Raw genomic sequence first — 57351 nt, 5'->3', positions numbered from 1 at the left:
CCTCTAAGTTCTGCAATCAAGTCGCTGACGTACCTTGCGCGTTGAGCAAGAAAGGTACAAAATTCTTGAAACGTTTCAGCGTCATTCGGCAATCCGTTCCCCGTCAGATGGCGCCTTTTTTCTCAAGTTAGCTGAAACGATTCAATTCAGCAGGAGAGGAGAACCATGTTCCAGTTATCTGTGCAGGATATTCATCCCGGCCAGCAGGCCGGTAATAAAGAAGAGGCCATCCGGCAGGTCGCCGCCGCGCTGGTCAGCGCCGGCAACGTGGCCGATGGCTACGTGAACGGCATGCTGGCTCGCGAGCAGCAGACCTCGACCTTCCTCGGCAACGGGATCGCGATCCCGCACGGCACGACGGATACGCGTGACCAGGTGCTGAAGACCGGCGTTCAGGTGTTTCAGTTCCCGCAGGGCGTCACCTGGGGTGAAGGGCAGACCGCCTATGTGGCGATCGGGATTGCCGCCAGCTCAGATGAACACCTCGGCCTGCTGCGTCAGCTGACCCACGTGCTGAGCGATGACGCGGTCGCCGCGCAGCTGCAGTCCGCCACCACCGCGGAAGAGCTGCGTGCGCTGCTGATGGGAGAGAAGCAGAGCGAAGCGCTGAAGCTGGATAACGAGACCCTCAGTCTCGACGTCGCGGCCAGCGATCTGCTGACCCTGCAGGCGCTGAACGCGGCGCGTCTGAAAGAAGTTGGCGCTGTCGATGCCGCCTTCGTTAGCCACGTCATTAACGATACGCCGCTGAACCTCGGTCAGGGCGTCTGGCTGAACGACAGTGCGGAAGGCAATTTGCGCAGCGCCGTGGCGGTCAGCCGCGCGGCTAACGCCTTTACCCGCGACGAGCAGCCGGTTTCCCTGCTGGTCACGGTGGCGATGGCCGACGAGCAGCCGACCGCAGTGCTGAACCGTCTGAGCAAGCTGCTGCTGGACAAGAAAGCTGAACATTTGCTGAAAGCCGATGCCGCCACCGTGCTGGCGCTGCTGACCAGCGACGACGCCATTGCCGAAGATGTGCTGAGCGCCGAATTCGTGGTGCGCAATGAACACGGCCTGCATGCCCGTCCGGGCACCATGCTGGTCAACACCATTAAACAATTTTCCAGCGACATCACCGTCACCAATCTCGACGGTTCCGGCAAGCCGGCTAACGGTCGCAGCCTGATGAAGGTTGTGGCGCTGGGTGTGAAAAAAGGTCACCGTCTGCGTTTTACCGCGCAGGGTGAGGATGCGCAACAAGCGCTGGATGCGATTGGCGAAGCGATCGCCGCAGGCCTTGGGGAGGGCGCATAAATGAGCAGACGTGTAGCAACGATTACGTTAAATCCGGCATACGACCTGGTGGGATTCACCCCGGAGATTGAACGCGGCGAAGTGAACCTGGTGCGCACCACCGGCCTGCACGCCGCCGGGAAAGGCATTAATGTGGCGAAAGTGCTGAAAGATCTCGGCATTGACGTCACCGTCGGCGGCTTCCTGGGTAAAGACAACCAGGACGGCTTTCAGCAGCTGTTCAGCGAGCTGGGGATCGCCAACCGTTTCCAGGTGGTGCAGGGCCGGACCCGTATCAACGTTAAGCTGACGGAAAAAGATGGCGAAGTGACCGATTTCAACTTCTCCGGCTTTGAAGTCACCCCGGGCGACTGGGAACGCTTTGTCAACGACTCCCTGAGCTGGCTCGGGCAGTTCGATATGGTCTGCGTCAGCGGCAGCCTGCCGTCCGGCGTTAGCCCGGAAGCCTTCACCGACTGGATGACCCGTCTGCGCAGTCAGTGCCCATGCATCATTTTCGACAGCAGCCGCGAAGCGTTGGTTGCCGGACTAAAAGCGGCGCCGTGGCTGGTGAAACCGAACCGTCGCGAACTGGAAATCTGGGCTGGCCGCAAGCTGCCGGAGATGAAAGATGTTATCGACGCCGCCCATGCGCTGCGCGAGCAGGGTATCGCCCACGTGGTGATCTCCCTGGGCGAAGAGGGCGCGCTGTGGGTCAACGCCTCTGGGGAGTGGATTGCTAAACCACCTTCAGTGGAAGTGGTCAGCACCGTTGGCGCCGGCGATTCGATGGTCGGCGGCCTGATTTACGGCCTGCTGATGCGTGAATCCAGCGAGCATACCCTGCGCCTGGCGACCGCCGTCGCTGCCCTGGCCGTCAGCCAGAGCAATGTAGGAATTACCGACCGTACCCAGTTGGCCGCGATGATGGCGCGCGTCGACTTACAACCCTTTAATTGACAGCAGGAGAGGCATAATGAAAACGCTGCTGATTATTGATGCCGGACTCGGACAGGCGCGCGCCTACATGGCGAAAACCCTGCTGGGTGCCGCGGCGCCGAAAGCGCACCTTGAGCTGATTGATAACCCGAATGACGCCGAACTGGCCATCGTGCTGGGAACCGCGCTGCCGGCCGATAGCGCGCTGAATGGTAAAAACGTTTACCTGGGCGATATTAACCGTGCTGTCGCCCATCCGGAGCTGTTCCTGGGAGAAGCGAAAGACCACGCTAAGCCCTACGTTGCGCCTGCGGCGGTAGCCGTTCCGGCCGCCGCTCAGGGGCAGAAACGCATTGTCGCTGTCACCGCCTGTCCGACCGGCGTCGCCCACACCTTTATGGCGGCAGAAGCCATCGAAACCGAAGCCAAAAAACGCGGCTGGTGGGTGAAGGTGGAGACCCGCGGCTCCGTTGGGGCGGGCAATGCCATCACCCCGGAAGAGGTGTCCGAGGCGGATCTGGTGATCGTCGCTGCCGATATCGAGGTGGACCTGGCGAAATTCGCCGGCAAGCCGATGTACCGCACCACCACCGGTCTGGCGCTGAAGAAAACCGCCCAGGAGCTGGATAAAGCGGTGGCGGAAGCCAAACCGTACCAGCCATCCGGCAAACCTCAGGCGGCTGCTGAAGGGAAAAAAGAGTCGGCGGGCGCCTATCGCCACCTGCTGACCGGCGTCTCCTATATGCTGCCGATGGTAGTGGCCGGGGGCCTGTGTATCGCGCTCTCCTTTGCCTTCGGGATCAAAGCGTTTGAAGTGAAAGACACCCTGGCGGCGGCGCTGATGCAGATCGGCGGCGGCTCGGCCTTCGCGCTGATGGTGCCGGTACTGGCAGGCTTTATCGCCTTCTCCATTGCCGACCGTCCGGGTCTGACCCCGGGCCTTATCGGCGGTATGCTGGCGGTTAGCGGCGGCTCCGGCTTTATCGGCGGGATCATCGCTGGTTTCCTTGCCGGTTATGTGGCGAAAGCCATCAGCACGAAGCTGAAACTGCCGCAGAGTATGGAAGCCCTGAAGCCAATCCTGATCATTCCGCTGGTCTCCAGCCTGATCGTGGGTTTGGCAATGATCTATCTGATCGGTAAACCGGTAGCCGGTATCCTCGCCTGGCTGACCCACTGGCTGCAAACCATGGGCACCGCCAACGCGGTTCTGCTGGGCGCGATCCTCGGCGCGATGATGTGTACCGACATGGGCGGGCCGGTAAACAAAGCGGCCTATGCCTTTGGCGTTGGCCTGCTGAGTACCCAGACCTATGCGCCGATGGCGGCGATCATGGCGGCCGGTATGGTGCCACCGCTGGCGATGGGTATCGCGACGCTGGTAGCGCGCAATAAGTTCGACAAAGGGCAGCGGGAAGGGGGCAAAGCCGCGCTGGTTCTTGGCCTGTGCTTTATCTCGGAAGGGGCGATTCCTTTTGCCGCCCGTGACCCGATGCGCGTTCTGCCGTGCTGTATCGTCGGCGGCGCGGTAACCGGCGCTATCTCCATGGCGGTCGGCGCGAAACTGATGGCGCCGCACGGCGGGCTGTTTGTTCTGCTGATCCCGGGGGCGATTACGCCGGTGCTGGGCTACCTGCTGGCGATTGTTGCCGGAACGCTGGTGGCGGGCCTTGCCTACGCCGTGCTGAAACGCCCTGAGGCGCAAACAGCGGAAGTTGAAAAAGCGGCATAATCCTACCGCAATAAAAAAGGGCCGACTGTTCGGCCCTTTTTTTGTCTCTATTTACGCCACTTCGGCAATCTGCTGCGCCCGCAGCCAGGCAATCTCTTCCGCCCAGATATCCGGGTTGATGGTTTCCAGAATCAGCGGAATACCGTCGAAGCGGCTGTCCTGCATGATCCAGCTGAAGCAATCGTGGCCGATGTTGCCTTCCCCCAGGCTGTGGTGACGGTCGACCCGGCTGCCGAAGGCGCTCTTGGCATCGTTGAGATGCATGCCGCGCAGATACTGAAAACCGACGATGCGTTCGAAGGCGGCGAAGGTTTTTTCGCAGGCTTCGGCGCTGCGCAGGTCGTAGCCGGCGGCGAAAGCATGGCAGGTATCGATGCAGACGCCGACGCGGGATTTATCTTCCACGCCGTCGATGATGGCCGCGAGGTGCTCGAACTTAAAGCCGAGGTTGCTGCCCTGGCCAGCGGTGTTTTCGATCACCGCAGTAACGCCTTCGGTCTTCGCCAGCGCGATATTGATCGATTCGGCGATGCGCGCCAGGCACTCCTCCTCCGGGATCTGCTGCAGATGGCTGCCGGGGTGGAAGTTGAGCAGCGTCAGTCCCAGCTGCTGGCAGCGGGTCATTTCATCAATGAAAGCATCACGGGATTTTTCCAGCGCTTCTTCCACCGGGTGGCCAAGGTTAATCAGGTAGCTGTCGTGCGGCAGGATCTGCCCCGGGCCAAAGTGATACTTTTCACAGGCGGCTTTGAATTCGGCGATGGTCTCGTCGCTGAGCGGCGCGGCGCGCCACTGGCGCTGGTTCTTGGTGAAGAGGGCGAAGGCGGTTGCTTCGATTTCGGCGGCGCGAATGGCGGCATTGGCCAGTCCACCTGAGGCGCTCACGTGCGCTCCTACGTATTTCATAAAAAAACTCCAGTTAAAGCCGCTGGGGGGTGGGTAATGATAGCGGCTTAACTGGAGAAAGATGTAGTGCTTTATGCCATCAGGCTGTGGATAGCGACGTTAATGACCCCGCCGCCGACAATCAACCAGACGAACAGCATCAGCGCCATCAGCAGCGGTTTCGCCCCGGCTTTTTTCAGCGCGCTGACGTGGGTGGTGACCCCGAGGGCGGCCATTGCCATCGCCAGCAGGACGGTATCCAGCGTCACCAGCATATCCACCACGGCTTTCGGCAGCAGATGGAAGGAGTTAAACACCGCCACCAGGATGAACATAATGGCGAACCACGGAATGGTAATTTTACTTTTCTCGCCGTTGCCTGCCGGGGTCAGCTGTTTAACACGCGCCGCCAGGAACAGCAGGAACGGAGCCAGCATCATGACGCGCAGCATTTTGGCGATAACCGCCGCGTTCTCCGCGTCCGGGCTGACCGCATGGCCGGCGGCAACAACCTGCGCCACTTCATGCATGGTGGAGCCCATATAGATCCCGTAGGTCTCCGGGGTAAACCAGTGCGCCAGCAGCGGGTACATCGCCGGGTAGAGGAAGATGGCGATGGTACCGAAGATAACCACTGTAGCGACGGCAACCGTCACTTTACTGGCTTCGGCTTTGACCACCGGCTCGGTGGCGAGCACGGCCGCCGCGCCGCAGATGCTGCTGCCGGCGCCGATCAGCCAGCTGGTGTGTTTATCGAGACCAAACACTTTCTGGCCAAGGAAGCAGGCGATGAAAAAGGTACTGGAGAGCGTCAGAACGTCAATCAAAATACCGCTCACGCCGACGTCGGCAATCTGGGCGAACGTCAGGCGAAAGCCGTAGAGGATGATCCCCAGGCGCAGCAGATGCTGCTTGGCGAAGATCACCCCGCCGTCGCAGGGCTGCCAGATTTTCGGGTAGACCGTGTTGCCGACGACCATCCCGAACAGGATAGCGAGGGTCAGGGCGCTAAAGCCCGCGCCGGCGATGGCCGGGAAACTACCGGCCCACAGGGCGGCGCCGGTCAGAGCGGCGGTCAGCGCCAGGCCTGGGACAAAATGCCACAGGGAACGATGTTTGGTGGGTAAAGTGAGTGCTGTCATAACCTTCTCCTTTGTCTGCCTAAAGGTTACGACGCGCGGGATTAAATATAAAATTGATTATATGTTTATAATCAATCGTAATAAGTGGTTAATGGCCGCTTCGCCGGTTACAACGGGGCGAGAGCGGGTTAGGCAGAAGCGGGGCGGTCTCGCCGGCAAGACGATGATTTTGTGATATAAGCGGATTTTCCTTCCGTCAGCCGCCTCGATTTGTGTCACCATAGTAAGGAAGGTTATTCAGGTTGGATTACTAAACGGGTGGGTTATGCATATTACGCTGCGGCAGCTGGAAGTGTTCGCCGAAGTCCACAAGAGTGGGTCGACCACTCAGGCGTCACAGATGCTGGCGCTTTCGCAATCCGCGGTCAGCGCCGCGCTGACCGATCTGGAAGGGCAGCTCGGCGTGCAGCTGTTTGACCGCGTCGGTAAACGACTGGTGGTGAATGAGCATGGACGGCTGCTGTACCCGCGTGCGCTGGCGCTGCTGGAGCGGGCCCTGGAGATCGAGCAGCTGTTTCGCGGCGATAACGGGGCGATCCGAGTCTACGCCAGCAGCACCATCGGCAACTATATTATGCCGGAGATTATTGCCCGCTATCGTCATGACTTCCCGGATCTGCCGGTCGAGCTGAGCGTCGGCAACAGCCTGGACGTCATCAACGCCGTCGCCGACCTGCGGGTGGATTTCGGCCTGATTGAGGGGCCGTGCCATGCCGCCGATATTATTGCCGAGCCGTGGCTGGAGGATGAACTGGTGGTGTTTGCCGCGCCCAACTCACCGCTGCTGGCGGGGGAGGTGACCCTGCAGCAACTGGCTGAGGCGCCGTGGATCCTGCGCGAGCATGGCTCCGGCACCCGGGAGATTGTCGATTACGTTCTGCTGTCGCATCTGCCGGCGTTTCATCTGGGCATGGAGCTGGGTAATTCAGAGGCGATCAAGCACGCGGTCAGGCATGGCCTGGGCATCAGCTGTCTATCGCGGCGGGTGATTGCCGAACAGCTTGCCTCGGGCACGCTGGCGGAGCTGAAAGTGCCATTGCCCCGGCTGACGCGCACGCTGTGGCGGATCCATCACCGGCAGAAGCATATTTCTAAAGCATTACAACGTTTTCTGCACTATTGCCAGGTGTAGCAGCCCGGTTTTATCGCCTGATTACGGGGGGAATTCGCTGGCAATTCCGCAGGTTAGTGCTTTACTAATAATTTGCGGGCGATCATGAAGCTCTCTTATAACTTTGCATTTGTACCGGATGGAACCCCGATCGTCTGCTACAATCGCGCCTCATTTTTTGGATGGATAGCATTATCACATGGTTTCGGAAACTAAAACCACAGAAGCGCCCACGCTACGTCGTGAACTGAAGGCGCGCCACTTGACCATGATCGCCATCGGCGGTTCCATCGGTACGGGTCTTTTTGTTGCCTCTGGCGCAACCATTTCGCAAGCAGGTCCCGGCGGGGCGCTGCTGTCTTATATTCTGATCGGTTTGATGGTCTATTTCCTGATGACCAGCCTCGGCGAGCTGGCGGCGTTTATGCCGGTATCCGGTTCCTTCGCCACCTACGGGCAGAATTATGTTGAAGAAGGCTTCGGCTTCGCGCTGGGCTGGAACTACTGGTACAACTGGGCGGTGACGATCGCCGTTGACCTCGTGGCCTCACAGCTGGTGATGAGCTACTGGTTCCCCGACACTCCGGGCTGGATCTGGAGCGCCTTGTTCCTCGGCATCATGTTCCTGCTGAACTGGATCTCGGTGCGCGGCTTTGGCGAGGCGGAATACTGGTTCTCGCTGATAAAGGTAGCCACCGTCATTATCTTTATCATCGTCGGCGTGATGATGATTGTCGGCATCTTCAAAGGGGCGCAGCCAGCCGGCTGGAGCAACTGGGGGATCGCGGATGCGCCGTTCGCCGGCGGTTTCTCGGCGATGATTGGCGTGGCGATGATTGTCGGCTTCTCGTTCCAGGGCACCGAGCTTATCGGCATCGCTGCCGGTGAATCTGAAAATCCGGAGAAGAACATTCCGCGCGCGGTGCGCCAGGTCTTCTGGCGTATCCTGCTGTTTTACGTCTTCGCGATCCTGATTATCAGCCTGATCATTCCGTATACCGATCCGAGTCTGCTGCGCAACGATGTGAAGGATATCTCCGTCAGCCCGTTCACCCTGGTGTTCCAGCATGCTGGTTTGCTGTCGGCGGCGGCAATCATGAACGCCGTTATCCTGACTGCCGTGCTGTCGGCGGGTAACTCCGGGATGTACGCCTCCACGCGTATGCTGTACACCCTGGCCTGCGACGGTAAAGCGCCGCGTATTTTCTCGAAGCTGTCGCGTGGCGGCGTGCCGCGTAACGCGCTGTACGCGACCACCGTGATCGCGGCGCTGTGCTTCCTGACTTCCATGTTTGGCAACCAGACGGTGTACCTGTGGCTGCTGAACACCTCCGGGATGACGGGCTTTATCGCCTGGCTGGGTATTGCGATCAGCCACTATCGTTTCCGTCGCGGCTACGTCCTGCAGGGTAACGATATTAATAATCTGCCGTATCGTTCCGGGTTCTTCCCGCTGGGGCCGATCTTCGCCTTCGTGCTGTGCCTGATCATCACCCTCGGACAGAACTACGAAGCGTTCCTCAAGGACACCATTGACTGGGGCGGCGTGGCGGCGACCTACATCGGTATTCCGCTGTTCCTCGTCATCTGGTTTGGTTACAAGCTGGCGAAAGGCACCCGCTTTGTTCGCTACAGCGAAATGACCTTCCCGGACCGCTTTAAGCGTTAATCTTCGCGATTGTGCGATAAAAGCCCTCTGTGAAGAGGGCTTTATATTGCTGGCAAAGTGCAATCTTCAGGGATTGCCCGGCTGCGCTGCGCTTGCGCGGGCCTACAGATAACCGCGTAACTGATTGATATTGCGATGTTTCGTAGGCCTGGTAAGGCGGAAGCCGCCACCCGGCAGACATGTGAGCACAATAACGAAGACAGATTTGTCATCACCCGGAAGCCCTCTGAACAGAGGGCTTTTTTTATGTTTGTGCGGTTACAGCTTGTCACAATTCTTCATAATTATATTGATAATCGTAATCATTATCTTTATCATTTTCGCCCATTACGGATGAAGCCACTCCCCGTCTCTGCCGCTTGTACAGACTGACACCGGGCGACCAGCCACATCGACGAGAAAACAGCGCGAGCATGCCGCCGACAGAGCGGCAAGCCGCCAGCGCGTGTGAGCAGCACCTTGTTGTTTGTTTGGTTGTACACCTCATGGAGATTTGGAATGTTCAGGTTAAACCCTTTTATCCGGGCGGGATTGTCTGCGTCCGTCGTATCGTTGGCGTTTCCGGCTCTGGCCGATGTGAATGAAGAAACGCTGGTGGTGACCGCCTCGGCCACTGAACAGAATGTCAAAGACGCGCCGGCGAGCATCAGCGTCATCACCCAACAGGATTTACAACGCAAGCCTGTTCAGAACCTGAAAGACGTGCTGCGCGATGTGCCTGGGGTCCAGCTCACCAACGAAGGGGATAACCGCAAGGGCGTTAGCATCCGCGGTCTGAGCAGCAGCTATACCCTGATCCTGGTCGACGGCAAGCGCGTTAACTCGCGGAACGCCGTCTTCCGCCACAATGACTTCGACCTTAACTGGATCCCGGTGGATGCTATTGAGCGTATCGTAGTGGTGCGCGGCCCGATGTCCTCCCTTTACGGCTCCGATGCGCTCGGTGGGGTGGTCAACATTATTACCAAAAAAATCGGCCAGAAATGGACCGGGACGCTGAGTGCTGATACCACTATTCAGGAGCACCGCGATCGCGGGGATACCTATAACGGCCAGTTCTTCACCAGCGGCCCGCTGATCGACGGCGTACTTGGAATGAAGGCCTACGGCAGCCTGGCAAAACGCGCCAAGGACGATCCGCAGTCATCCAGTAATGCCACCGGCGAGACGCCGCGCATCGAGGGCTTCACCAGCCGCGATGGCAATGTTGAATTCGCCTGGACGCCGAACGAAAACCACGATTTTACCGCAGGCTACGGCTTTGACCGTCAGGATCGCGATTCCGATTCCCTTGACCGCAACCGCCTTGAGCGGGAGAACTACTCTCTGAGCCATAACGGCCGCTGGGATATCGGCAACAGCGAGCTCAAGTTCTACGGCGAAAAGGTGGATAACAAAAATCCAGGGCAGAGCGGGACTATTACCTCGGAAAGCAATGCCATCGACGGCAAGTATGTCCTGCCGCTGGGCATGATTAACCAGCTGGTGACCTTCGGCGGCGAATGGCGCCACGACAAACTGAAAGATCCGGTCAACCTGAGCAGCGGCGGCCAGTCAACGTCGGCTAGCCAGTACGCCCTGTTTATCGAAGACGAATGGCGCATCATCGAGCCGCTGGCGCTGACCACCGGCATTCGTATGGACGACCATCAGACCTATGGCGATCACTGGAGCCCGCGCGCCTATCTGGTGTATAACGCCACCGATACCGTCACCGTCAAAGGCGGCTGGGCGACGGCGTTTAAAGCCCCGTCGCTGCTGCAGCTTAACCCCGACTGGACCACCAACTCCTGCCGCGGCTCGTGCAGCATCGTCGGTAACCCGGATCTGAAACCGGAAACCAGCGAAAGCTTCGAGCTCGGTCTCTACTACCGCGGGGAAGAGGGCTGGCTTGAAAATGTCGAAGGCAGCATCACCACCTTCCAGAATAATGTCGACGACATGATCGACGTTCTGCGCACTTCCAGCGCCAGCGAAGCGCCGGGCTACCCGAACTTTGTCGGCTGGAAAACCGTCAACGGCAAGCGCGTGCCGATCTTCCGCTATTTCAACGTCAACAAAGCCCGCATCAAAGGGGTGGAGACGGAGGTGAAGATCCCGTTTGGCGATGAGTGGAAGCTGACGGTGAACTACACCTACAACGATGGTCGCGATCTGAGCAATGGCGGCGACAAACCGCTGCAGACGCTGCCGTTCCATACCGCCAACGGCACGCTCGACTGGAAACCGCTGGACGACTGGTCCTTCTACGTGACGGCCAACTATACCGGCCAGCAGCGCGCGGTGAGCGCCACCGGCAAAACGCCGGGCGGCTACACCCTGTTTGACGTTGGCGCGGCATGGCAGGTGACCAAAAACGTGAAACTGCGCTCCGGGGTGCAGAACGTGGGTGATAAAGATCTGAGCCGGGACGACTACAGCTATACCGAAGAAGGCCGTCGCTACTTTATGGCGGTGGATTATCGCTTCTGATTGCCGGCGCTAAAACGCGTCCTGTAGGCCTGAACATGCGCCGCGAAGCAGCTTCGCGGCGCATTGGCGTTTAGCCAAAGAGATGCTGCGCATGGAAGCGCAGATGGTCTTCAATAAACGAGGCAATAAAGTAATAGCTGTGGTCGTAACCGGGCTGGATGCGCAGCGTTAACGGCCAGGCCTTCTGCCGCGCGACCTCCGCCAGTACCGCCGGCTGCAACTGTCCGGCAAGGAATGGATCGTTGTCGCCCTGATCGATAAGCGTCGGCACGGCGTCCTCCGGCCGGCTGGCCTGCATCAGCGCGCAGCTGTCCCAGGAGTGCCATGCCGATTCATCCGCGCCGAGATAGGCGGTAAACGCTTTCTTGCCCCACGGGACCTGGGAGGGATTGACTATCGGCGCGAAGGCGGAGACGCTGGCGTAGCGGCCGGGATTTTTGAGCGCCATGATGAGCGCGCCGTGGCCGCCCATCGAGTGGCCGCTGACGGCGCAGCGTTCGCCGACGCTAAACTCGCTACGAATAAGCGCGGGCAGTTCGTCACGCAGGTAATCGTACATTCGGTAGTGCGCCGCCCAGGGCGCCTCGGTGGCGTTCAGGTAGAAGCCGGCGCCTTGTCCGAGATCGTAACCGTCGACGTTGGCCGCCTCGTCACCGCGCGGGCTGGTATCCGGCATCACCAGCGCGATGCCCAGCTCGGCGGCAATGCGCTGGGCGCCCGCCTTGGTGGTAAAGTTCTCATCGTTACAGGTCAGCCCCGACAGCCAGTACAGCACCGGCGGCGGCGTTTCGCGCTCAGGCGGTAAAAAAATGCTGAACGTCATGGCGCAGTTCAGGACAGGGGAGTGATGACGCCAGCGTTGTTGCTGGCCGTCAAAACAGCGATGCTCTTCAAGCAGTTCCATGCAAGGCTCCTCGGAAGGGATGTGCGCGTAAACGTTCATAATACAGATATTTCATTAGCCGGTGAGCAACTTTCACTTTCTCCTTTTGAGAACTTACTGCATCATTAATGCAACTTATAGCCAACATGCCGGTGTAGCGACGGCGCTTATGAATGCGTACAGCGGTTGGAACATTCCGGATACGGCGATAAGGATTTGGCGTTGCGCCTGAGGCATGGCTTCGCTCCCTAATAAAAGGCAGCGCCAATTTCAATAATTATCGTTACGGCTACTGGATTCTGTGCGCCACCTCACGCACAATGAATACAAACTTTGCCCCCAGAAAAAGCAAAGAGCGCCACACCTGCAGGAGAAACATAAATGTCATCACTGAGTAAAGAAGCCGTCCTCGTTCATGAAGCGCTGGTCGCTCGTGGGCTGGAGACGCCGATGCGTGCGCCAGTACAAGAAATTGATAACGAAACACGCAAGCGTTTGATTACCGGTCATATGACCGAGATTATGCAACTGCTGAATCTGGATCTGAGTGATGACAGTCTGATGGAGACCCCGCATCGCATCGCCAAAATGTATGTCGATGAGATCTTCTCCGGGCTGGATTATTCTCGCTTCCCGAAAATCACCGTCATTGAAAACAAAATGAAGGTCGATGAAATGGTCACCGTGCGCGATATCACCCTGACCAGCACCTGCGAACACCATTTCGTTACCATCGATGGTAAAGCGACGGTAGCCTATATCCCGAAAGATTCGGTGATCGGCCTGTCGAAAATCAACCGCATCGTGCAGTTTTTCGCCCAACGTCCGCAGGTCCAGGAGCGTCTGACGCAGCAGATCCTGATCGCGCTGCAGACGCTGCTCGGCACCAACAACGTGGCGGTATCCATTGACGCGGTGCATTATTGCGTGAAGGCGCGCGGCATTCGCGACGCGACCAGCGCCACCACCACCACCTCTCTCGGCGGCCTGTTTAAATCCAGCCAGAATACCCGCCAGGAATTCCTGCGCGCAGTACGTCACCACAACTAAAACGGAGCAGGGTGCATGGAGAGAAATGTCACGCTGGACTTTGTCCGCGGCGTCGCCATCCTCGGTATCCTGCTTCTCAATATCAGCGCCTTCGGCTTGCCGAAGGCCGCTTATCTCAATCCCGCCTGGTCAGGAAGCGCGTCCCTTAGCGATGCCTGGACCTGGGCGCTCCTCGACCTGCTGGCGCAGGTGAAGTTTCTCACCCTGTTCGCGCTGCTGTTTGGCGCCGGTCTTCAGCTATTGCTTCCGCGAGGGAAGCGCTGGATCCAGTCGCGGCTGACGCTGCTGGCGCTGCTCGGTTTCATTCACGGTCTTTTTTTCTGGGATGGCGATATTCTGCTGGCCTATGCCCTGGTGGGGCTGGTGAGCTGGCGCATGGTGCGTGAGGCGCACCATATCAAATCGCTGTTCAACACCGGGGTGGTGCTCTACCTCACCGGCATTGCGGTGCTGGTCCTGTTGGGGATGATCTCCGGGACCGCGGCGAATCGCTCGTGGGCGCCGGACGCGGCGAACCTGCAGTATGAGCAGTACTGGAAGCTGCACGGTGGCATGGAGGCCGTCAGCAACCGGGCGGATATGCTATCTGACAATCTGCTGGCGCTGGGCGCGCAGTATGGCTGGCAGCTGGCGGGGATGATGCTGATGGGCGCGGCGCTGATGCGCAGCGGCTGGCTGAAGGGACAGTTTAGCCTGCGTCACTACCGGCGTACCGGCGCGCTGCTGGTGGCGGCCGGCATGGCGGTCAATCTGCCGGCAATATTCGCCCAGTGGTATCTGGCCTGGGACTATCGCTGGTGCGCGTTTTTACTGCAGGCGCCGCGCGAACTTAGCGCCCCGCTGCAGGCTATCGGCTATGCCGCGCTGGCCTGGGGCTACTGGCCGCAGCTCTGCCGTTTCCGCCTGGTGGGCGCTATCGCCTGCGTCGGACGCATGGCGCTGACCAACTACCTGCTGCAGACCCTGATCTGCACCACCCTGTTTTATCATCTTGGGCTGTTTATGCGCTTCGATCGTCTGCAGCTGCTGGCCTTTGTCCCCCCCATCTGGGCCGTTAACCTCCTTGTCTCATCGCTCTGGCTGCGCCGCTTCCGCCAGGGGCCGGTGGAATGGCTGTGGCGTCAGTTAACCCTGCGTGCGTCAGGCACATCATTGAAAGACACATCCAGATAACGATCTCGATCACAATCATTAACAAAACGGATGTAAACGTTTCCAGCCGTGTGACCTCACTCACGCAGCGGACCGCGGGTCGCTGCCAGAATAGCCTCCTTGCTAAGCACAGGAGGTGAATGTGACGTGCTGTAATTCTCTTAAGGTTGCTGAGTATGATCACCATTCGTGATGTCGCCCGCCAGGCGGGCGTTTCCGTGGCCACCGTGTCGCGGGTGCTGAATAACAGCGCGCTGGTGAGTCCGGATACGCGCGACGTGGTGATGAAAGCGGTGACCCAACTGGGCTACCGGCCCAACGCCAACGCCCAGGCGCTGGCCACCCAGGTCAGCGATACCATCGGCGTGGTGGTGATGGACGTCTCCGACGCCTTCTTCGGCGCGCTGGTGAAAGCAGTGGATACCGTTGCTCAGCAGCATCAGAAATATGTGCTGATCGGCAACAGCTATCACGAGGCGGAAAAAGAGCGTCACGCCATCGAGGTGCTGATCCGTCAGCGCTGCTCGGCGCTGATCGTCCATTCGAAAGCGCTGAGCGATGATGAACTGAGCGACTTTATGCAACATATCCCGGGGATGGTGCTGATCAACCGCATCGTGCCGGGGTATGCCCATCGCTGCGTCGGACTCGACAACGTCAGCGGCGCGCTGATGGCCACCCGTATGCTCCTCAATCATGGTCACCAGCGCATCGGCTATCTCTCCTCAAACCACGGTATTGAAGATGACGATATGCGCCGGGAAGGGTGGAGCAAAGCGCTGCAGGAGCAAGGCATCATCGCCCCGGACAGCTGGATCGGTTCCGGCTCCCCGGATATGCAGGGCGGTGAAGCGGCGATGGTCGAACTGCTGGGGCGCAATCTCGGCCTCACCGCGGTGTTTGCCTATAACGACAGCATGGCGGCCGGCGCGCTGACGACGCTGAAGGACAACGGCATTGTCGTGCCGCAGCATCTGTCGCTGATTGGCTTTGATGATATTCCTATTTCCCGTTACACCGATCCTCAGCTCACCACCGTGCGCTATCCGGTAATGTCGATGGCAAAGCTGGCCACCGAGCTGGCGCTGCTGGGGGCGGCCGGCAAGCTGGATCGCGAGGCAACGCACTGCTTTATGCCGACGCTGGTGCGCCGTCATTCCGTTGCCCAGCGGCAAACTGTGGGGCCGATCACTAACTGACGCGATCGCGGGATGTAACCGCTTTCAATTTGTGAGTAAATTCACAGTATATTAACATTCGCCTGATTATGATGGCAGCGTTTACCAGTCTGAACCACGAGGTGATGGATATTCCTCACTTTATTTAGTAGGAACAAGGCGTTAAGCGAGTTTTACAGTCGTATTTTTCTGGAGCGTTACCTGACACGGAAGACCGAATTTTCGTCGTGAAATGCGTTGTGCGGTAACACTAATGCAACAAATCCCGCCTGCATTTTCTCACAATAATGACCCTGCATAATAAAACCGGAGATTCCATGAATAAGAAGGTGTTTACCCTGTCTGCTGTAATGGTTGGTCTGTTATTTGGCGCCGCCGCACACGCAGCAGATACCCGTATCGGCGTGACGATTTATAAATATGACGACAACTTTATGTCGGTAGTGCGTAAGGCGATTGAAAAAGATGGCAAATCCGCGCCAGACGTCCAGCTATTGATGAATGATTCGCAGAACGACCAGTCGAAACAAAACGATCAGATTGACGTGCTGCTGGCGAAAGGCGTGAAGGCGCTGGCGATTAACCTGGTTGACCCGGCCGCCGCAGGTACGGTGATTGAAAAGGCGCGCGGGCAGAATATTCCGGTGGTGTTCTTCAACAAAGAGCCTTCCCGCAAAGCGCTGGATAGTTATGACAAGGCTTATTACGTCGGTACCGACTCGAAAGAGTCGGGGATTATTCAGGGCGATCTGATCGCCAAGCACTGGAAAGCCAACCCGAACTGGGATCTGAATAAAGACGGTCAGATCCAGTACGTCCTGCTGAAAGGCGAGCCGGGCCATCCGGATGCGGAAGCGCGTACCACTTACGTTATTAAAGAGCTGAATGATAAAGGTCTGAAGACCCAGCAGCTGCAGCTGGATACCGCGATGTGGGATACCGCCCAGGCGAAAGACAAAATGGACGCCTGGCTCTCCGGCCCGAATGCCAACAAGATTGAAGTGGTGATCGCTAACAACGACGCCATGGCGATGGGCGCGGTTGAAGCGCTGAAAGCGCACAACAAGAGCAGCATTCCGGTGTTCGGCGTTGATGCCCTGCCGGAAGCCCTGGCGCTGGTGAAATCCGGCGCGATGGCCGGTACTGTGCTGAACGATGCCAACAACCAGGCAAAAGCGACCTTCGAGCTGGCGAAAAACCTTGCCGACGGGAAAGACGCCGCGGCAGGCACCAACTGGAAAATTGACAACAAGATTGTTCGCGTCCCCTACGTGGGCGTCGATAAAGACAACCTGAGCCAGTTTACCGGCAAATAATCGTGATGTGAGTTGCGGGCGTGGGTTATCCACGCCCGATTATTCCTGATACAGAACCAGACTCCTGCTGGCGCTAGTGCGCCGGACGGGGCTTGCATGAACGCAGCCAGGTATAACTATGGTCAGCAATAATAGCGAACGGTCAGGCGAATATTTGTTGGAGATGAGCAACATCAACAAATCGTTTCCTGGCGTCAAGGCTCTTGATAATGTCAACCTGAAGGTTCGTCCGCACTCCATTCATGCGTTAATGGGTGAGAACGGCGCCGGTAAATCGACATTATTAAAATGCCTTTTTGGGATCTATCAAAAAGATTCCGGTAGCATTCTTTTTCAGGGAAAAGAGATCGATTTCCATTCGGCGAAAGAAGCCCTGGAAAACGGTATTTCGATGGTGCATCAGGAATTAAACCTGGTATTACAGCGTTCGGTCATGGATAACATGTGGCTCGGGCGCTATCCAACTAAAGGCATGTTTGTCGATCAGGACAAAATGTACCGGGATACCAAGGCCATTTTTGATGAGCTGGATATTGATATCGATCCGCGCGCCCGCGTCGGTACCTTATCGGTATCTCAGATGCAGATGATTGAGATCGCGAAGGCGTTTTCCTATGACGCCAAAATCGTCATCATGGATGAGCCGACGTCATCGCTGACGGAAAAAGAGGTCAACCATCTGTTTAAGATCATCCGTAAGCTGAAAGATCGCGGCTGCGGTATCGTCTATATCTCGCATAAAATGGAAGAAATTTTCCAATTGTGCGATGAAATAACCATCCTGCGCGACGGCCAGTGGATCGCCACCCAGCCGCTGGAAGGGCTGGATATGGATAAGATCATCGCCATGATGGTCGGGCGTTCGCTTAACCAGCGTTTTCCGGATCGCGAAAACACTCCGGGCGAAGTGATCCTCCAGGTGCGCAATCTCACCTCGCTGCGCCAGCCCTCCATTCGCGATGTCTCCTTTGACCTGCATAAGGGCGAAATTCTCGGTATCGCCGGCCTGGTGGGCGCTAAACGCACCGACATCGTGGAGACCCTGTTCGGCATCCGTGAGAAGGCCAGCGGCACCATCACGCTGCACGGCAAGAAGATCAACAACCACAGCGCCAACGAGGCGATAAACCACGGTTTTGCGCTGGTGACCGAGGAGCGGCGCTCTACCGGGATTTACGCCTATCTGGATATCGGGTTTAACTCGCTGATCTCCAATATTAAGAAATATAAAAACAGCGTCGGCTTGCTGGATAACTCGCGAATGAAGAGCGATACCCAATGGGTTATTGACTCGATGCGCGTCAAAACCCCCGGTCAGCATACGCAGATTGGCTCGCTTTCCGGTGGTAACCAGCAAAAGGTCATTATAGGCCGCTGGCTGCTGACCCAGCCGGAGATCCTGATGCTGGATGAGCCAACGCGCGGTATCGACGTCGGCGCCAAGTTTGAAATCTATCAGCTGATTGCCGAACTGGCTAAAAAAGACAAAGGGATCATTATTATTTCTTCCGAAATGCCGGAACTGCTGGGGATTACCGACCGCATTCTGGTGATGAGCAACGGCCTGGTCGCGGGCATTGTTGAGACTAAAACCACCACGCAAAACGAAATACTGCGTCTTGCGTCATTGCACCTTTAAGATCAGGGGCTTCACATGAGTGCGTTAAATAAAAAGAGTTTTCTCACTTACCTGAAAGAGGGTGGGATATATGTTGTCCTTCTGGTCCTGCTGGCCATTATTATTTTCCAGGATCCGACATTTTTAAGTCTGCTCAACCTGAGTAATATTCTGACCCAGTCCTCGGTGCGTATTATTATTGCCCTCGGCGTGGCCGGACTTATCGTCACGCAGGGGACCGACCTCTCCGCCGGCCGTCAGGTGGGTCTGGCGGCGGTGATTGCCGCCACCATGCTGCAGGCGGTGGATAATGCCAATAAGGTATTCCCGGATATGGCGACCATGCCGATCCCGCTGGTGATCCTGCTGGTGTGCGCCATCGGGGCGGTCATCGGCCTGATTAACGGGATCGTCATTGCCTACCTGAACGTGACGCCGTTTATTACCACTCTCGGCACCATGATTATCGTCTACGGCATTAACTCGCTGTACTACGACTTCGTGGGCGCGTCGCCGATCTCCGGCTTCGACAGCCACTTCTCCCATTTCGCGCAGGGGTTTGTGGCGCTGGGCTCCTTCCGCCTGTCCTACATTACCTTCTACGCGCTGATTGCCGTCTTCTTTGTCTGGATCCTGTGGAACAAGACGCGCTTTGGCAAAAACATTTTCGCTATCGGCGGTAACCCGGAAGCGGCGAAGGTCTCCGGGGTTAACGTAGCGTTAAACCTGCTGATGATCTATGCCCTCTCCGGCGTGTTCTACGCCTTCGGCGGCCTGCTGGAAGCCGGACGTATCGGTTCGGCGACCAATAACCTCGGCTTTATGTATGAACTGGACGCCATCGCCGCCTGTGTGGTGGGCGGCGTATCGTTCAGCGGCGGGGTAGGGACGGTGTTTGGCGTGGTGACCGGGGTGATTATCTTCACCGTCATCAACTACGGCCTGACCTATATCGGCGTCAACCCTTACTGGCAGTACATTATTAAGGGGGCGATTATTATCTTCGCCGTGGCGCTGGACTCCCTGAAATACGCCCGTAAGAAATAAGATTGAACGCATCAAAAACCCGCGCCTGGCGCGGGTTTTTTTTATCTGAAACGAATGCGTTGATGGAGGCTACTTTTCTTTCTGCAGCTCCAGCAGCTGCTCCGGGGTGACGGCCGGGTAGGATTGGGCGTCATCCGGCACGTCATGCTGCTGCGCCGGAATCGGGATGAGAGGGCCGAGAAAGCGCGGTTCCCGTTTGAAGATATAGAGATCCGCCAGCGCGCCAAAGCGGGCGCCGAACTCGCGCAGCCGCACGCTCCACATATCCTTCGGCGACGGCACCGCGTAGCACTGGGCCTGGATCCCCATATGCAGGGCGATAAACAGCGCCCGTTCGCAGTGGAAGCGCTGGGTGATGATAATGAAGTCGTTGGTGTCGAACACTTTCCGGGTACGGACGATCGAGTCGAGGGTACGGAAACCGGCATAGTCCAGTACGATATCTGCGGGATCGACGCCGCCTTTAATCAGGTCCCGACGCATGGTCATCGGTTCATTGTAGCTTTGCAGAGCATTATCGCCGCTCAGCAGGAGATAGTTGACCTTGCCGCTGTTGTAGGCGTTCAGCGCACCCTGGATGCGGTAACGGTAATACTGATTGATGACGCCGGTGCGGTAATATTTGGCGGTGCCCAGCACCACACCGACCTGACGGTAGGGCAGGTCCTGCAGTTCATCATAGATATAGGGCGCGGTTTTCCAGCTCATCCAGCGGTCAAGGCCCAGCACGGTCAACAGCAGCAGGCCGAGCAGGACTAACAGGCTGTAGAACGCACGCTTTAACATGAACTTGGCTCAATAATAGACAACGGAGTCTTCAGGCTACTTTACCCGCCGGGTAAGCGCAAGAAACCCGCGTTTGATTGCGGGGATTTTCAGCAATATAGACAGATCGCCGAATGCAGGCCGGGTAAGGCGTGAGCCGACACCCGGCATAGGGATCTTCAGGTCGCCATGGCGCGAACCGTAGGTCGGGTAAGCGTAGCGCCACCCGACACCTAACGGTATAAAAAGTCGGCCGGATAAGCCGAAGACGCCGTCCGGCAATCTGCTCAGGCTGATCAACCTAACAGGACGCGCTCAATATTGTGGCAGCCCAGCGCCTTCAGGGTGGCGACGGTGGCATCCCACTGGATCAGCGCCGCGTCGGCTTTCTCCGCCAGGATTGCCCGCTGGATAGCGGGATAATCATAGCCGTTGAGGCTCAGGAGATTCAGCGCCCCCTGCAGCGGCGGCAGCGTCGGGTTGAACGCTGCGTTTTCCGCATAGCTACCGCTGAAAATGGTACCGTCTTTCAGCTCCAGCGCCACGCCGGAAGGCGAGTGGCTATAGGGCGCATGGCAGCGGTTGGCGGCCTGAATAGCTGCCTGGGTTAGGGCATCGCCGCTGACCGGGAAGCCATGGTCCTGTTCATCCATCAGCAGGGTTTTGATCTCGAGGTCTTTCGGGCCAAAGGCGTCCGGCAGATAGTGCTCCAGGGCATGCGCTTCGCGACCCGGCAGATGAATGCGCAGCGCCAGCCCGCTGTTCAGTTCGTTCATAAACTGACGGCAATGACCGCACGGCGTGTAGTTCACCGTGATAGCGCGCAGGGAGGTCTCGCCGCGCAGCCAGGCGTGGCTGATGGCGCTCTGTTCCGCGTGAACGGTCTGCTGCATGGTAGCGCCGAGAAACTCCATATTGCCGCCAAAGTACCAGCGGCCGCTGACGCCGCGGGCGATAGCCCCGACGTTAAAATGAGAAAGGTCGGGGCGCGCGCAGGCAGCGGCAAGCGGCAGTAGCGCAAAAGCCAGCGCGTCTTCGTCCAGAACTGTCGCATGCTGCAGCGTCGCCACCTGATCGGCTTCGAGCAGCGCCGGGAAATGCGGGTCGGCGAGCATCGGGGCGATGGCCGCCTGCAGATCTGCTGCCAGAGTCGTCAAAGCAGCTTGAAAACGTGAGTGCATAGCGTTGCCTCATAACAGTGTAATGGGAAGCCAGTGTACGGGCGGCCAGCGGTTCCATATGTGATGAATATCTCATTCTTTATGCAACTCCGATTTGTTGCACTAAAAAATGTGATTTAAATCACTATTAACCTACCACTGCGAGGATCAGCGGAAATAAGAACGGCGCCATCAACGAGGTGATGATCCCGCACAGCACCAGCGCCAGTGAGCTAAACGCGCCTTCCTGATAGTCCAGCTCGGCGCAGCGGGCGGTGCCGAGGGCGTGCGAGGCGGTGCCCATTGACAGGCCGCGCGACGCTTTGGTGCGAATGCGCATCAGGTTAAGCAACGTATGCCCAAATACCGCGCCGAGGATGCCGACAAAAATTACGCACACGGCGCTGATAGCCGGAATGCCGCCGATGCTGCCGCTAACCGCCATAGCAATCGGCGTAGTGACTGACTTAGGCAGAATAGAGGCGGCGATTTGCGGCGTGGCGCCCATCAGCAGAGCGACGGTGGTGCCGGTGATCATCGCCACGCAGCTGCCAATAAAGCAGATGGTAATGATAGATTTCCAGCGGGCGCGGATCTGGTGCAGCTGTTCATACAGCGGGAACGCAAGGGCCACTACCGCCGGCTGCAGCAGATCGTTCAGGACTTTGCTGCCGGCAAAATAACGCTCATAGGAGATCCCGGTCAGCAGAAGAAATGGAATAATCACCACCATCGCCACCAGCAGCGGGTTGAGCAGCGGGAACTTAAAGCGGGCCGCCAGTTTGCGGGCGAGAAAAAAGACGATCAGGGTTAGCGGTAGCGACCACCAGATTTCATGCATCATTCTTCTTTTCCTTTTTGGCCAATCACTTTACGTTCGCCATGCACCAAATGGGAGCTCCAGCTCACCACTACAAACACCACCAGCGTACTGATGGCGCAGGAGATAACGACAGGCCCCAGCTGGGCGCGCAGCAGATCCCAGTACTGCATCACCCCAACGCCGATCGGCACGAACAGCAGCGCCATATAGCGGATCAGGATATTGCAGCCGGGGTTGACCCATTGCGGCGGCATAATTTGCAGCGCCAGCAGCACGAAGAGGATCAGCATGCCGATGATGCTGCCGGGGATAGTGATAGGCAGCAGCCCGGCGATAAAAATTCCGCCGTACAGGCAGGCGTAAATCAGGACGAAAGCCCGCAGGTACTGCCAGATAATAGTCAGCGATTTACTCATGGTAATAACCCTTGATGAAGTGCATTCATCATACAATTAATCCCTAAAATGTGCTACCGATCACATCATGAATTCTATGCATAGCGCTGATAGCTTACGGGAACCATAGTCTCACCCGTCAGGACCCGACACCTTGCGGCTCAGGCGGGATCGCTCCCCACGCTACCTTGCTGAATGAGGCGCGGCAAATAAAGGCGAATGGGACGCCACAGACCTCTGTAAAGCATAGAGATTATCTCGCCGCTTTGCCGCATCGAGCGTGCGGGGAACGGCGTGCGTCTGGTCCGACGCATTGAGCGCTTTCAACCAGCGCCCGGAGGCGCTACCATAGCGCCTCTTTTTTTTCCGGGTAACGATATGCGTGTTCTACTGGCGCCGATGGAAGGCGTGCTCGATTCGCTGGTGCGTGAGCTGCTGACCGAGGTTAACGATTACGATCTCTGCATCACCGAATTTCTGCGCGTGGTGGATCAACTGCTGCCGGTAAAATCGTTCTACAGGCTATGCCCGGAACTGCATCACCAGAGCCGCACGCCGTCCGGCACCCGCGTCCGCGTCCAGCTGCTGGGACAATATCCCGAGTGGCTGGCGGAAAATGCCGCCCGCGCGGTGGCGCTGGGTTCATGGGGGGTGGATTTAAACTGCGGCTGTCCGTCGAAGCTGGTAAACGGCAGCGGCGGCGGGGCAACGCTGCTGAAAGATCCAGAGTTGATCTATCGCGGCGCGAAAGCCATGCGAGAGGCGGTTCCCGAGCATCTGCCGGTGACGGTGAAAGTTCGTCTTGGCTGGGACAGCGGTGAACGGCGCTTTGAAATCGCCGACGCGGTGCAGCAGGCGGGGGCCAGCGAACTGGTGGTTCACGGCCGTACCAAAGAAGATGGCTACAAAGCCGAACGCATCAACTGGCAGGCGATCGGCGAGATCCGCCAGCGCCTGACTATCCCGGTGGTCGCCAACGGTGAAATCTGGGACTGGCAAAGCGCCCAGGATTGTATGGCTGTCACCGGCTGCGATTCGGTGATGATTGGCCGCGGGGCGCTCAATGTGCCGAACCTCAGCCGGGTGATCAAATACAACGAACCGCGCATGCCGTGGCCGCAGGTGGTCCAGCTGTTGCAAAAATATACCCGCCTGGAAAAGCAGGGTGATACCGGCCTGTATCATGTGGCAAGAATTAAGCAGTGGTTAGGCTATTTACGCAAGGAATATACCGAGGCGCTGACCCTGTTTAATGAAATTCGCGCCCTGCAAACGTCTGCTGAAATAGCGGCGGCGATCGGCCGCTATTAACCGCCATACTGTTATTCGCTTCACATATTATTACTTGCATGCCTGTTGATGATAGGCATGGGTTGAATAAAGTGATAATGTGCGGTCAATCAATTCAGGATTGCTACTGAACTCAGGCAAAACCTAAGCACTTTCGTCATTCGTGGCGCAAAGTGCTTAGGTTTTTTTTTTGGTAAAAATTCAGGGTGGATAAAATGATGATGTAAAACAATGAGATGTGAATAACGATTTCTCTGGCATTGTCGCGGTTTTATTACCGACGGACGCTTTTTGCCATTCATTTTTAAAAAAAGAAAACGGGTAAATAAATAGCCTGGGGATCCCCTTTGTTTTTATTCAGTCACGGTGGATATCACAATGCATAACAAAAAAATAAATCAGCTTTTGATCGGCGCTATGCTGGCGGCCATGGCGCCTGCCGTGAGCGCCGCGGACATCCCGGCGTGGAACGGCAGCGCGCTGGGGTTTGAAGCCGGGCAGCAAGGGCTGCTGGGCGATATGCTAGGCATTCGTCCGATCCTTGAAGAAAACGGCTTTCATTATAATCTCGGCTATCTTAACGAGATGGCCTACAACGCCGGCGGCGGTTATGACCATGATAAACACCTGGCCTATATTGACCAGGTGGCGCTGACCTTTACCCAGGATCTGGAGCGCTGGACCGGCATACCGGATGCGCGTCTCGAAGGCAACATCGTCAACCGCCACCACGATGATAATCTCACCACGAAACGGCTGCAGGATCCGCGGGTGAGTTTCAACGATCTATCGCAGGAGAGCTGGGGCGGCGGGTCGATTACCCGCCTTGGCTGGCTCACCTTTGCCCGCAGCTTTGACGACCGCCGCCTGACCTGGCGCATCGGCATGATGAACAAGGTGCAAACCTTCGACCAGATCATTCCCTGCGATTTTCAGCTGCTGACCCAGTGCGGTGGGAAATCGGCCAACTCGCTGACCTGGAATAACTGGAACATTCACACCTGGGGCACCACCCTGGAGTACAAGCTGACGCCGACGGTCACCCTGAAAGGCGGGGTGATGGAGCAAAACCCGCAGGCTACCGCGCGCAGCCACGCGTGGAGCTGGTCGACGAAGGGTAGCAAAGGCATCTTACTGCCGATGGAGATCGAAACCCGTCCGCTGATTAATGGCCTGCCGGGAGCCTATAACCTTGGCGTGGTCTGGACTAACGCGCCGCAGAGCGACCTCTACAGCGGTAAATCCGGCGGCGCCGGGGCGACCGATCCGCAAGGTTACGCCGAGCACGATAGCACCTGGTTTATGTACGCCGGCCTGAACCAGCAGATCACCCGCCACGCCGACGACCCGCTGCGGGGGATGAGCGTCTCACTGAGCGGCAGCCTCAGCGACCAGCGCAGCAACTATATCCACTCCGCCGTCGCCGCCTCCATGCGCTACCGCGGTCTGTTTGACGCCCGCCCGGAGGACTGGATTGGCTTCGGCCTGACGTGGATCGACATGAGCAGCCACTACGCACGTAATCAGCGCTATATGAATCAGATAAGCGGCGCCACCGACTATAACGATCCGGCTTACCAGCCGGTGGCCGGTCATTCGCTGAACGGTGAGCTCTATTATCGCTTCCGCCCGGTCTCCTGGCTGGAGCTGCAGCCGGGCCTGCAGTACTGGCACCGTCCGGGCGGCGTCGCGCAGACCCAGGACGCGTGGGTAGTGGAGTGGAAAACCGTCGTGACCTTCTGATAGTCGCGATCTTAATCACGTTTTTTCACTTGTCAGGTTGAGCGCGCAGCAGAAGTTGTTACAGTGCAGGTGTTGGATTGCAACTGCTGCGGCAGGCAAAACCTGATCACCTGGCGTTTCGTCGGGGGTCAGGTTTTTTTGTTTCTGGGGTCTATATGCAAATCGCCAAAGTACTCAATAACAATGTGGTGGTGGTTCTCGACGAGCACCGGCGCGAACAGGTGGTGATGGGGCGAGGGCTGGCCTTTCAGAAACGCCCGGGCGACGTGCTGGACGACAGTAAAATTGAAAAAGTTTTCGCCTTACAAAGCGATGAGCTGGTCGGCCGCTTAGGCGAGCTGCTCAGTCAAATACCGTTAGAAGTGATGACCACCTGCGATCGCATTATCGACCTGGCACGCGGACGGCTGGGCAAGTTACAGGAAAGTTTGTACATCACGTTAACGGATCACTGTCATTTTGCTATCGAGCGGCAGAAAAAGGGCATCGCACTGCGTAACGTGCTGCTGTGGGAGATTAAGCGGCTGTATCCGAAGGAGTTCGCGCTGGGCCAGGAGGCAAGGGCCATCATTGCCAAAAGGCTCGGCGTGAAGCTGGCGGAGGATGAAGCCGGATTTATCGCCCTGCATCTGGTGACGGCGCAGCTCAACAGCGAAATGCCGGAGGTCATGCACGTGACCCGGGTGATGCAGGAGATCCTGCAGCTGGTGAAGTATCAGCTGCAGCTTAACTACGATGAAGAGTCGCTGAGCTATCAGCGTTTCGTCACCCACCTGAAGTTTTTCGCCCAGCGGATGCTGACGCGCACGGTGGTGGAAGATGACGACGTCTCGCTGCACAGCGCGGTGAAAGATAACTACGCCAAAGCGTGGAAGTGTGCGGAAACGGTGGCGACGCATCTGCAAAAGCAGTATCAGCGGTCGCTGACCACCGAAGAAATTATGTTTCTTGCCATTCATATCGAACGGGTAAGAAAAGAGGGGCGTTAATTCTCCCCAACAAAACTGGATTGTTACTGCATGATGCAGGCAAAACCTGAGCGCGACGCCCACCGGCGTGGTTCTCGGGTTTTTTTATTTTTTACTACTCAGTCGCCGGTTGTCTGCGGGCAGCGGCAGTAAGGAAAAGAGCATGGAATATAAAGCACTCGCGCAGGATATTCTCAACCGCGTCGGCGGCAAAGAGAACATTGTGAGTCTGGTTCACTGTGCGACACGTCTGCGTTTTAAACTGAAGGATAACGGCAAAGCCGATGCCGAAGGGCTGAAGGCCAATCCGGGCGTGATTATGGTGGTGGAGAGCGGCGGCCAGTTTCAGGTGGTGATTGGCAACCACGTTCACGACGTCTGGCTGGCGGTGCGCCAGGAGGCGGGGTTAAGCGATGACAGCGAACCGGTTGCCGAGGAAAAAGCGGCCAAAGGATCGGTGTTAAGCCAGCTTATCGACATCATCTCCGGCATTTTTACACCGTTTATCGGCGTGATGGCGGCAACCGGTCTGCTGAAAGGCCTGCTGGCGCTGGCGGTGACCTGCGGCTGGCTTACGCCGGAGCAGGGGACTTATAAAATCTGGTTTGCCGCCAGCGACGCGCTGTTCTTTTTCTTCCCGCTGTTTCTTGGCTATACCGCCGGGAAGAAGTTTGGCGGCAACCCGTTTATCTCGATGGTGATTGGCGGGGCGTTAACCCACCCGCTGATGATTCAGGCCTTTGAGGCCAGCCAGGCGCCGGGCGCGGCGGTGGAGCACTTTCTCGGCATTCCGGTGACCTTTATCAACTACAGCTCGTCAGTGATCCCGATTATTCTCGCCTCATGGGTCTGCTGCTGGCTGGAGCGCAAGAGCAATGCGCTGTTGCCGTCATCGATGAAAAACTTCTTCAGCCCGGCCATCTGCCTGGCGGTGGTGGTCCCGCTCACCTTCCTGGTGATTGGCCCGGTCGCCACCTGGCTGAGCCATCTGCTGGCCAACGGCTACCAGTTTATCTACGCGTTTGCACCATGGCTGGCGGGCGCGGTACTGGGCGCCATGTGGCAGGTGTGCGTTATTTTCGGCCTGCACTGGGGGCTGGTGCCATTGATGATCAACAACATGACGGTACTTGGTCACGACTCCATGCTGCCGATTATTCTTCCGGCGGTGATTGCCCAGGTGGGCGCCGTGCTCGGTATTTTCCTCGCCACCCGCGATGCGCGCCAGCGGGTGCTGGCCGGTTCCGCCTTCTCCGCCGGGCTGTTCGGCATCACCGAGCCGGCTATCTATGGCCTGACTCTGCCGCTGCGCCGTCCGTTTATCTTCGGCTGTGTCGCCGGGGCGATTGGCGGGGCGATCACTGCCTTTAGCAACAGTTATGCCTACTCGTTTGGCCTGCCAAACATCTTTTTCCCGGCGCAAATGATCCCGCCCGGCGGGATTGACGCCAGCGTCTGGGGCGGGCTTATCGGCACCGGCGTGGCTTTCGTGCTCGCCTGTGTGCTGACCTTCTTCGCCGGCCTGCCGCGCGGTAGCGCCGCACCAGGCGCCGTGACGGTAGCCCCGGTCTCGGCAAACGATATTCTGGCGCCGATGAGCGGCAGCGTTATCGCCCTCGAGCAGGTGCCGGACAGCACCTTCGCCAGCGGCCTGCTGGGTAAAGGGGTCGCCATTATCCCGGCGGTGGGCCAAGTGATTGCCCCGTTCCCGGGCGAAGTGGCCTCCCTGTTTCAGACTAAACACGCCATCGGCCTGCAAAGCGACAGCGGCATTGAGCTGCTGATCCACGTCGGCATCGACACGGTCAAACTCGACGGCGTGCCCTTTACCGCGCATGTGAAAGAGGGCGACAGGGTACAGGCCGGCGATCTGCTGATTGAGTTTGATCGCCAGGCGATTCTGGACGCCGGCTACGACCTGGCGACCCCGATCATTATCAGCAACAGCGACGACTACCGGGAGATTGATACGGTGGCGTCCAGCACCGTCGAAGCCGGTCAGCCGTTGTTGTCAGTCAGCCATTAATCACAGGAGAAAAAGATGAAAACATTTCCGACGGATTTTTTATGGGGCGGCGCGACCGCGGCCAATCAGGTGGAAGGTGCTTATCTGGAAGATGGCAAAGGCTTATCCACCTCCGATGTGCAGCCGCACGGCGTTTTCGGCGAAGTGGTCGAGCGCGTACCCGGCGACAGCGGCATAAAAGATGTGGCGATCGATTTTTACCATCGCTATCCGGAAGATATCGCCCTGTTTGCCGAGATGGGTTTTAACTGCCTGCGAGTCTCTATCGCCTGGACCCGCATCTACCCCAACGGCGACGACGCCGAGCCGAACGAAGCCGGCCTCGCGTTCTACGACAAGCTGTTCGACGAGATGGCCAAGCACAACATCACCCCGCTGGTGACGCTGTCGCATTATGAAATGCCATGGGCGCTGGTAAAAAACTACGGCGGCTGGGGCAGCCGGGAGGTGATTGGCTTCTTTGAGCGCTACGCCCGGACGGTGTTCAGCCGCTATAAAAATAAGGTCAAACTGTGGCTGACCTTTAACGAAATCAATATGTCGCTACATGCCCCGATGACCGGCGTCGGCCTGCCGGCCGGCAGCAGCAAAGGCGAGGTGTATCAGGCGATTCACCACCAGCTGGTGGCCAGCGCGCTGGCGGTCAAAGCCTGTCATGAGCTGGTGCCTGAGGGCAAAATCGGCAATATGCTGCTCGGCGGGCTGATGTATCCCCTGAGCTGCAAACCGGAGGATGTGTTCGAGACGCTGCAGGAGAACCGCAGCTGGCAGTTCTTCGGCGACGTACAGGCGCGCGGCGCGTACCCGGGCTATATGCAGCGCTATTTCCGTGACAACGGCATCGCGCTCACCATCACCGACGCCGATCGTGAAGCGCTAAAAACCACCGTCGACTTTATCTCCTTCAGCTACTACATGACCGGCTGCGTCACCGCCGACGAGGCGCTGAACCAGCAGGCGCGCGGCAATATTCTCAGCATGGTGCCGAACCCGCACCTGGCGAGCTCGGAGTGGGGCTGGCAGATAGACCCGCTGGGCCTGCGCACGCTGCTGAACGTGCTGTGGGATCGCTACCAGAAGCCGCTGTTTATCGTGGAAAACGGTCTGGGCGCCAAAGATAAGGTGGAAGCCGACGGCAGCATTAACGATGACTACCGCATCAGTTACCTGAACGACCACCTGGTGCAGGCGCGGGAAGCCATTGACGATGGCGTTGAGCTGATGGGCTTTACCAGCTGGGGACCGATTGACCTGGTGAGCGCCTCAAAGGCGGAGCTGTCGAAGCGCTACGGCTTTATCTATGTCGACCGCCATGATGACGGTACCGGCACCCTGGCGCGCAGTAAGAAGAAGAGCTTTGGCTGGTATAAAGAGGTGATTGCCAGCCGCGGCGCCAGCCTGAAAGCCTAAAGAATGCCCGCCCGGCCATCGCCGGGCGGGAGATTAGCCGGTTTACGCGCGCGCAGTAAAAAGGTCATCGGAGGTTCTTTCTCTTCATCCAGAGCGGGCAGGATGGAAAAGAGGTGCGGCTCGTTAAAAGATGCCGGCTTATATTCATCCCTTGAATTGATAAGGTTGTTTATTTTTAGCAAACTAATAATTTAGTCACACGCTTTACTAAACGCGTTTAATTCAATTAACTTATGATAACCAACCTGATTAAGTTATCTGACCTGTCCAATGAAATTGATATTAAATAAAAGCGTGCTGGCGGCATTGCCCCTGGCCATCGCGCTGGCTGGCTGCGCGCCATCTCATGAGGTTGCTAATCCGCCGCAGCAGCAAATTCCAGCCTCCCATGTTTCCATGGATCTCCCTGCCGCCGTGAAAAATGGCTGGCCGCAGACTGACTGGTGGAAAGATTACCATGACCCACAGCTTAATAATCTGATTCAGCGAGCGTTGGCCAACGCGCCGGATATGCAGATTGCCGAACAGCGCATCAGGCTTGCCGAAGCGCAGGCGCGAATGTCGCAGGCGAATCTTGGCCCGGAGATGGATTTCTCCGCCGATATTGAACGCCAGCGCATGTCGGCCGAAGGCCTGATGGGACCGTTTGCTACCGACACCGACGGCAATACCGGCCCGTGGTACACCAACGGTACCTTTGGCCTGACCGCTGGTTGGGATCTGGACCTGTGGGGCAAAAACCGTGCGCTGGTGAAAGCGCGTATCGGCGAGCTGAAAGCCCAGGTTGCTGAACAGGCCCAGACCCGTGAGCTGCTCTCCGGCAGCGTGGCGCGTCTGTACTGGCAGTGGCAGACGGAAGCGGCGATCAAAGCGGTGCTGCAGCAGGTGAAAAACGAGCAAAATAATATCGTGACGGTCGACAAGGCCCTGTATCAGCGCGGGATCACTAACTCCGCCGAAGGGGCGGAGAACGATATTAACGTCAGCAAAACCGACCAGCAGCTGGCGGACGTGACGGGCACGATGAAAGAGATTGAAGCGCGGCTGATGGCCCTGACCAACAGCCAGAGCCAGTCGCTAAACCTCAAACCCGCCAGCCTGCCAACGGTCAGCGCGCAGCTGCCAGATACCCTCGGCTATGAGCTGCTGGCGCGCCGCCCGGATCTGCAGGTCGCCCACTGGTATATTGAGGCGTCCCTGAGCGAAGTGGACGCGGCGAAAGCGGCGTTTTATCCGGACATCAATCTGATGGCGTTCCTGCAGCAGGATGCCCTGCACTTAAGCGATCTTTTCCGCCATTCGGCGCAGCAGATGGGCGTTACTGCCGGGTTGACGCTGCCGATCTTTGACAGCGGCCGCCTTAACGCCAACCTGGATATCGCCAGCGCGCAGAATAGCCTGTCGATCGCCCAGTACAACAAAGCGGTGGTGGATGCCGTTAACCAGGTGGCGAAAACCGCCAGCCAGGTCGAAACATTAATGGCCAAAAGCCAGCAGCAGCAGCAGGTTGAAAAAGACGCTCAGCGGGTAGTAGATCTGGCGCAGGCCCGAATGGCGGCGGGGATCTTACCTGGCTCCAGAGTCAGTATGGCGAAGCTCCCGGCGCTGCAGGAGCGGATCACCGCATTGCGCCTGCACGGCCAGTGGATTGACGCTAGCATTCAGCTGACCTCGGCCCTCGGCGGCGGCTACCACCAGACGGTGAAGTAACCGCCAACCACGGTGCGCCCGCGGGCGCGCCGCTTAGTCTTTCTTCTTACTCTCGCGCCGCCTGAGCCACCAGTGGGCGGCCACCACCACCACCGCGAGGATCAGCCAGATCCAGTGCTTCAGATGGGCGTCCAGATGATGCAGCCACGGGCCAACCACCTCGCCGCCGAGATAGCCAATGGTGGTAAACAGCAGGGCCCACACCAGCGCTCCGACAATATTCAGCGGCAGGAAAATGCGCGGCGGCAGGCGGCTGGCGCCGATCAGCAGGGGGCCGATTACCCGGAAGCCATACATAAAGCGGGTGCCGATGACAAACAGCCACGGCCGGTGCTGGATCATACGCTGCGCTTTACGGATCCGCGCTTTCTGACTGGCGAAACGGCACAGGATGCGTCCCCCGAAGCGGCGACCGACCAGATAGAGCAGCTGATCGCCAATCATCCCGCCGAGGGCGACGGCGATCACCACCAGGGGAAATTTCAGTAGCCCCTGATGCGCCGCGACGCCGCCCAGCAGGGTAATGGTCTCACCTTCCGCCATGCTGCCGACGATCAGCGCCGCGTAGCCATACTGGGAAATCAGGTGATTGATATCCATAAAAAGCTTTTCTCCTTACCTCATCACCTCTTAATCATACACCCTGCTGACCAAAACGCGGCGACGCAGAATTTTCTGTGCTGTACATAAAATAATCTACAGGGTGAATTATACTTGGATCAGTGCAGTACGAAGCCGTGACAAGGGGGACGCTATGAACCATGTCTGGGGGCTCTTCGCTCATCCCAACCGGGAAATGAGCGTGATTAAGAGCGAGAATGAGACCATTTCTCATCACTATACGCATCATGTGCTGCTGATGGCGGCGGTTCCGGTAATCTGCGCCTTTATCGGCACCACGCAGCTGGGCTGGAACTTCGGCGATGGCACCGTGATTAAACTGTCGATGCTGACCGGACTGGCGCTGGCGGTGCTGTTTTACGCCGTGATGCTCGCCGGGGTGGCGATCATGGGGCGGGTCATCTGGTGGATGGCGAGGCAGTATCCGCAGCAGCCTTCCCTGAAACGCTGCATGGTGTTTGCCGGCTACGTCGCCACCCCGCTGTTTCTGAGCGGGATTGTGGCGCTCTATCCGCTGGTCTGGCTGTGCGCGCTGGTCGGTACTATTGCGCTGTTCTATACCGGGTATCTGCTGTATCTCGGCATTCCGACCTTCCTGAGCATTAATCGGGAAGAGGGGTTAAGCTTTGCCAGCTCGACGCTAGCTATTGGGGTACTGGTGCTGGAAGTGCTGCTGGCCATCACCGTGGTGCTCTGGGGGTATGGCTACCGACTCTTCTGATCGGGCGACACGGGTAAATATGCATTGCCGGCAAATATGTATTTTATGTCGGCAATGCAGCATTTCTTCACGATTCTTATTAGGCACAGGGCCTTACGGCGCGGTATGATGGCGTTTGCCAGCGAAGTTGCCCACTTAACCTCGCGGCGTACGTTCCATAACGTGCAAAAATACTTTTCAGAATGCCCATGATGCCGAAATTTCGAGTCTCTTTGCTCAGCCTGACCTTGCTGCTGGCTGTGCCTTTTGCGCCCCAGGCGTTAGCAAAAACCCCGACGGCGGTGACCGCCTCGCAGCCGGAAATTGCCTCCGGCAGCGCCATGATCGTCGATCTGGCCACGAAAAAAATCATTTATGCCAGCCAGCCGGATCTGGTGCGCCCGATGGCGTCGATCACCAAAGTGATGACCGCCATGGTGGTGCTCGATGCCCATCTGCCGCTGGATGAGATGCTGACGGTGGATATCAGCCATACGCCGGAAATGAAGGGGATCTACTCCCGCGTGCGCCTCAACAGCCAGATTAGTCGCCGCGATATGCTGCTGCTGGCGCTGATGTCTTCCGAGAACCGCGCGGCCGCCAGCCTGGCGCATCACTATCCGGGCGGCTACGACGCTTTTATTCGCGCGATGAACGCCAAAGCCCAGGCGCTGGGCATGACCCATACCCGCTACGTGGAGCCCACCGGCCTGTCGGTGCATAACGTCTCCACCGCCCGCGATCTGACCAAACTGCTGATCGCCAGCGAGCAGTATCCGCTGATCGGCCAGCTGAGCACCACCAAAGAAGAGACCGCCACCTTCGCCCATCCGGCCTACAGCCTGCCGTTCCGCAACACCAACCATCTGGTGTATCGCGATAACTGGAACATTCAGCTGACCAAAACCGGCTTCACCAACGCTGCCGGCCACTGCCTGATTATGCGCACGGTGATTAACCAACGTCCGGTGGCGCTGGTGGTGATGGATGCCTTCGGCAAATATACCCACTTCGCTGACGCCAGCCGCTTGCGGACCTGGATTGAAACCGGGAAGGTGATGCCGGTACCCGCCTCGGCGCTGAGCTATAAAAAGCAGCGCGAAGCGCAGATGGCGGAGGCGATGCTGAAAGGCGGCGCGCAGACCGCGCAGAACGATTAATCTGCATGTCTCCCGGATGGCGGCGCATTGCGCCTTATCCGGGCTACGTGATTTGGCACCGGGTTTGCCCCCTTCGCAGGCCCGGCAAGCGCAGCGCCGCCGGACAATATAGCCGACACCGTGCCGCGTATGTGCCGGATGGCGGCTCGCGCCTTATCCGGCCTACGTGATTTGGCGGCGGGTTCATCCCCTTCGTAGGCCTGGCAAGCGCAGCGCCGCCGGGCAATCAGGCCGAGTGCCGGTGTTTGTGCAGGATGGCGGCTGACGCCTCTCCGTAACCGCGCTGAACGGTAGCCCGGCTAAGGCGTTTACGCCGCGAGCCGGGGATTTGGCGCCGGATATCACTCCGGCAGCGTCCAGTCTCCGTCACCCAGCGCGCGCTGCATAATCAACGTATCCCGCCAGTCGCCCATCTTGTAGCCGACGCTGCGCAGCTGACCCGCCACGGTAAAGCCGAACTTTTTATGGATCGCCAGCGAGCCGGCATTGTTATGGCCATCGCCGATGATCGCCAGCATCTGCCGCCACGGGCCTCTCTCGCACTCAGCGATTAGCCTGGACAGCAGCGCGCTGCCGATGCCGCGTCCGCCCATTCCGGATTCCACGTATATCGATTCCTCGAGGGTGTAGCGATAGGCCGGACGCGGGCGATAGAAAGTGGCATAGCAGTAGCCGACGATAGCCCCGCGCCACAGCGCTACCAGCCACGGCAGGCCGTTGTCGCGCACGGTCTGGATCCGTTTACGCATTTCGTCAACGGTGGGGGGGATCTCTTCGAAGGAGGCGCGGCCATTAAGCACGTGCCAGACATACAGCGCGGCGATGGCGTGCGCATCGTCGGGCAGCGCTTCGCGAATTTCTAAATCACTGTCGAGTAACGGGGCCTCTGCGGGCATGGCGGCGCTCCTGAATCTGCCGGAGAAACATTCTCCGGCGTGCAGCGTAATACAGAAGCGCCAGGCTGAATAGTCCTGCCGTCGATTATTGCGGATCCGCCGGAGAGGCTGGCGTTGGGGCCGCTTCACCCCAGTATTTCTGCTTGCTGGTTTTACCAATCCCCGGGTTCATGCTGTTGGTGGGATCGTTCTGGCGATAGAACTGCTGCAGGCTCTCCGGGGCCTCATACAGATGACCCACGTTATGCTCCGCCGGATACTGGGCGCCGCGCGCTTTCAGTAACTCCAGCATTTTTTCCTTCAGCGCGTGGGCGTCGACCCCTTTCCTGACGATGTAATCCTGATGGAACACATGGCACATAAAGTGGCCATAGTAGAGCTTATGCACCAGCTGGCTGTCGATCTCCGGCGGCAGATGTTCGAACCACTCGGTATCGTTACGCCGGAGGGCGATATCCAGCGCCAGAATATCTTCGACTTCGTCGGCATGCACCGCCTGATAGCGGATTGCCGCGCCGGCGGCGGCAAAGCGATGGAGGAACGCCTTGCTGCCTTCCTCCGGCGTACAGGCGAAGAAATCCCCCTCGGCCTGCTGGAAGTACTCCGTCAACCAACGCTGCGCTTCTTCGATGCCGTCGCCAGCCATCTTCAGCAGCAGATGATGTTCATATTTATCACGCCAGGTTTTCATCCGCTCCGGTAAATGTGCCGGAAAGACGTGGCCGAGTTTCTGCATAAAGCGGTCGGTAAAGTGCGGCTTAAACAGCGAGACTTTCTCCAGCATCGCGTCGGTGCGCCCCTTCATGGTGAAGAAGAACGGCATTTTGTCGGTGCCGAGCTTGTCGATCATCAGGAAGGTGTCTTTGCCATACTTCTCGGCGATATCGTAAATATCGCGGTGCATATATTCCCCCGCCACCGGAAGATGCTGGAACTCAGCGAGGATATGACGGCGGATCTCGGTCAATACCTGCGGCTGGTTGGTGCCAATGTAAAACACCTGCTGGCGCTTTTCCGCCGGGAAAGTATCGAGACGCACGGCGAAAACCGCCAGCTTGCCGGCGCAGCCGGAGGATTCGAACAGGCGGTCCGGGTCGGCGTTATAGCGCGCCGGGGTGTCGGCATCGACATCGCGCACGCGGGTGACATAGTCGTGATCGTGGGCATGGCGGCCGTCGTGCAGGACATCGCTATCGCTAATCCGTTCGTCATCGAGGCGGCTGAGGATCTGCTCCGGCGTGCTGCCGAGATCGATGCTCAGATGATTGACCAGCTTCAGCTTGCCGTCGGCGTCAATCTGCGCGAACAGCGACATCTCAGTGTAGGCCGGCCCGCGCTGCACCAGCGAGCCGCCGGAGTTGTTGCAGATCCCGCCGATGACCGATGCGCCGATGCATGACGAACCGATCACCGAGTGCGGTTCGCGTCCCAGCGGTTTGAGCGCTTTTTCCAGCGAATAGAGGGTGGTGCCGGGCCAGGCCAGCACCTGCTCGCCTTTGTCCAGCAGATGCAGTTTGTCCAGGCGCAGGGTGCTGATAATCACGATCTCGCGATCGTAATCATTGCCGTTGGGGGTCGAACCTTCGGTCAGGCCGGTGTTGGCCGCCTGCATCAGAATAATTTTATCGGCGTCTACGCAGGCGTTGAGCACGCGCCAGAGCTCCAGCAGGGTACCGGGAAAGACAACCGCCAGGGCCTCGCCCTGACCGGAGCGGAAGCCTTTGCGGTAGCGCTGGGTTTTTGCCGGGTCGGTCAGCAGATGCGAAGGGCCAACCAGGCGCGCCAGGTCAGCCAGAAACGTTTTATGGGTGTCAGTGGGTGCAGATGACATGTTCCACTCCTTGTGGTGGTGCGCGAAATATCGAGGATAAGCATAGCGCTTTGTATGACAATTTGATGCATGAATGTTTCGCAAAAATCAGAGAAGAACCTTAGCATTCTGCGGGCGCGTTGTTTATATATATGGCAAACTGCGGTTTTTATTATGTTTTACCGAGTCCCCGTCTGAGATAAAGCGAGATAACAATGAAATGGCTCTGCACTGTAGGCGTCGCCGTGAGTCTGGCGCTGCAACCCGCGCTGGCGGATGAACTGTTTGGTAACCACCCCCTGACCCCGCAGGCGCGGGATGCCTTTGTCACCGACCTGCTGAAAAAAATGACGGTGGACGAGAAAATCGGCCAGCTGCGTCTGATAAGCGTTGGCCCGGATAACCCGAAAGAGGCGATCCGTGAAATGATCAAGAACGGTCAGGTGGGGGCGATTTTTAACACCGTTACCCGCCCGGATATCCGTGTAATGCAGGATCAGGTGATGCAGCTTAGCCGCCTGAAGATCCCGCTGTTCTTTGCCTACGATGTGCTGCACGGTCAGCGTACCGTGTTTCCGATAAGCCTCGGCCTGGCCTCGTCGTTTAACCTTGATGCGGTGAAGACCGTGGGCCGCGTGTCAGCTTATGAAGCCGCCGATGACGGCTTGAACATGACCTGGGCGCCGATGGTCGACGTCTCCCGCGACCCGCGCTGGGGACGCGCTTCCGAAGGGTTCGGGGAAGACACCTATCTGACCACGATGATGGGCCAGGCGATGGTGGAGTCGATGCAGGGCAAGAGCCCGGCGGACCGCTATTCGGTGATGACCAGCGTCAAGCATTTCGCCGCCTACGGCGCGGTGGAGGGCGGGAAAGAGTACAATACGGTCGACATGAGCCCGCAGCGCCTGTTCAACGACTATATGCCGCCGTATAAAGCCGGGCTTGATGCCGGCAGCGGCGCGGTGATGGTAGCCCTGAACTCGCTGAACGGCACCCCGGCGACCTCTGATTCCTGGCTGCTGAAAGACGTCCTGCGCGACCAGTGGGGCTTTAAAGGCATCACCGTTTCCGACCACGGCGCCATCAAAGAGTTGATTAAGCACGGCGTGGCCTCCGACCCGGAAGACGCGGTGCGCGTAGCGCTGAAGTCCGGCATCAACATGAGCATGAGCGACGAGTATTACAGTAAGTACCTGCCGGGGCTGGTGAAGTCCGGCAAGGTGACCATGGCCGAGCTGGATGATGCCACCCGACACGTGCTCAACGTGAAATATGATATGGGACTGTTCAACGATCCCTACAGCCACCTGGGACCGAAAGATTCTGACCCGCAGGACACCAATGCGGAAAGTCGTCTGCATCGTAAAGAGGCGCGCGAAGTGGCTCGCGAGAGCCTGGTGCTGCTGAAGAACCGTCTTGATACGCTGCCGCTGAAAAAATCCGGCACTATCGCGGTGGTGGGCGCGCTGGCGGACAGCAAGCGCGACATGATGGGCAGCTGGTCCGCGGCCGGGGTGGCCGACCAGTCGGTGACCGTCCTGACCGGCATCAAAGAAGCGCTGGGCGATAACGGCAAAGTGATTTACGCCAAAGGGGCGAACGTTACCGATGACAAAGGCATTGTCGATTTCCTCAATTTGTATGAGAACGCGGTGCAGGTTGACCCACGCTCGCCGCAGGAAATGATCGACGAAGCGGTCGCGGCGGCGAAGCAATCCGATGTGGTGGTCGCCGTGGTGGGCGAGGCGCAGGGCATGGCGCATGAGGCCTCCAGCCGGACCGATATCACCCTGCCGCAGAGCCAGCGCAATCTGATTGCCGCTCTTAAAGCCACCGGCAAACCGCTGGTGCTGGTGCTGATGAACGGGCGTCCGCTGGCGCTGGTGAAAGAGGATCAGCAAGCCGATGCGCTGCTGGAGACCTGGTTTGCCGGCACCGAAGGCGGCCACGCCATCGCCGACGTGCTGTTTGGCGACTACAACCCGTCGGGCAAGCTGCCGATGTCTTTCCCGCGCTCGGTGGGGCAGATCCCAACCTACTACAGCCACCTGAATACCGGCCGGCCGTATAATCCGGAGAAGCCGAACAAGTACACCTCGCGTTACTTCGATGAAGCCAATGGCCCGCTGTATCCGTTTGGTTACGGCCTGAGCTACACCACCTTTAGCGTCTCCGATGTCAACATGTCGTCGGCCACCATGCCGCGCGATGGCAGCGTGACCGCCAGCGTGCAGGTGACCAACACCGGCAATCGCGAAGGGGCGACGGTGATCCAGCTCTACCTACAGGACGTCACCGCCTCCATGAGCCGGCCGGTGAAAATGCTGCGCGGCTTTAAAAAGGTCACCCTCAAACCGGGCGAAACGCAAACCGTTAGCTTCCCAATCGACGTCGACGCGCTGAAGTTCTGGAATCAGCAAATGAAATACGTTGCTGAGCCGGGCAAATTTAATGTCTTTATCGGCGTGGACTCCGCCCGCGTGAAGCAGAGCGAGTTTGAGCTGTTGTAAGGTATCGCTCTTAAGCCCAACGTCACGCTTTAAAGGCCGATTAATCGGCCTTTTCTTTTTCGCATCGCTGGCAAATGGGCTACGCTTTTCTCTTAAGCTTCTGTAAGCGAAGCGCAAAAGAACTGAGGGAAGCGGGATGAAGATGGCAACGACATGGTCCGGCGCGCTGGCGCTGGCCGCCCTGATAAGTTTACCGCTGCAGGCGGCGGAGCCGGTGAAGGTCGGCTCGAAAATTGATACCGAAGGCGCGCTGCTGGGCAATATGATCCAGCAGGTGCTGGAAAGCCACGGCGTAAAAACGATTAATAAAATCCAGCTCGGCACCACGCCGGTGGTGCGCGGGGCGATTGTCGCCGGCGAGCTGGATATCTACCCGGAATATACCGGCAATGGCGCCTTCTTCTTCAAAGATGAAAACGACCCGGCGTGGAAGAATGCCCAACAGGGCTATGAGAAGGTGAAGCGCCTCGATCAGGAGAAACATCAGCTGGTATGGCTCACCCCGGCGCCGGCCAACAACACCTGGACTATCGCCGTGCGCCAGGACCTGGCGGAGAAAAATAAGCTGACCTCGCTGGCCGACCTCAGTCGCTACCTGAAGCAGGGCGGCGAATTTAAGCTGGCGGCTTCGGCGGAATTTATTGAGCGCCCGGACGCGCTGCCGGCGTTTGAAAAAGCGTATGGTTTCAACCTCAACCAGAACCAGCTGCTGTCGCTGGCCGGGGGCGATACGGCGGTGACCATCAAAGCGGCAGCGCAACAGACCTCCGGCGTTAACGCGGCGATGGCCTACGGCACCGATGGCCCGGTGGCGGCCCTGGGGTTACAGACGCTGAGCGACCCGCAGGGCGTGCAGCCGATATATGCCCCGACGCCGGTGGTGCGCGAGGCGGTGCTGAAGGCCTACCCGCAGATCGCCGACTGGCTGCAGCCGGTCTTCGCCAGCCTCGATGAAAAAACGCTGCAGCAGCTGAACGCCCGCATTGCGGTGGAGGGCCAGGATGCGAAGCGCGTGGCGGCAGATTATCTGCAGCAGAAAGGCCTGCTGAAGTAAGCCACCGGTGACCATTCGCTGTACTCATCGCGTCGGCCTGCTGCTGACAGGTCTGCTGCTGGTTACGCTGGCGCTGCCGTTTATTACTTACGCGCCGAATCGCTTACTCTCCGGGGAAGGGCGCGGGCTGTGGCAGGTAATGCCCTGGCTCGCCGGCGTTCAGCTGGCGGCGGCCCTTGCCGGGATGCTGCTTTGCTGGCTGCCAGGCAGGGCCGCGCCGCTTCTCCACCTGCTGCTGGCCGAACTGCTCTTCCCGCTGCTTATCTGGGGCAGCGGCCAGGCGGCGCTTGAGCTCTCCCGCCACGGCTCGCCGCTGGCGCGCACCTCGCCCGGCAGCGGCCTGTGGTTGTCGCTGGCGCTTTGTCTGCTGCTGGCCAGCGAGGCCATCCGTCATCTTACCGTCCGGCCGCTCTGGCGCTGGCTGCTCAATGCGCAAGTCTGGCTGTTGCCCATCATCCTGCTCGCTATCGGGGCGCTCGATCAGCTCTCCTTGCTGAAGGAGTATGCCAACCGTCAGGAGGTATTTGATGACGCCCTGCGCCAGCATCTGCTTCTGCTGTTCGGCACCCTGCTGCCGGGCCTGCTGATTGGCCTGCCGCTGGGGGTATGGCTGTGGCGGCGTCCGCGCTGGCAGGCGCCGGCTTTCACCGCGCTCAATGTGATCCAGACTATTCCGTCGGTAGCGCTTTTTGGCCTGCTGATTGCGCCGCTTGCCGGTCTGGCGCGTTATTTCCCGACGCTGGGCGAGCTGGGCGTCTCCGGGACCGGCGTGGCGCCAGCCCTGATCGCTCTCACTCTCTATGCGCTACTGCCGCTGGTGCGCGGGGTGGTGACCGGCCTGCAGCAGGTGCCGCAGGATGCCCTGGAAAGCGCGACGGCAATGGGCATGAGCGCCGGGCAGCGCTTTCGTCAGGTGCAGCTTCCGCTGGCGATGCCGGTACTGCTGCGCAGCCTGCGGGTGGTCAGCGTGCAAACCGTCGGCATGGCGGTAGTGGCCGCGCTGATCGGCGCCGGCGGCTTTGGCGCGCTGGTTTTTCAGGGGCTGCTGAGCAGTGCGCTGGATCTGGTGCTGCTGGGCGTGGTGCCGACCATTGCCCTGGCGGTGGTGGTGGATGCCCTGTTCGCCCTGTGGGGCGCCTGGCTAAAAGGAGAGGCCAATGATTGAATTTCAAGGGGTCAGCAAAGTGTTTGCCGGCCACCCGGCGGTGAAGGACCTGACCCTGGAGCTGCGCGAAGGCGCTTTCTCGGTGCTGGTGGGGACTTCCGGCTCGGGCAAGTCGACGACGCTGAAGATGATCAACCGTCTGCTGGAGCCGGACCGGGGCACTATTCGCTTTGCCGGCGAGGACATCCGCCTGCAGCCGGTCCTGACCCTGCGGCGGCGGATGGGCTATGCCATCCAGTCCATCGGCCTGTTTCCCCACTGGACGGTGGCGCAGAATATCGCCACCGTGCCGCAGCTGCAAAGATGGCCGCGGGCAAGGATCGCCGACCGGATCGACGAGCTGATGGCGCTGCTGGGGCTGGAGGCGACGCTGCGCGACCGTTACCCGCATCAGCTCTCCGGCGGCCAGCAGCAGCGGGTGGGGGTGGCGCGGGCGCTGGCGGCAGATCCGGAGGTGCTGTTGATGGATGAGCCCTTCGGCGCCCTCGACCCGGTGACCCGCGAGGCGCTGCAGCAGGAGATGCTGCGCATCCACCGTCTGCTGGGACGGACGATTGTGCTGGTGACCCATGATATTGACGAAGCGCTGCGTCTGGCGGACCACCTGGTGCTGATGGACGGGGGCGAGGTGGTCCAGCAGGGGGCGCCGCTGGAGATGCTCCTGCGACCGAAAAATAGCTTTGTACAGACCTTTTTTGGCCGCAGCGAGCTGGGCGTGCGCCTGCTGTCGCTGCGCGAGGTAGGGGACTATTTGCGTCCCGACGAACGGCTGGCGGGCGAGGGGCTGACCGTCACCATGACCCTGCGGGAAGCGCTGTCGCAGTTTGTCGCCCGGCGCTGCGAGATGCTGCCGGTGGTCGATGCCGAAGGCAGGCCCTGCGGTACGCTGCATTTTGCCGATCTGCTGCGTCAGGAGATGAGCCATGAAGGCGCTTCGTGAGCCGCTGTGGTGGCTTATCGCGCTGTTTATCGGCCTGCTGGCAGGGCTGCCCTACAGCGCGCCGCTGTTCAGTCGGCTGTTCCCGGAACTGCCGCGGCCGGTCTACCAGCAGGAGAGCTTCTGGGCGCTCACTCTCGATCACGGCTGGCTGGTGGTGGCGTCCAGCCTCGCGGCAACGGCAATCGGGCTGGGGGCTGGGGTGGCGGTCACCCGGCCCGCCGGCGGCGCGTTTCGTCCGCTGGTGGAGACCATCGCCGCTATCGGGCAGACCTTTCCGCCGGTGGCGGTGCTGGCGATGGCGGTGCCGGTGCTGGGCTTTGGCTGGCTGCCGGCGCTGATAGCCCTCGCGTTGTATGGCATACTGCCGGTGCTGCAGGGGACACTGGCCGGGCTGGGTTCGATACCGCCTGGGGTGTCAGGTGTGGCTGAAGGGATGGGAATGACCGGCTGGCAGCGTCTGTATAAGGTGGAGCTTCCGCTGGCGGCCCCGGTGATCCTGGCGGGGATCCGCACCTCGGTTATCGTCAATATTGGTACCGCGACCATTGCCTCGACGGTGGGGGCCAGTACGCTCGGGACGCCGATCATCATCGGCCTGAGCGGCTTTAATACCGCCTATATTGTTCAGGGGGCGCTGCTGGTGGCCCTGGCGGCGATTATCGTCGACCGCGCGTTTGAGCGTCTGACCCGCTGGATCAGCCGACACCGCCACGCACAATAAAGGAATAGCCGGCCAGCATTACGCCGCTGATCCCGCCGATGGCCATAAGTAAGAAGAGAGTGACGACCGCGATTTTCGCTGGCTTCATAATAGGCTCCTGATGTTAACAGGGGGATTATACGGTGAAGCGCAGGTGTTAATGAAACATTAATTGCGGTTTAGCGCGCCGCGCCGGGCTTTTTGCCGCGTTTGCTGCGCAACGCGCCGCAAAAAAGTGTGATCCTGGCCGTCATTTTTCATTTTTATGCAGGGCTTCAAAGAAAGTTTTCGCCAGGCAGGGTATGGTACGCGCTTTCAGGCATGTGTGGTTTGCGGGTATGTACGAGTTTGATCTGGTGTTGCTGCTGCTTCAGCAGATGTGCGTATTTTTGGTCATCGCGTGGTTGATGAGCAAAACCCGACTGTTTATCCCCCTGATGCAAGTCACCGTTCGCCTGCCGCACAAGCTGCTGTGCTACGTCACTTTCTCCATTTTCTGCATTATGGGGACCTATTTCGGTCTGCATATCGAAGACTCCATCGCCAACACCCGCGCCATCGGCGCTGTGATGGGCGGCCTGCTCGGCGGGCCGGTGGTCGGCGGGCTGGTAGGGCTCACCGGCGGCCTGCACCGCTACTCGCTGGGGGGAATGACCGCCTTAAGCTGCATGGTTTCCACCATCGTTGAGGGGCTGCTGGGCGGTCTGGTGCACAGCGTGCTGGTCAAACGCGGCCGGCCGGACAAAGTCTTTAGCCCGCTGACCGCCGGGGCGATCACCTTCGTGGCCGAGTTGGTGCAGATGATGATCATTCTGCTGATTGCCCGCCCGTTCCAGGACGCCCTGCATCTGGTGCAGAGCATTGCCGCGCCGATGATGGTCACCAATACCGTCGGTGCGGCGCTGTTTATGCGCATTCTGCTGGACAAGCGGGCGATGTTCGAGAAGTACACCTCCGCCTTTTCCGCCACGGCGCTGAAGGTGGCGGCGTCCACCGAGGGGATCCTGCGTCAGGGATTCAACGAAGAGAACAGCATGAAGGTGGCCCAGGTGCTGATCCAGGAGCTGGACATCGGCGCGGTGGCGATCACCGATCGCGACAAGCTGCTGGCGTTTACCGGCATCGGCGACGACCACCATCTGCCGGGCAAGCCTATTTCCTCCTCGTATACGCAACGGGCGATTGAGACCGGGGAGGTGGTCTACGCCGACGGCAACGAGGTGCCTTACCGCTGCTCGATTCATCCGCACTGTAAGCTGGGGTCGACGCTGGTGATCCCCCTGCGCGGCGAGAACCAACGGGTGATAGGCACCATTAAACTGTATGAGGCGAAAAATCGCCTGTTCAGTTCGATCAACCGCACCCTCGGGGAGGGGATTGCCCAGCTGCTGTCGGCGCAGATCCTCGCCGGACAGTACGAGCGGCAGAAGGCGCTGCTGACGCAATCCGAAATCAAGCTCCTGCACGCCCAGGTCAACCCGCACTTCCTGTTTAACGCGCTTAACACGCTGAAGGCGGTGATCCGCCGCGACAGCGATCAGGCCGGCCAGCTGGTGCAGTATCTGTCGACCTTCTTTCGCAAGAACCTGAAACGGCCGACGGAAATTGTCACTCTTGCCGATGAGATCGAGCATGTTAACGCCTATCTGCAGATTGAGAAGGCTCGCTTTCAGGCTAACCTGCAGATCCAGATGGCGGTGCCGGAAGGGCTGGCGCATCACCAGCTGCCGGCTTTTACCCTGCAGCCGATCGTGGAGAACGCCATTAAGCATGGTACATCGCAACATCTTGGCGTCGGCGAAATTACCATCCGCGCCAGCCAGGACGATCGCTGGCTGCAGCTGGATATCGAAGATAACGCCGGGCTGTACCGGGCCAACCCCCAGGCCAGCGGGCTGGGGATGAATCTGGTGGACAGGCGGCTGCGGGCGCGTTTTGGCGCCGACTGCGGCATCAGCGTCACCTGCGAGCCGGAGCGCTTTACCCGTGTCACCCTACGTCTGCCCCTGGAGGAGAATGCATGCTGAGAGTATTGATCGTCGATGATGAGCCGCTGGCGCGGGAAAACCTGCGCATTTTGCTGGAGACACAGCGCGATATCGAGATCGTCGGCGAGTGCGGCAACGCGGTGGAGGCCATTGGCGCGGTGCATAAGCTGCGTCCCGACGTGCTGTTTCTCGACATCCAGATGCCGCGCATCAGCGGTCTGGAGATGGTCGGGATGCTCGACCCGGAGCACCGCCCCTATATCGTGTTTCTCACCGCCTTTGATGAATACGCGGTGAAAGCCTTTGAGGAGCATGCCTTTGACTATCTGCTGAAGCCGATTGAAGCTGCCCGGCTGGAGAAAACCCTCGCCCGCCTGCGCCAGGAGCGTAATCTGCAGGATGTGTCGCTGCTGGATGATGCTCAGCAGACGCTGAAATACATTCCCTGTACCGGCCACAGTCGTATCTGGCTGCTGCAGATGGAGGATGTGGCCTTCGTCAGCAGCCGGATGAGCGGCATCTACGTGACCGACCGCGAGGGAAAAGAGGGCTTTACCGAACTGACCCTGCGCACCCTTGAGAGCCGCACGCCGTTGCTGCGCTGCCATCGCCAGTACCTGGTGAATATGGCGCACCTGAAGGAGATTCGCCTGGAGGAGAATGGCCAGGCGGAGCTGCTGATGCGCGCCGGGCAAACGGTGCCGGTGAGCCGGCGCTATTTAAAAAGCCCGAAAGAGGCGATTGGCCTGTAAAGCTGGTACACTGCGCCCCATTGCATCATCGACAGTAAAAGGCCCTCATGCTCAGTAATGATATTCTTCGTAGCCTGCGCTACACCCTGAAAGTCAATAATAACGATATGGTGCGCATTCTCGCGCTCTCCGCTATGGAATCCACCGCCGCCAGCTTCGACACCTGGACGACGAAAGAGGATGAAGAGGGCTTTGTTCGCTGCCCGGACATTATCCTGTCGGGTTTCCTTAACGGCCTTATCTATGACAAGCGCGGCAAAGATGATTCGGCCCCGGAGCTGGCGCTGGAGCGTCGGGTGAATAACAACACGGTGCTGAAAAAGCTGCGGATCGCCTTCTCGCTGAAAACGGACGATATCCAGGCGATTATGAGCGAGCAGAAATACCGGGTGTCGGTGCCGGAGATCACCGCCATGATGCGCTCGCCTGACCACAAAAACTACCGCGAGTGCGGCGACCAGTTTCTGCGTAATTTCCTGCGCGGACTGACCCAGCGGGTGCATAACCCGAAGGCATGATTTTTTGCCGGGTGGCGGCTTCGCCTGACCCGGCCTACAACGACTGCCCCCGGGCGCGTGCTAGCATAGCGCCGCCGGGCAAAAAAAAGCCGGAGATACTCTCCGGCTTTTTTGTTATTTCACCTGCTGACCCGGCTTGGCGCCGTCGTCAGGGCTTAACAGGAAGATATCCTTCCCGCCAGGGCCGGCGGCCATCACCATGCCCTCGGAGATGCCGAAGCGCATTTTGCGCGGCGCCAGGTTGGCGACCATCACCGTCAGGCGACCAATCAGCGGCTGCGGATCCGGATAGGCGGAGCGGATGCCGGAGAAGACGTTACGTTTTTCGCCGCCGAGATCCAGCGTCAGGCGCAGTAGCTTGTCGGAGCCCTCGACGAATTCCGCGTTTTCAATCAGCGCCACGCGCAGATCGACTTTGGCGAAATCGTCAAAGGTGATGGTCTCCTGAATCGGATCGTCCGCCAGCGGACCGGTGACCGGCGCCGCGGTGGCTTTCACCTCTTCTTTAGAGGCTTCTACCAGGGCTTCCACCTGCTTCATCTCGATACGGTTGTACAGCGCCTTGAACGGATTGACCTTATGCGCCAGCAGCGGCTGCTGAATGGCGTCCCAGCTCAGTTCGCTGTTGAGGAACGCTTCCGCACGCGCGGCCAGCTGCGGCAGGACCGGCTTCAGCCAGGTCATCAGCACGCGGAACATATTCAGGCCCATGGTGCAGATGGCCTGCAGGTCGGCGTCGCGGCCTTCCTGTTTCGCCACCACCCACGGCGCCTGCTCGTCGACGTAGCGGTTAGCCACGTCGGCGAGGGCCATGATTTCGCGGATGGCCTTACCGAACTCGCGGCTGTCCCATGCTTCGCCGATGCTTTCCGCAGCGTCGGTGAAGGTTTTGTACAGCGCCGGGTCGGCCAGCTCCGCGGCCAGCACGCCGTCGAAACGCTTGCTGATAAAGCCGGCGTTGCGCGAGGCGAGGTTAACCACCTTGTTGACGATGTCGGCGTTCACGCGCTGCACGAAATCTTCCAGGTTCAGGTCGATGTCATCGATGCGTGAAGAGAGCTTGGCGGTGTAGTAGTAGCGCAGGCTGTCGGCATCGAAATGATTTAACCAGGTGCTGGCCTTGATAAAGGTGCCGCGCGACTTGGACATCTTGGCGCCGTTGACCGTCACGTAGCCGTGCACGAACAGGTTAGTCGGCTTACGGAAGTTGCTGCCTTCCAGCATCGCCGGCCAGAACAGGCTGTGGAAGTAGACAATGTCCTTGCCGATAAAGTGATACAGCTCGGCCGTGGAGTCTTTCTTCCAGTATTCGTCGAAGCTGGTGGTGTCGCCGCGCTTGTCGCACAGGTTCTTGAAGGAGCCCATGTAGCCGATCGGCGCGTCCAGCCAGACGTAGAAATATTTGCCCGGCGCGTTGGGAATTTCGAAGCCGAAGTACGGCGCATCGCGGGAGATGTCCCACTGCTGCAGGCCGGATTCGAACCACTCCTGCATCTTGTTCGCGACCTGCTCCTGCAGCGCGCCGCTGCGGGTCCACGCCTGCAGCATTTCGCTGAACGACGGCAGGTCGAAGAAGAAGTGCTCGGAGTCACGCATCACCGGCGTGGCGCCGGAGACCACCGATTTCGGGTCGATAAGCTCGGTAGGGCTGTAGGTCGCGCCGCACACTTCGCAATTATCGCCATACTGGTCCGGAGATTTGCACTTCGGACAGGTGCCTTTCACAAAACGATCCGGCAGGAACATGCCTTTTTCCGGATCATAGAGCTGAGAGATGGTGCGGTTTTTAATAAAACCGTTCTCTTTCAGGCGGGTGTAGATAAGCTCCGACAGCTCGCGGTTCTCGTCGCTGTGCGTCGAGTGATAGTTATCATAGCTGATGTCGAAGCCGGCGAAATCGGTCTGATGCTCCTGACTCATTTCGCCAATCATCTGCTCCGGAGTGATACCGAGCTGCTGCGCTTTGAGCATAATCGGCGTGCCGTGGGCGTCGTCGGCGCAGATGAAGTTGACCTCGTGGCCGCGCATTCGCTGGTAACGGACCCAGACATCAGCCTGGATGTGCTCCAGCATGTGGCCGAGGTGGATGGAGCCGTTGGCGTACGGCAGGGCGCACGTTACCAGAATTTTCTTCGCGACTTGAGTCATAGTGAGCATTACATCTTCTGTTGTAAAAAGGGCTTCCGATATTACCAAAAGGGCTGTGGGTGCGCCATAAATGGCTGCCCATATATGGATAATCGTTACCTGTGATAAACTCTGTGATTACTGAAAGCATCTCAAAACAACAAAGGAGTCGGGATGAATTCGCAATCCCAGGCCAAATCCCCTGAGCGCCTACGTGCGATGGTCGCCGGGACGCTGGCCAATTTCCAGCACCCAACCCTGAAGCATAATCTCACCGCCCTTAAGGCGCTGCACCATGTCGCCTGGCTGGACGATACCGTCCATATTGAACTGCAAATGCCGTTCGTCTGGAGCAGCGCTTTCGAAGCGCTGAAAGAGCAGTGCAGCGCCGAACTGCTGCGCATCACCGGCGCGAAGGCCATCGACTGGAAGCTGACCCACAGCATCGCGACCCTCAAGCGGGTGAAAAACCAGCCCGGGGTCAACGGCGTGAAAAACATTATCGCCATCAGCTCCGGCAAAGGCGGCGTCGGTAAATCTTCTACTGCCGTAAACCTGGCGCTGGCCCTGGCGGCGGAAGGGGCGAAGGTGGGCATTCTGGATGCCGATATCTATGGTCCGTCGATTCCGACCATGCTGGGTGCGGAAGACAGCCGCCCGACCTCGCCGGACGGCACCCATATGGCGCCGATCATGAAATATGGTCTGGCGACCAACTCCATCGGCTACCTGGTGACCGACGACAACGCCATGGTCTGGCGTGGGCCGATGGCCAGCAAGGCGCTGATGCAGATGCTGCAGGAGACCCTGTGGCCGGATCTTGATTACCTGGTGCTGGATATGCCGCCGGGCACCGGCGACATCCAGCTGACCCTGGCGCAGAACATTCCGGTGACCGGCGCGGTGGTGGTCACCACGCCGCAGGACATCGCGCTGATCGACGCCAAAAAAGGCATCGTGATGTTCGAGAAAGTGGAAGTGCCTGTGCTGGGGATCGTGGAAAACATGAGCATGCATATCTGCAGCAACTGCGGGCATCACGAGCCTATCTTCGGCACCGGCGGCGCGCAAAAACTGGCCGAGAAATACCACACCCAGCTGCTGGGCCAGCTGCCGCTGCATATTACGCTGCGGGAAGATCTGGATAACGGCACGCCGACGGTGGTGGCGCGTCCGGACAGCGAATTTACCGACATCTACCGCCAGCTGGCGGGCCGGGTGGCGGCCCAGATGTACTGGCAGGGAGAAGTGATCCCGGGTGAGATTGCCTTCCGCGCCGTTTAAGGCCGCGGCGAGCGCATCAGCCAGTATCTGCCCTCGGGCGACGCGCCCTGTGCTTCGATGGTCCAGCCATGACGCTGGTAGAAGCGCAGGGCGTTTTTATTTTCCATCAGGCACTTCAGCGTTTCGCTGGCAGTAAAGGTCCGTTCGACCTGCGCCAGCAGCGCACTGCCGATATGTTTGCCCTGCCAGTCGGGGTCGACAAACAGATGGTGAAGGAAATTATCGGCGGTCCATACGGCGGCAAAGCCCACCGGCTGGCCGTCGCATTCCGCGACCCACAGCTGTTCATCCGCGGTGGCGGCATCGAAATCCTCCAGCCGCCACGCCGCGGCGGGAAGCCAGGTCCACGATAAACTGCGCGCCCGCAGGAAGATCTGGCGCAGCGCCGGAGAGTCCGCTGGCTCGCCGGGGCGGACGTGGAGATTGCGCGGATCAGCGATGATAGAAGATCTCGCCATCGTACACTTTGAGGATTTTGCCTTCGGTATCGGTGATCAGCACGTAGTTACCGCCCATATAGGTCCAGTGGCTGCCGGCGTCCGGCGCAGGCAGGTTACGCTGCTGCCACTGTTTAATGTTGTATTCCGGGGTGAGATACATCGCCGGAACGGTGTCGCCGATGTGAAACTGGGTGAAATCGGCGGTGAACTCTTTCAGCGCATACTGATCGATCCCCGCGGCAGTAGCCGTCCAGCTGGCGCCAGCGGTGGCAAGAAGTACGCCCAGAAGCATCATTTTTGTTTTACGCATAGTTTCCTCAATATTACCTGGACTCAAAATAGCAGCCTCGTATCATTCCTGATGCGTTGCAGAAATGGCAAGCACTGGATTTTTAAAAAGTGTAAGCAAAACGCGGCGCAAGTCTTGTGCCGCTTGCGTTGCAGCGACGGTGATGCGTATTTTGGGAGCAATCTGAAGCAGGGGAGAATCAGCATGTTCAGGCTGGAAGATCTGACCTTATTTGTCCGCGCCGCGGCGCTGGGCAGTTTTAGCGACGCGGCGCGCGAGGCCGGGCAGCAGCCGGCGCAGGTCAGCGCGGCAATTAAGCGTCTGGAGACGATCCTCAATATTCGCCTGTTTGCCCGTTCGACCCGCAGCCTGCGCCTGACGCCGGAGGGGGAGACCTGGCTGCCCTACGCCACCCAGATGCTCGATACCCTCGAGGCCGGTCTGCAGAAGATCCAGACCCCGGATGATGAAGTTCGCGGCATGTTGCAGATTGCCGTGCCGTCGGACCTCGGGCGTAACCTGCTCCTGACCCTGTTCCGCGATTTCCGCCAACGCCACCCGGCGCTGCGCCTGCGGCTGCTCTTTTCCGATCAACTGACCGACGTGTTTAAAGATCCGGTGGACGTTGCGTTTCGCTATGGCAATAACGACGATGCTTCGTTTATCTCGCTGCCGGTGGCGCCGGAAAATCGTCGGGTGCTGGTGGCCTCGCCTGAGTGGATCGCCCGCCATGGCGAACCGCAGACCCTCGAGGAACTCAGCCAGCACAATGCGTTGATCTACATTTTGCGCGGCCGTCCGTTCGACCGCTGGTCGCTGAGCCTCGACGGCGTGGTTCAGCAGCAGAAGGTTTCCGGCACGGTGATGAGCGACGACGCCGAGGTGATCCGTCGGCTGGCGATCGCCGGGGAGGGCATTGCCTATAAATCGATGCTCGACGTCAGCGACGATCTGCGGGCGGGGCGCCTGCGGCGCCTGCTGCCGCGTTATCAGGGGGATGTGGTGCCGTTGAATCTGATTTGTCCGCACCGCAAACAGCTCTCTGCCGCGGTGCGTTTGTTATATGAAGAGGTGAAATCACATTGTGAAGGGCTTAATGCCTGACTAAGGTCGCGAAGTAATACACCAGCGGGACGGCCAATACCCACAGGCCAATCGGGATCTCCCGCCACTTACCGGCGATAGCCTTGATCACAATGTAAAACAGCAGCCCGCCGGCAATCCCGGTGCCAAAGCTGTTGGCGATAAGGGTGATCATCACCATCATCAGCACCGGCAGCCCGTCGGTGAAGTTGGCAAGATCCACTTTGCGCAGGCCGCTGAACATGTTCAGGCCAATCAGGATCAGCGCCGGGGCGGTGGCTTCTTTCGGGATCATCAACGCCACCGGCGTGAACAGCAGCATCAGCAGGAACATTACCGCCGCCGACAGGGCGGTGAGGCCGGTTTTGCCGCCCGCTTCCGCTGCCGCCGAAGATTCAATCAGCGCCGTAGCCGCCGGAATGCCCACCCACGGGCCGAGCGCGGCGGCAATCGAATCGACCATGAACGGGCGATTAATCTGCGGCATGTTGCCTTCTTCATCCAGCAGACCCGCCTCGCCGCCCACCGCCAGCGTTGTCCCCATGGTGGAGAAAAACTCAGATGCGAAAAAGACGAACAGGAACGGCAGGAAGGCGATGTTTAACGCTCCCAGCAGGTCAACCTGTCCCAGCACCGGCGCCAGCGAGTGGGGGGCATCGATAAAATGCGTCGGCAGTTTAGTCACGCCGAACGGGATACCCACCAGCGTGGCGCACAAAATAGCCCACAAAATCGCGCCCGGTACCTTACGCGCCTGCAGGGCTATCGCCAGGAACAGGCCGCACAGCGCCACCAGCGCGCCGGGGGCGAGAAAGTCGCCTAGCATCAGGGCGTTGGTTTTCGCATTGGCCAGCACCAGCCCGGCATTGCGAAAACCGAGGACGGCGACAAACAGGCCGATGGAGGCCGTCAATCCCAGCTTGATCGACTGCGGCACCGAGCGGGTGACCACTTCGCGCAGGCCAAAGCGGGTCAGCAGGAAGAAGAGGATCCCCGACCAGCAGGCAATTCCGAGGCCAGTCTGCCAGCCAATCCCTTCGCTACCGGCCAGCGTCACCCCCACCAGCACCGAGCCGCCAATGCCCGGGCCGACGATAAACGGCAGGTTGGCATAAAACGCCATCAGCAGCGAGCCGACGACGAAGACCAGAATGGTGCCGGTGGTGGCGGCGCCTTTATCCATCCCGCCGATCGCCAGCAGCCCCGGGATAACCACCAGTAAATAGGCGGCGGCGAGAAAGCCGGTGATCCCGGCCAGGCATTCGGTGCGTAGCGTGCCGCCGCGCGAGCGCAGCGCAAAGCGGCGCTCCAGCCAGTTAGCGCGGGCGGAAGAGTGAAGTGTGTTATCGGCCATGCTCAGGCTCCCTGAGGATTATTGTTGTGATCGGTTGGCTCCGGGATCTCCCGGCAGGCTATCAACGGGTCGACTATCTGGCGGCTGCCGCCGTCGGTCAGACCCAAATCGGTTAAATGCGGCCCGGCGTTACAGGCAAGGCAGGTGCCTTCAATGGCCTTGAAGACCCGGTACGGCGGCTCCCAGTCGGCGACTTGGCTGCTCAGATCGCGCAGCTCGCGGAACTGACGCGCCAGTTCCGCGGCCGGGAGATCCGACAGCATGCCGGCAATCGGCATCGCCACATGGGCGAGGATCTCGCCCTGTTGCGCCAGCGCCATCCCGCCGCCGGAGGCGATAAGCTGGTTGGCCGCCAGCGCCATATCATTAGCGTCGCGCCCGAGCACCACCAGATTATGCGAGTCGTGGGAGTAGCTGGTGGCGATGGCGCCGCGCAGCTCACCCCAGCCTTCAAGCAGGGCGATTTGCGGCGTCGCCTGATGGCGGCCGTGGCGGTGCTTGACCCAGATCAGACTGAAGCCGGCGGGTAGCTGGACTTTCCCGTCACGAACCTGCACTTCCACTTCGCCCCACTGGGTGAAGCGCGCGCCGCGGATATGGCGCAGGCGGGCGATGCCGTGACGAATGCCCTGGACGCGCAGAATAAAGTCATCGGCGCGGAGGGGGTCGATCTGCAAAGTATCGCGCGGCGGCGTGACGCCCGCGGCGGGCGCGATCGGTGTCAGCAGGTTGCCCGCGCGGGCCAGCAGCTTACCGCCTACGTAGACTTCGCGGGCCACCAGTTTCTCCAGGGAATCAAACACCACCAGATCCGCGCGCCGCCCGGCGGCAATCAGCCCGAGATCGTGGCGCTGCAGGCGAATAGCGGCGTTGAGGGTGGCGAATCGCAGCGCATCAACCGCCGGTAAACCGTGCTCGATCAGCAGGTTAAGCAGGGCGATGATGCCGCCTTTCTCCAGCAGCATATCCGGCGGCACGTCATCGGTGCAGACGGTGATCTGCGAGGAGAGGTGCGGCAGCGTTTTTAACGCCGCGACGATATCTGGCAGCAGATAGGGGTGCGAGCCGCGGATCTCGATCGTCAGCCCGGCGCGCAGTTTTTCCAGCGCGTCGTCCGCCGAGGTAAGTTCGTGATCGGAGGTGACGCCGGCGGCGAGGTAGGCCTGCAGGTCAGCGCCGCTCAGGCCGCGGGCGTGGCCTTCAATCAGTTTGCCGCTGTTGAGACCGGCCTGGACAATCTCCTGCATCCGCTCGCTACCGTGCAGCACGCCGTGCATATCCATCACCTCCGCCACGCCGCGCACTTCCGGCCAGCCGAGCATGGTCTCCATCTCCGCGCCGGCGAAATCAGCGCCGGACATTTCGAGACCCGGCGTGGAGGGGACGCTGGACGGGGCGGCGACCATCACCTGCAGCGGCAGATGGCGGCTGGCGTCCACCGCATAGCGCACGCCAGCGACGCCGAGGACGTTGGCCAGCTCATGCGGATCCCAGAACACCGCGGTGGTGCCCTGGGTGAGGACGATTTCCGCATAGCGCTCCGGTGGCAGGTGCGAGCTTTCGAGGTGCACGTGGGTGTCCATCAGGCCGGGGGACAGGTAGCCACCGGCCAGGGAACGCACTTCATGGGCGTCTTCGCGACTGCCGCGCGGGTGGACGCTGGCGATCATCTCGCCGACGATACCGACGTCAGCGGGGCGAATTTCGCCCGTGGCCATATCGACGATCTGCGCATCGATCAGCAGCAGATCAAACGGGGATTCACCGCGCGCGGCCTGCACGGCGCGACGGCGGACTTGAGCATTGCTGGACATAACCACTCCGGCACAAGGATAATGCGGATACTCTAGGGGCACAGCAAACGTTTGCCCAGATGAATAAATTTATCACCCGATAAGCTCGGGTTATTGTGCAGGACCACCGTAGCGAACCCGATGATGAACGAACCCTGGCAGCGGCTGCCCGCGCTCTCTCTTAAACAGCTTCAGTATTTCGTCACCCTGGCCCAGCTGCGCCATTTTACCGATACCGCCAGTCGGCTGGCGATTAGCCAGCCGGCGCTGAGCAGCGCCCTGCGGCAGATTGAAACGGTACTCGGCGGTAAGCTGGTCAACCGTACCGCTGCGACGGTCACTCTGACTGAACTGGGGGCGGCGATTTTACCCCACGCCCAGCGGATCCTCAGCGTGGCGCAGGCGGCCTTTTCCGATATGCAGCAGATTGTCGAGGCGGGCGGCGACGGGACGGTGCGTATCGGTCTGGTGCCGTCGGTCAGTTCGCTGCTGTTTCCGTTGCTGCCGCAGACCCTGGCTGAGGCCTTTCCGCGTCTGCGCATTGAATTTCACGATCAGACCAACGATGCGCTTATCCAGGCGCTGCAGCGCGGCGAGATTGATTTCGGCATCGGGGCGATCGACAGTTCACTGCCCGCAGAACTGCTAGTCTATCCGCTGCGCGAAGATCCCTTCGTGGCGGTGCTGCACCGCGACGATCCGCTGGCCGCGCAGGCGCATCTGCCGTGGAAACAGCTGGTGGGGCGGGATATTGCTGTGTTCTCGAAGGGCAATATCCAGCGGCTGGTGGCGGCATTAGTGGAGAGCCATCGCCTGACGCTGACCACCCGCTACCAGGTGGACTATATCGAAACCCTGTATGGTCTGGTGCGCTCGCGCTTAGCGGTGGCGATTCTGCCGGCGCTGTACACCACCCATCTGCAGGACCCGGCGCTCAGGGTCGCCCACCTGCAGCAGCCGGCGCTCGCCCGCACAGTGGCCCTGATGCGCGGCCCGCAGGCGCTGCCCCCGCTTATTGAAGACTGTTTTTCTCTGCTGCAGGCCGCCTTGCGCTAGGGCAGGTGCTTGATCAGCACGTCCAGGTTTAAGTGGTTGATGTACTCCAGCGAGTGTGAGGAGAGGACGCCCAGCAGCCGGTTATGGTGCCCGGCAATAATTAAATCGATCTGCCGCTGCCGAACGCAGGTTTCCACGTCTTCAAACCGGCGGGTGGTCACCAGCGAGAGGGTATCCACCGGCAGGGAGACGGTGCAGGCCAGCTCGTTGAGCAGGGCTTTGGCCTGGATCACCTCCTGCGAGACCCGATCGTCGCGCAGGCTGTCGGAAACATAGTTCAGCGCCCGGTAATCGGTGCTGATGTGGGCGATGGTGATGCGCATGCCGTTCTCTTCTGCCATTCTGGCGGCATGCTGGAGCAGCGGGACGCCGTCCTGACTGCTGTTAATCAGTACCAGCGCATGGTGATAAACGGCCATGGCGTATATCCTCGGTAGGCTAAATAGCGCATGATGTCATTATTTTCCGCCCGCCAGCAGCGGAATGCAATCCCTTCCGGTCGCCTGATGAGCATGATGGCCGCGAAGGTGTCGTATCCAGGGCTAAAGGCTTGTTGTATGAACCGGTGAGTTGCGGTAAATTCCACAACGCTTAACAATTTCACTATTTTGACTCGGGGTGCCCTTCTTCGTTGAAGGCTGAGAAATACCCGTACCACCTGATCTGGATAATGCCAGCGTAGGGAAGTCAGAGACCGCAGGGTCATTGCTTCTACCTCGTCTGGCGGGAGCAAACCATGCCTGAGCTGCTGAATCCCGCGCCTGTCGCGCACCTGCGCCATCTGCTGCGCGCCCATTCCCCCCTTGTGCACTGCATGACTAATGACGTGGTGCAGACCTTTACCGCCAACGTTCTGCTGGCCGTCGGCGCCTCGCCGGCGATGGTGATCGATCCCCGCGAAGCGGCGCAATTTGCCGCTATCGCCGATGCGCTGTTAATTAACGTCGGTACCCTGACCGAAGATCGCGCCGTGGCGATGCGCGCCGCAGTGGAGCACGCCCGTCAGGCCGGCAAGCCCTGGACGCTGGATCCGGTGGCGGTCGGCGCCCTGACCGTGCGCACTGCCTTTTGTCACGAGCTGCTGGCCTTCCAGCCGGCGGCCATTCGCGGCAATGCCTCTGAAATTCTGGCGCTGGCCGGGATGAGCGCCGGCGGGCGCGGGGTGGATACCACCGATACGGCCGCCGCGGCGCTGCCGGCGGCCCAGGCGCTGGCTCGTCGGCTGGCTACCGTGGTGGCGGTCACTGGCGAGGTGGACTACGTCACCGACGGCGAGCGGGTGCTCAGCGTGGCGGGGGGCAATCCGCTGATGACCCGGGTGGTGGGCACCGGCTGCGCGCTGTCGGCGG

At 59.3% G+C, this 57351-nt stretch carries 48 protein-coding genes, 1 pseudogene and 1 riboswitch; of the genes and pseudogenes, 32 read left to right on the top strand and 17 right to left on the bottom strand.

The genetic code is table 11. The features are described 5' to 3' along the window. Nucleotides 1-165 precede the first annotated feature (165 nt). The 3 genes from fruB to fruA are packed head-to-tail and all read left to right on the top strand — an operon-like array spanning nt 166 to nt 3946. Nucleotides 166-1296, top strand: a complete 1131-nt coding sequence (fruB, locus tag BHE81_RS11065) for a fused PTS fructose transporter subunit IIA/HPr protein (protein ID WP_002912947.1) — start codon at nt 166-168, stop codon at nt 1294-1296. Continuing rightward, a complete protein-coding gene (gene fruK, locus BHE81_RS11060; RefSeq protein WP_002912941.1) occupies nt 1297-2235 on the top strand; it encodes a 1-phosphofructokinase in 939 nt (312 codons plus the stop codon). Between the two features lie 16 nt (nt 2236-2251). Then, nucleotides 2252-3946 carry a PTS fructose transporter subunit IIBC gene (gene fruA / locus BHE81_RS11055; protein WP_009307408.1) on the top strand — a complete coding sequence of 565 codons (1695 nt, stop codon included), beginning with the start codon at nt 2252-2254 and terminating at the stop codon, nt 3944-3946. A 51-nt stretch (nt 3947-3997) separates the two neighbouring features. Here fruA and nfo read toward each other — a convergent pair whose 3' ends face one another. Continuing rightward, nucleotides 3998-4852: a deoxyribonuclease IV gene (gene nfo / locus BHE81_RS11050; protein WP_002912937.1), complete on the bottom strand. Its 855-nt coding sequence runs from the start codon at nt 4850-4852 to the stop codon at nt 3998-4000. Nucleotides 4853-4923: 71 nt separating this feature from the next. Then, nucleotides 4924-5973 (bottom strand): YeiH family protein, encoded by a 1050-nt coding sequence (locus BHE81_RS11045; RefSeq protein ID WP_002912935.1) that lies wholly within the window; start codon nt 5971-5973, stop codon nt 4924-4926. Nucleotides 5974-6238: 265 nt separating this feature from the next. Here BHE81_RS11045 and yieE point away from each other — a divergent pair, with 265 nt between their 5' ends. From yieE to cirA, 3 genes are all read left to right on the top strand, one after another. Then, nucleotides 6239-7105 carry a DNA-binding transcriptional regulator YeiE gene (gene yieE, locus BHE81_RS11040; RefSeq protein ID WP_002912932.1) on the top strand — a complete coding sequence of 289 codons (867 nt, stop codon included), beginning with the start codon at nt 6239-6241 and terminating at the stop codon, nt 7103-7105. Between the two features lie 178 nt (nt 7106-7283). Continuing rightward, complete coding sequence (locus BHE81_RS11035; RefSeq protein ID WP_002912929.1) at nt 7284-8753, top strand: amino acid permease; 1470 nt, start codon at nt 7284-7286, stop codon at nt 8751-8753. A gap of 498 nt (nt 8754-9251) precedes the next feature. Further along, nucleotides 9252-11225 carry a catecholate siderophore receptor CirA gene (gene cirA / locus BHE81_RS11030; protein WP_110246504.1) on the top strand — a complete coding sequence of 658 codons (1974 nt, stop codon included), beginning with the start codon at nt 9252-9254 and terminating at the stop codon, nt 11223-11225. Between the two features lie 70 nt (nt 11226-11295). Here cirA and fghA read toward each other — a convergent pair whose 3' ends face one another. Next, on the bottom strand, nt 11296-12129 hold the full coding sequence (gene fghA, locus BHE81_RS11025) for an S-formylglutathione hydrolase (protein WP_009307410.1): 834 nt from the start codon (nt 12127-12129) through the stop codon (nt 11296-11298). Nucleotides 12130-12489: 360 nt separating this feature from the next. Here fghA and folE point away from each other — a divergent pair, with 360 nt between their 5' ends. The 6 genes from folE (at nt 12490) to mglC (ending at nt 19469) form a co-directional block, all read left to right on the top strand. Beyond that, complete coding sequence (gene folE, locus BHE81_RS11020) at nt 12490-13158, top strand: GTP cyclohydrolase I FolE (RefSeq protein ID WP_002912924.1); 669 nt, start codon at nt 12490-12492, stop codon at nt 13156-13158. Nucleotides 13159-13173: 15 nt separating this feature from the next. Then, complete coding sequence (gene yeiB / locus BHE81_RS11015; RefSeq protein ID WP_023301712.1) at nt 13174-14331, top strand: DUF418 domain-containing protein YeiB; 1158 nt, start codon at nt 13174-13176, stop codon at nt 14329-14331. Between the two features lie 155 nt (nt 14332-14486). Beyond that, nucleotides 14487-15509 carry an HTH-type transcriptional regulator GalS gene (galS, locus tag BHE81_RS11010; protein ID WP_002912919.1) on the top strand — a complete coding sequence of 341 codons (1023 nt, stop codon included), beginning with the start codon at nt 14487-14489 and terminating at the stop codon, nt 15507-15509. Nucleotides 15510-15805: 296 nt separating this feature from the next. Then, complete coding sequence (gene mglB / locus BHE81_RS11005) at nt 15806-16804, top strand: galactose/glucose ABC transporter substrate-binding protein MglB (protein ID WP_009307413.1); 999 nt, start codon at nt 15806-15808, stop codon at nt 16802-16804. 118 nt (nt 16805-16922) lie between these two features. Then, nucleotides 16923-18443 (top strand): galactose/methyl galactoside ABC transporter ATP-binding protein MglA, encoded by a 1521-nt coding sequence (gene mglA, locus BHE81_RS11000; RefSeq protein ID WP_002912876.1) that lies wholly within the window; start codon nt 16923-16925, stop codon nt 18441-18443. Between the two features lie 15 nt (nt 18444-18458). Next, nucleotides 18459-19469, top strand: a complete 1011-nt coding sequence (gene mglC / locus BHE81_RS10995; RefSeq protein ID WP_002912871.1) for a galactose/methyl galactoside ABC transporter permease MglC — start codon at nt 18459-18461, stop codon at nt 19467-19469. A gap of 69 nt (nt 19470-19538) precedes the next feature. Here mglC and sanA read toward each other — a convergent pair whose 3' ends face one another. The 4 genes from sanA to BHE81_RS10975 all read right to left on the bottom strand — a co-directional run bounded on the left by sanA (nt 19539) and on the right by BHE81_RS10975 (nt 22633). Then, on the bottom strand, nt 19539-20255 hold the full coding sequence (gene sanA / locus BHE81_RS10990; RefSeq protein ID WP_002912870.1) for an outer membrane permeability protein SanA: 717 nt from the start codon (nt 20253-20255) through the stop codon (nt 19539-19541). A 275-nt stretch (nt 20256-20530) separates the two neighbouring features. Then, the gene (gene cdd, locus BHE81_RS10985; protein WP_110246505.1) at nt 20531-21415 is read right to left on the bottom strand and encodes a cytidine deaminase; all 885 of its coding nucleotides are present in this window, start codon (nt 21413-21415) and stop codon (nt 20531-20533) included. Nucleotides 21416-21542: 127 nt separating this feature from the next. Beyond that, on the bottom strand, nt 21543-22238 hold the full coding sequence (locus BHE81_RS10980) for a CidB/LrgB family autolysis modulator (protein WP_002912867.1): 696 nt from the start codon (nt 22236-22238) through the stop codon (nt 21543-21545). Next, the gene (locus tag BHE81_RS10975; protein WP_004175078.1) at nt 22235-22633 is read right to left on the bottom strand and encodes a CidA/LrgA family protein; all 399 of its coding nucleotides are present in this window, start codon (nt 22631-22633) and stop codon (nt 22235-22237) included. Before BHE81_RS10975 ends, BHE81_RS10980 begins: the two co-directional genes overlap by 4 nt. A gap of 357 nt (nt 22634-22990) precedes the next feature. On the opposite strand from BHE81_RS10975, the gene dusC reads away from it, so the two are divergent. The 6 genes and pseudogenes from dusC (at nt 22991) to mdtQ (ending at nt 31759) form a co-directional block, all read left to right on the top strand. Then, nucleotides 22991-23923, top strand: coding sequence for a tRNA dihydrouridine(16) synthase DusC (dusC, locus tag BHE81_RS10970; RefSeq protein ID WP_002912862.1), 933 nt, complete (start codon nt 22991-22993; stop codon nt 23921-23923). 357 nt (nt 23924-24280) lie between these two features. Beyond that, a complete protein-coding gene (locus BHE81_RS10965) occupies nt 24281-25645 on the top strand; it encodes a carbohydrate porin (protein WP_110246506.1) in 1365 nt (454 codons plus the stop codon). Nucleotides 25646-25800: 155 nt separating this feature from the next. Beyond that, entirely contained in the window at nt 25801-26634 is an 834-nt protein-coding gene (gene bglG, locus BHE81_RS10960) for a transcriptional antiterminator BglG (protein ID WP_004175082.1), read from the top strand. A 30-nt stretch (nt 26635-26664) separates the two neighbouring features. Then, nucleotides 26665-28639: pseudogene (gene bglF / locus BHE81_RS10955) on the top strand (PTS beta-glucoside transporter subunit IIABC). 15 nt (nt 28640-28654) lie between these two features. Further along, the gene (locus BHE81_RS10950; protein WP_110246509.1) at nt 28655-30049 is read left to right on the top strand and encodes a glycoside hydrolase family 1 protein; all 1395 of its coding nucleotides are present in this window, start codon (nt 28655-28657) and stop codon (nt 30047-30049) included. A gap of 270 nt (nt 30050-30319) precedes the next feature. Then, nucleotides 30320-31759, top strand: coding sequence for a multidrug resistance outer membrane protein MdtQ (gene mdtQ, locus BHE81_RS10940; protein ID WP_004149095.1), 1440 nt, complete (start codon nt 30320-30322; stop codon nt 31757-31759). Nucleotides 31760-31792: 33 nt separating this feature from the next. On the opposite strand, the gene BHE81_RS10935 is transcribed toward mdtQ, so the two are convergent. After that, nucleotides 31793-32359 (bottom strand): DedA family protein, encoded by a 567-nt coding sequence (locus tag BHE81_RS10935; protein ID WP_110246510.1) that lies wholly within the window; start codon nt 32357-32359, stop codon nt 31793-31795. Between the two features lie 154 nt (nt 32360-32513). On the opposite strand from BHE81_RS10935, the gene BHE81_RS10930 reads away from it, so the two are divergent. After that, entirely contained in the window at nt 32514-33101 is a 588-nt protein-coding gene (locus BHE81_RS10930) for a Yip1 family protein (protein WP_002912831.1), read from the top strand. A gap of 188 nt (nt 33102-33289) precedes the next feature. Then, nucleotides 33290-34240: a D-alanyl-D-alanine endopeptidase gene (gene pbpG, locus BHE81_RS10925; RefSeq protein ID WP_004180615.1), complete on the top strand. Its 951-nt coding sequence runs from the start codon at nt 33290-33292 to the stop codon at nt 34238-34240. A gap of 341 nt (nt 34241-34581) precedes the next feature. Here the strand turns inward: pbpG and BHE81_RS10920 are convergent, their stop codons facing one another. Both BHE81_RS10920 and dld read right to left on the bottom strand, forming a co-directional pair. Further along, nucleotides 34582-35136: a GNAT family N-acetyltransferase gene (locus tag BHE81_RS10920; protein ID WP_064151709.1), complete on the bottom strand. Its 555-nt coding sequence runs from the start codon at nt 35134-35136 to the stop codon at nt 34582-34584. A gap of 85 nt (nt 35137-35221) precedes the next feature. Then, nucleotides 35222-36967, bottom strand: a complete 1746-nt coding sequence (gene dld / locus BHE81_RS10915; protein ID WP_110246511.1) for a D-lactate dehydrogenase — start codon at nt 36965-36967, stop codon at nt 35222-35224. Between the two features lie 194 nt (nt 36968-37161). Here dld and bglX point away from each other — a divergent pair, with 194 nt between their 5' ends. The 5 genes from bglX (at nt 37162) to BHE81_RS10890 (ending at nt 43339) form a co-directional block, all read left to right on the top strand. Next, nucleotides 37162-39459 (top strand): beta-glucosidase BglX, encoded by a 2298-nt coding sequence (gene bglX / locus BHE81_RS10910; protein WP_002912825.1) that lies wholly within the window; start codon nt 37162-37164, stop codon nt 39457-39459. Nucleotides 39460-39595: 136 nt separating this feature from the next. After that, on the top strand, nt 39596-40513 hold the full coding sequence (locus BHE81_RS10905) for an ABC transporter substrate-binding protein (protein WP_002912823.1): 918 nt from the start codon (nt 39596-39598) through the stop codon (nt 40511-40513). A gap of 7 nt (nt 40514-40520) precedes the next feature. Then, nucleotides 40521-41678, top strand: coding sequence for an ABC transporter permease (locus tag BHE81_RS10900; RefSeq protein WP_004144224.1), 1158 nt, complete (start codon nt 40521-40523; stop codon nt 41676-41678). Continuing rightward, nucleotides 41671-42618, top strand: coding sequence for an ABC transporter ATP-binding protein (locus tag BHE81_RS10895; RefSeq protein ID WP_110246512.1), 948 nt, complete (start codon nt 41671-41673; stop codon nt 42616-42618). The genes BHE81_RS10900 and BHE81_RS10895 overlap by 8 nt, the downstream gene beginning before the upstream one ends. After that, nucleotides 42602-43339: an ABC transporter permease gene (locus BHE81_RS10890; protein WP_004180609.1), complete on the top strand. Its 738-nt coding sequence runs from the start codon at nt 42602-42604 to the stop codon at nt 43337-43339. Before BHE81_RS10895 ends, BHE81_RS10890 begins: the two co-directional genes overlap by 17 nt. Here the strand turns inward: BHE81_RS10890 and BHE81_RS10885 are convergent. After that, nucleotides 43314-43427 carry a protein YohO gene (locus tag BHE81_RS10885; protein ID WP_002912762.1) on the bottom strand — a complete coding sequence of 38 codons (114 nt, stop codon included), beginning with the start codon at nt 43425-43427 and terminating at the stop codon, nt 43314-43316. The genes BHE81_RS10890 and BHE81_RS10885 overlap by 26 nt on opposite strands. A gap of 229 nt (nt 43428-43656) precedes the next feature. Here BHE81_RS10885 and BHE81_RS10880 point away from each other — a divergent pair, with 229 nt between their 5' ends. From BHE81_RS10880 to BHE81_RS10870, 3 genes are read left to right on the top strand one after another with little or no spacing between them, the layout of a single operon-like run. Next, nucleotides 43657-45345, top strand: coding sequence for a sensor histidine kinase (locus BHE81_RS10880; protein ID WP_002912760.1), 1689 nt, complete (start codon nt 43657-43659; stop codon nt 45343-45345). Then, a complete protein-coding gene (btsR, locus tag BHE81_RS10875; RefSeq protein WP_149888802.1) occupies nt 45339-46058 on the top strand; it encodes a two-component system response regulator BtsR in 720 nt (239 codons plus the stop codon). Before BHE81_RS10880 ends, btsR begins: the two co-directional genes overlap by 7 nt. A gap of 47 nt (nt 46059-46105) precedes the next feature. Beyond that, complete coding sequence (locus tag BHE81_RS10870; protein WP_002912756.1) at nt 46106-46576, top strand: DUF1456 family protein; 471 nt, start codon at nt 46106-46108, stop codon at nt 46574-46576. Nucleotides 46577-46690: 114 nt separating this feature from the next. On the opposite strand, the gene metG is transcribed toward BHE81_RS10870, so the two are convergent. After that, nucleotides 46691-48724 (bottom strand): methionine--tRNA ligase, encoded by a 2034-nt coding sequence (gene metG / locus BHE81_RS10865; RefSeq protein WP_002912753.1) that lies wholly within the window; start codon nt 48722-48724, stop codon nt 46691-46693. Nucleotides 48725-48877: 153 nt separating this feature from the next. Here metG and apbC point away from each other — a divergent pair, with 153 nt between their 5' ends. Beyond that, nucleotides 48878-49987, top strand: coding sequence for an iron-sulfur cluster carrier protein ApbC (gene apbC / locus BHE81_RS10860; RefSeq protein WP_002912751.1), 1110 nt, complete (start codon nt 48878-48880; stop codon nt 49985-49987). On the opposite strand, the gene BHE81_RS10855 is transcribed toward apbC, so the two are convergent. Together BHE81_RS10855 and BHE81_RS10850 are read right to left on the bottom strand one after the other, a co-directional pair. Beyond that, entirely contained in the window at nt 49984-50445 is a 462-nt protein-coding gene (locus BHE81_RS10855; protein ID WP_110246513.1) for a GNAT family N-acetyltransferase, read from the bottom strand. The genes apbC and BHE81_RS10855 overlap by 4 nt on opposite strands. After that, entirely contained in the window at nt 50420-50737 is a 318-nt protein-coding gene (locus BHE81_RS10850; RefSeq protein WP_002912749.1) for an RcnB family protein, read from the bottom strand. The genes BHE81_RS10855 and BHE81_RS10850 overlap by 26 nt, the downstream gene beginning before the upstream one ends. A gap of 183 nt (nt 50738-50920) precedes the next feature. Here BHE81_RS10850 and BHE81_RS10845 point away from each other — a divergent pair, with 183 nt between their 5' ends. Beyond that, entirely contained in the window at nt 50921-51820 is a 900-nt protein-coding gene (locus BHE81_RS10845) for a LysR family transcriptional regulator (protein WP_004149074.1), read from the top strand. Here the strand turns inward: BHE81_RS10845 and BHE81_RS10840 are convergent. Next, nucleotides 51810-53153 carry an NCS2 family permease gene (locus BHE81_RS10840; RefSeq protein ID WP_002912743.1) on the bottom strand — a complete coding sequence of 448 codons (1344 nt, stop codon included), beginning with the start codon at nt 53151-53153 and terminating at the stop codon, nt 51810-51812. The two genes, BHE81_RS10845 and BHE81_RS10840, sit on opposite strands and share 11 nt — an antisense overlap. A 2-nt stretch (nt 53154-53155) precedes the next feature. Beyond that, nucleotides 53156-54967 (bottom strand): adenine deaminase, encoded by a 1812-nt coding sequence (locus BHE81_RS10835; protein WP_110246514.1) that lies wholly within the window; start codon nt 54965-54967, stop codon nt 53156-53158. Nucleotides 54968-55087: 120 nt separating this feature from the next. Here BHE81_RS10835 and BHE81_RS10830 point away from each other — a divergent pair, with 120 nt between their 5' ends. After that, nucleotides 55088-56002 carry a LysR family transcriptional regulator gene (locus tag BHE81_RS10830; protein ID WP_004175111.1) on the top strand — a complete coding sequence of 305 codons (915 nt, stop codon included), beginning with the start codon at nt 55088-55090 and terminating at the stop codon, nt 56000-56002. Here BHE81_RS10830 and BHE81_RS10825 read toward each other — a convergent pair. Further along, nucleotides 55999-56421 (bottom strand): universal stress protein, encoded by a 423-nt coding sequence (locus BHE81_RS10825; RefSeq protein WP_004151130.1) that lies wholly within the window; start codon nt 56419-56421, stop codon nt 55999-56001. The two genes, BHE81_RS10830 and BHE81_RS10825, sit on opposite strands and share 4 nt — an antisense overlap. A 185-nt stretch (nt 56422-56606) precedes the next feature. Further along, nucleotides 56607-56704: riboswitch (TPP riboswitch) on the top strand. A 34-nt stretch (nt 56705-56738) separates the two neighbouring features. On the opposite strand from BHE81_RS10825, the gene thiM reads away from it, so the two are divergent. Then, nucleotides 56739-57351 (top strand): hydroxyethylthiazole kinase (gene thiM / locus BHE81_RS10820; protein WP_199612195.1); only part of this gene is annotated, 613 nt, incomplete at its 3' end.

It is taken from the genome of Klebsiella sp. AqSCr, assembly GCF_008452795.1.
GTDB lineage: Bacteria > Pseudomonadota > Gammaproteobacteria > Enterobacterales > Enterobacteriaceae > Klebsiella > Klebsiella pneumoniae.
The sequence above is the reverse complement of the archived record's forward strand: the minus strand, read 5'-3'. Positions and strand labels throughout refer to the sequence as shown.

What these genes read in the sequence shown, in the direction of transcription:
- fruB (WP_002912947.1), top strand. Translation starts at nt 166, where the DNA reads ATGTTCCAGTTATCTGTGCAGGATATTCATCCCGGCCAGCAGGCCGGT.
- fruK (WP_002912941.1), top strand. Translation starts at nt 1,297, where the DNA reads ATGAGCAGACGTGTAGCAACGATTACGTTAAATCCGGCATACGACCTG.
- fruA (WP_009307408.1), top strand. Translation starts at nt 2,252, where the DNA reads ATGAAAACGCTGCTGATTATTGATGCCGGACTCGGACAGGCGCGCGCC.
- nfo (WP_002912937.1), bottom strand. Translation starts at nt 4,852, where the DNA reads ATGAAATACGTAGGAGCGCACGTGAGCGCCTCAGGTGGACTGGCCAAT.
- BHE81_RS11045 (WP_002912935.1), bottom strand. Translation starts at nt 5,973, where the DNA reads ATGACAGCACTCACTTTACCCACCAAACATCGTTCCCTGTGGCATTTT.
- yieE (WP_002912932.1), top strand. Translation starts at nt 6,239, where the DNA reads ATGCATATTACGCTGCGGCAGCTGGAAGTGTTCGCCGAAGTCCACAAG.
- BHE81_RS11035 (WP_002912929.1), top strand. Translation starts at nt 7,284, where the DNA reads ATGGTTTCGGAAACTAAAACCACAGAAGCGCCCACGCTACGTCGTGAA.
- cirA (WP_110246504.1), top strand. Translation starts at nt 9,252, where the DNA reads ATGTTCAGGTTAAACCCTTTTATCCGGGCGGGATTGTCTGCGTCCGTC.
- fghA (WP_009307410.1), bottom strand. Translation starts at nt 12,129, where the DNA reads ATGGAACTGCTTGAAGAGCATCGCTGTTTTGACGGCCAGCAACAACGC.
- folE (WP_002912924.1), top strand. Translation starts at nt 12,490, where the DNA reads ATGTCATCACTGAGTAAAGAAGCCGTCCTCGTTCATGAAGCGCTGGTC.
- yeiB (WP_023301712.1), top strand. Translation starts at nt 13,174, where the DNA reads ATGGAGAGAAATGTCACGCTGGACTTTGTCCGCGGCGTCGCCATCCTC.
- galS (WP_002912919.1), top strand. Translation starts at nt 14,487, where the DNA reads ATGATCACCATTCGTGATGTCGCCCGCCAGGCGGGCGTTTCCGTGGCC.
- mglB (WP_009307413.1), top strand. Translation starts at nt 15,806, where the DNA reads ATGAATAAGAAGGTGTTTACCCTGTCTGCTGTAATGGTTGGTCTGTTA.
- mglA (WP_002912876.1), top strand. Translation starts at nt 16,923, where the DNA reads ATGGTCAGCAATAATAGCGAACGGTCAGGCGAATATTTGTTGGAGATG.
- mglC (WP_002912871.1), top strand. Translation starts at nt 18,459, where the DNA reads ATGAGTGCGTTAAATAAAAAGAGTTTTCTCACTTACCTGAAAGAGGGT.
- sanA (WP_002912870.1), bottom strand. Translation starts at nt 20,255, where the DNA reads ATGTTAAAGCGTGCGTTCTACAGCCTGTTAGTCCTGCTCGGCCTGCTG.
- cdd (WP_110246505.1), bottom strand. Translation starts at nt 21,415, where the DNA reads ATGCACTCACGTTTTCAAGCTGCTTTGACGACTCTGGCAGCAGATCTG.
- BHE81_RS10980 (WP_002912867.1), bottom strand. Translation starts at nt 22,238, where the DNA reads ATGATGCATGAAATCTGGTGGTCGCTACCGCTAACCCTGATCGTCTTT.
- BHE81_RS10975 (WP_004175078.1), bottom strand. Translation starts at nt 22,633, where the DNA reads ATGAGTAAATCGCTGACTATTATCTGGCAGTACCTGCGGGCTTTCGTC.
- dusC (WP_002912862.1), top strand. Translation starts at nt 22,991, where the DNA reads ATGCGTGTTCTACTGGCGCCGATGGAAGGCGTGCTCGATTCGCTGGTG.
- BHE81_RS10965 (WP_110246506.1), top strand. Translation starts at nt 24,281, where the DNA reads ATGCATAACAAAAAAATAAATCAGCTTTTGATCGGCGCTATGCTGGCG.
- bglG (WP_004175082.1), top strand. Translation starts at nt 25,801, where the DNA reads ATGCAAATCGCCAAAGTACTCAATAACAATGTGGTGGTGGTTCTCGAC.
- BHE81_RS10950 (WP_110246509.1), top strand. Translation starts at nt 28,655, where the DNA reads ATGAAAACATTTCCGACGGATTTTTTATGGGGCGGCGCGACCGCGGCC.
- mdtQ (WP_004149095.1), top strand. Translation starts at nt 30,320, where the DNA reads ATGAAATTGATATTAAATAAAAGCGTGCTGGCGGCATTGCCCCTGGCC.
- BHE81_RS10935 (WP_110246510.1), bottom strand. Translation starts at nt 32,359, where the DNA reads ATGGATATCAATCACCTGATTTCCCAGTATGGCTACGCGGCGCTGATC.
- BHE81_RS10930 (WP_002912831.1), top strand. Translation starts at nt 32,514, where the DNA reads ATGAACCATGTCTGGGGGCTCTTCGCTCATCCCAACCGGGAAATGAGC.
- pbpG (WP_004180615.1), top strand. Translation starts at nt 33,290, where the DNA reads ATGATGCCGAAATTTCGAGTCTCTTTGCTCAGCCTGACCTTGCTGCTG.
- BHE81_RS10920 (WP_064151709.1), bottom strand. Translation starts at nt 35,136, where the DNA reads ATGCCCGCAGAGGCCCCGTTACTCGACAGTGATTTAGAAATTCGCGAA.
- dld (WP_110246511.1), bottom strand. Translation starts at nt 36,967, where the DNA reads ATGTCATCTGCACCCACTGACACCCATAAAACGTTTCTGGCTGACCTG.
- bglX (WP_002912825.1), top strand. Translation starts at nt 37,162, where the DNA reads ATGAAATGGCTCTGCACTGTAGGCGTCGCCGTGAGTCTGGCGCTGCAA.
- BHE81_RS10905 (WP_002912823.1), top strand. Translation starts at nt 39,596, where the DNA reads ATGAAGATGGCAACGACATGGTCCGGCGCGCTGGCGCTGGCCGCCCTG.
- BHE81_RS10895 (WP_110246512.1), top strand. Translation starts at nt 41,671, where the DNA reads ATGATTGAATTTCAAGGGGTCAGCAAAGTGTTTGCCGGCCACCCGGCG.
- BHE81_RS10890 (WP_004180609.1), top strand. Translation starts at nt 42,602, where the DNA reads ATGAAGGCGCTTCGTGAGCCGCTGTGGTGGCTTATCGCGCTGTTTATC.
- BHE81_RS10885 (WP_002912762.1), bottom strand. Translation starts at nt 43,427, where the DNA reads ATGAAGCCAGCGAAAATCGCGGTCGTCACTCTCTTCTTACTTATGGCC.
- BHE81_RS10880 (WP_002912760.1), top strand. Translation starts at nt 43,657, where the DNA reads ATGTACGAGTTTGATCTGGTGTTGCTGCTGCTTCAGCAGATGTGCGTA.
- btsR (WP_149888802.1), top strand. Translation starts at nt 45,339, where the DNA reads ATGCTGAGAGTATTGATCGTCGATGATGAGCCGCTGGCGCGGGAAAAC.
- BHE81_RS10870 (WP_002912756.1), top strand. Translation starts at nt 46,106, where the DNA reads ATGCTCAGTAATGATATTCTTCGTAGCCTGCGCTACACCCTGAAAGTC.
- metG (WP_002912753.1), bottom strand. Translation starts at nt 48,724, where the DNA reads ATGACTCAAGTCGCGAAGAAAATTCTGGTAACGTGCGCCCTGCCGTAC.
- apbC (WP_002912751.1), top strand. Translation starts at nt 48,878, where the DNA reads ATGAATTCGCAATCCCAGGCCAAATCCCCTGAGCGCCTACGTGCGATG.
- BHE81_RS10855 (WP_110246513.1), bottom strand. Translation starts at nt 50,445, where the DNA reads ATGGCGAGATCTTCTATCATCGCTGATCCGCGCAATCTCCACGTCCGC.
- BHE81_RS10850 (WP_002912749.1), bottom strand. Translation starts at nt 50,737, where the DNA reads ATGCGTAAAACAAAAATGATGCTTCTGGGCGTACTTCTTGCCACCGCT.
- BHE81_RS10845 (WP_004149074.1), top strand. Translation starts at nt 50,921, where the DNA reads ATGTTCAGGCTGGAAGATCTGACCTTATTTGTCCGCGCCGCGGCGCTG.
- BHE81_RS10840 (WP_002912743.1), bottom strand. Translation starts at nt 53,153, where the DNA reads ATGGCCGATAACACACTTCACTCTTCCGCCCGCGCTAACTGGCTGGAG.
- BHE81_RS10835 (WP_110246514.1), bottom strand. Translation starts at nt 54,967, where the DNA reads ATGTCCAGCAATGCTCAAGTCCGCCGTCGCGCCGTGCAGGCCGCGCGC.
- BHE81_RS10830 (WP_004175111.1), top strand. Translation starts at nt 55,088, where the DNA reads ATGATGAACGAACCCTGGCAGCGGCTGCCCGCGCTCTCTCTTAAACAG.
- BHE81_RS10825 (WP_004151130.1), bottom strand. Translation starts at nt 56,421, where the DNA reads ATGGCCGTTTATCACCATGCGCTGGTACTGATTAACAGCAGTCAGGAC.